This window comes from Pseudomonas sp. A-RE-19 (genome assembly GCF_019956555.1).
Taxonomy (GTDB): domain Bacteria; phylum Pseudomonadota; class Gammaproteobacteria; order Pseudomonadales; family Pseudomonadaceae; genus Aquipseudomonas.
Map to the genome: position 1 here is coordinate 57,672 of NZ_JAHBDQ010000013.1, position 56,178 is coordinate 113,849.

The window sequence follows — 56,178 nt, forward strand, 5'->3', positions numbered from 1 at the left end:
ATCCACGTTCCCGGCAATTGCGCCAGGAGCTGGAACAACTGGCGCCACGTTCGATCTCGGTGTTGATCCGCGGCGAAACCGGCAGCGGTAAAGAATTGCTGGCGCGACATATCCATCGCGCCAGTGATCGTGGTGGATTGTTCGTGTCAGTCAATTGCGGGGCGATCAGCCCGACCTACGCCGACGCTGAATTGTTCGGCTATGCCGCCGGCAGTTACAGCGGGTCGGCCAGCAGTCGCGCTGGCTGGTTTGGTTCGGCCAACGGCGGCACCTTGTATCTGGATGAGATCGGCGACCTGCCGCTGCCGATCCAGATCAAATTGCTCGCCGCCCTGGAGAACCACGAAGTCACCCGCGTAGGCGCTCATCAGCCGAGCCCGGTGGATGTACGTCTGGTGGCGGCCACCAGCATCGATCTGGCTCAGGCGGTGGCGGCCGGGAAATTCCATGAGCGGCTTTATCACTATCTCAGCGAAGGCCAGCTCGAACTGCCGGCATTGCGTGAGCGGGTGGGCGATATTTTGTCGCTGGCCGAATACTTTCTCGGCATCTACAGCCAGCGGCTCGACTTACCGGTGCCGCTGATCAGCGAAGCCGCGCAGCAATTGCTGGAGCAGCACAGTTGGCCGGGCAACACCCGAGAGCTGGAGAACGTTATTCACTTTGCGTTATTGGTGAGCACCGGCGACGAGATTTTGCCGGAGCATTTGAATCTGCCTGAGGCGCAGGTGTCGCTGCTACAGATCGAGCGGCAACTCAAACAAATTCTCGGCAACGGTTCTACCACCGAAAAAGAGGCCTTGAAAAAACTGCTTAAAGCCACCGGCCTTCTGTAGGCGCTGGCGCAGCCTGCGATCTTTTGATCTTGATCTTTGGTGGCGTTGAAATCGCCAAAATCAAAAGATCGCAGCCTTCGGCAGCTCCTACATCGGGCGTGGCGGTTGTATGAACAAAATGGAATATGAAAGTGAATAAAAGATATTGTTCGGGAATAAAAAATCCCGGTATTGTCCGCGTCACGCCAGCAGTAGCACTTCGCTTGCACTCATATTAAACAAGCCGTCGTCGATGACGACCGTGATTTTTCGATAAGGACACTGCATGAAAAAGGTTCTGTTGTTCACCGCATTGGCGGCTGCCCTGACTGCGGGCCTGGCCCAGGCCGGCGAAAAACTGGTGGTTGCGGCGACGCCGGTTCCACATGCCGAGATTCTTGAGCTGATCAAGCCAACCCTCGCCAAAGAAGGCGTGGACCTGGAGATCAAAGTCTTCACCGACTACGTTCAGCCGAACGTGCAGGTCGACCAGAAGCGTCTGGACGCCAACTACTTCCAGACCCTGCCGTACCTGAAAAGCTTCAATGAAGGTAAAGGCACCAACCTGGTGACCGTGATCGGTGTACACGTCGAACCATTCGGCGGCTACTCGAAGAAAGTCAAAAGCCTGGCTGAGCTGAAAGACGGTGCAACCATCGCCATCCCGAACGAAGGCAGCAACAGTGGCCGTGCCCTGATCCTGCTGCAGAAGGCTGGTCTGATCGAGTTGAAAGACTCGAAAAACGCTTTGGCCACGCCGAAAGACATCGCCAAGAACCCGCACAACTTCAAGTTCAAGGAACTGGAATCGGCCATGCTGCCGCGTGTTCTGGACCAGGTCGATCTGGACATGATCAACACCAACTACGCGCTGGATGCAGGTTTGAACCCGGCTAAAGACGCGTTGGTGATCGAAGGTGCCGATTCGCCTTACGTGAACTTCCTGGTGGCTCGTCCAGACAACAAGGACAGCGTTGCCATCCAGAAACTGGCCAAGGCGTTGACCAGTCCTGAAGTGAAAGCATTCATCGCCAAGAAGTACAGCGGCGCGGTACTGCCGGCGTTCTGATTTACCGCAGTCTCGAACCACTTCAAGGTTTCAAACGCCGGCGGCTAATACAGCGTCGGCGTTTTTATTGGGGTGAGCCTCTGAGCCATGCGGTGACTTTCTGATCGCCATCGCGAGCAGGCTCGCTCCCACACTGGATCGGCGACTGACTCAGATGTTGTGTTCAATGAAGATACTTTGTGGGAGCGAGCCTGCTCGCGATAGCGCCTGACCGGCTACACCGGCTTACGCCAAACACTCGCCAACCAAGGCTGCTGCTCGCGCGGCAGCCCCGCCGGCCGGTAGTAATGCTCCAACTCCACAAACCCCGCCTCGGTCAGCAGTTCCTGCCACGCGTGAAGATCGTAATAAGCCCCATAACGCGGCCCGTTCCAGCCTTCCTGATTCTCCCCGCGCGGGTTGGAGCTGAACAACACCCCACCCGGTTTCAACGCCCCGCGCAGCTGCTTCAACACCCGAGGCAATTCCTGACTCGGGATGTGGAACAGCACCGCATTGGCAAAAATCCCGTCAAACCGCTCGGCCGGCAGGTCGAGTTTCAGAAAGTCCTGCTGCCAGACTTCGCAACTACTGTCCTCCCGCGCCATCTGCGCAAACTTTTCCGAACCGTCGAGGCCGACGGCGGTGTGGCCCAGGCGCGTGAAGGTTTTCAGATCGCGGCCAGGGCCGCAGCCGAAGTCGAGTAGGGTGAACGGCGCCTCACCCTGAATATGCCGCAGCAGGGCATCGATGTTCTGGCTGACATCGTGATCGCGAGTGCCTTCACGGAAGTCTTCGGCCACCGCGTTGTAATGGCTCAGCGTGGTGGAGGTGATCTGCTCCAGGTCGTCGGGAGTCTGTTTCATGGTTGGCTGCGCAGGCAATTGGGGTTCGCCGAATATACGCCATGACGCCGGGGGCTGCTGCGCAGCCATTCGCGGGCAAGCCTCGCTCCTACAGGGGGAGCGACATAAATCCTGTAGGAGCGAGGCTTGCCCGCGAAGGCGATATCACTGCCAACCAATGATTACGGCCTGACTCAGCTTTGTTTCATCCCCAGACATTCAATGGACCGATCAACCATCGCCTTGGCAATCTCCAGCAAATGCCAGACGGAGAACACCAACGCCCGATCGGCCCCCTTGAGTTGATCGCCACACTGATACGCCGTGACCGAGGCGCAGCGCAGTAGATCAGCCACATAGAGCTGAGCGTCTTCGAAGCTCACGTCTTCGCTGACGTTGTAGAAGCGCAATTCATCGGGTGCTGTGGGCTGCTTGCCAGTCAGATGGAAATCGATCGCACGGTAGAGCGCGGAACGGTCCTTGAGCAGGTCGTCAGCTTTGTTTGAGGATGTTTCGAGGGGCGGGTCGGGAACGGATTTTTCCATGGTATTGCTCCTATTGCTGCATGGGAGCCATCACTTATCGCCTACTAAACGATTGGGTGGTGGCTGTACGCAGGTTAGTAGGCCGGTCAATAGGAAAACCGGTGCACCCGAAGATGCCCCACGCACAGCCACCATATTCTGCAATGCGGCAAAAATTGCCGGACATGAGCATGGGATTGCTATGCGCCTATTGATCCGGGCTACTAAACCCGATCACTGATGAGCAGTGACGGACCGAGACTAGCCACGGAATTTGGCAGGCGCAAGCGAGCGGAATGATCTAGGAAATGTCCTGCAAATGAAAGGGATCGGGCCTGCTGGCACTCTGATTTTCTTGTGCGAAAACTTCCCTTTGATCGGTGAATTTGATGGCGCCAAGATCGCTCAACGCTTGTTCAACCCCCGCGCCAACCGATCCCCTCCAAGCTGAATCACCGCCACCAACACCACCAGCAACACAATCACTGTCAACATGATCTGGCTATCAAAGCGCTGATACCCATACCGATAAGCGATGTCCCCCAACCCACCGGCCCCAATCGCCCCGGCCATGGCTGACGAGTTGATCATCGTCACCAACGTAATCGTGAAACCACCGACAATTCCCGGCAACGCCTCAGGCAAAAGCACATGCCAGACGATATGCCAGCGCCGGCAGCCCATCGCCTGCGCCGCTTCAATCAACCCATGATCGACTTCCCGCAAACTGACCTCGGCAATGCGCGCGAAGAACGGTGTGGCGGCGATGGTCAGCGGCACCACCGCGGCCCACACGCCATACGTGGTGCCGATGATCAGCCGGGTAAATGGAATCAACGCCACCATCAAAATCAAAAACGGAATCGAGCGAAACAGATTCACAAACGCGCCCAGCGCGCGATTCAGCGCCGGTGCTTCGTAGATCCCGCCCTTGGAGCTGGTGACCAAAATCACCGCCAATGGAATGCCCGCCAACAACGCGATCAGTGACGACACACCCACCATCAAAAACGTGTCGATAAAACCCTGAAGCAACCGATCAAACCACATAACCCAGCACCTCCGCCTGTTGCGCCCAGTGGCCGGCGCGCTGACGCAATGCCTCGGCGCCAAGGGACGAACCGGTCACCGCCAGCAGCAATTGCCCGAGGGCATGCCCCTGAATCCGTTCCACGCCGCCTTGCAGCAAGCGCACGCGGCCACCGAGGGCGCTGAACAGCGCCGCCAGGTCTGGCTCGTCGCTGGCGCTGCCGGTGAATTGCAAGCGCAGCACCACAGCGGCGTCCGAAGACTGCGGTTGTGGACGCAAGCGGTTTTGCAGTTCTTCCGGCAGGCCGTGCTGCAGCGGCGCGAGCAAGGTCTGGCTGACCTCATGTTGCGGGTTGCCGAATACTTCCCAGACCGGCCCTTGCTCGACGATTCGCCCGTGTTCCAGTACCACGACCCGATCACAGATATCGCGGATCACCGCCATCTCGTGGGTGATCAATACGATGGTCAGGCCCAGCCGCTGATTGATCTCGCGCAACAGGCCGAGGATCGATTGCGTGGTCTCCGGATCGAGGGCCGAAGTCGCCTCATCGCACAATAGAATCTCCGGGTCATGCACCAGCGCGCGGGCGATGCCGACGCGTTGTTTCTGCCCGCCGGAAAGCTGCGCCGGGTAGGCCTTGTGTTTCTCTTGCAGGCCGACCAGTTCCAGCAGTTCGCGAACTTTGCGCTCACGTTGCTCCTTGGGCACACCGGCAACTTTCAGCGGCAATTCGACGTTCTGCCAAACCGTTTTGGCCGACATCAGGTTGAAGTGCTGGAAGATCATGCCGATCCGCCGCCGCAGCGCCACCAGGCGGTCTTCATCGAACTCGCCGATGTCCACCTGATCGATCAGCACCCGCCCGCTGCTTGGTTGTTCGAGGCGGTTGATGGTGCGGATCAGCGACGACTTGCCGGCGCCGCTACGGCCGATGATGCCGAACACTTCGCCGCGCTGGATCGCCAGGTCGATGCCGTGCAGGGCCGCCACCGGACCTTGCTGGCCGTTGTAGGTTTTGCCCAGGTCGATGAAGCGCACATGGGCGCGATTCAGGTCTGGGTGCAGTTCGGTTTGTGTGGCGTTATGTGGCTCCGGAAGTTCCAGTCGCCGTTGGATTGCGGCCGTCATGCTCAGCTTTCCCAGCCGGCTTGATAGAGCTTGCCGTGAGCTTTATCCAGTGCCGCGCGAACGGCTGGCGAATGCTGGTAGATGTCGACGAATTTGATCAGGCGTGGGTCGGTTTTGCTTTTCGGCTGGATCACAAACTGGATCACGTATTCCTTGTGATCGAGGCCATCGAACAGCAGGGCGGAACTGGCATCGAAGGTCTTCGACAGACGGATGTAGGCCGGGTAGCCCTGGACCAGATCGGCGTCGTCATAGGCGCGCACCAATTGCACGGCTTCGACCTGAAGGATTTTGATTTTCTTCGGGTTGGCGATGATGTCTTCTTCGGTGGCCTTGTAGCCGACGCCCGGTTTGAGGGTGATCAGCCCGGCCTTGGCCAGCAGTTGCAGGCCGCGACCGCTGTTGATCGGGTCGTTGGCGATGGCCACGCTGGCACCGATGGGCAGCGCGTCGAAGCTTTTGTACTTTTTCGAGTAGAGGCCGACGTTGTTGATGATCCCCGGGGCGAACGGCACCAGGTCAAAACCGGCAGCGGCCTTGGCGTTTTCCAGGAACGGGATGTGCTGGAAATAGTTCACGTCAATGTCGCCCGAGGCGAGGCTGACGTTGGGGGCGATCCAGTCGCTGAACTCCACCAGTTCGACTTTCAGGCCTTGTTTGTTGGCTTCTTCTACTGCCGCTTCCAGGGGAATGGCGAAGGCGGCGGTGGTGCCGACTTTCAGCGGTGCGTCGGCGGCGAAGGTGATGGAGCTGAAGAGGCCGAGGGCCAGGGCCAGTGCTTTGACTGGGTGAGAGAGGTAGGTCTTTTTCATGATGGGGTTTCCAGTCAGTGCATTATATTTTTGGTGTCTGTTCGGGCCTCATCGCGGGCAAGCCTCGCTCCTACAGGTTCAGCGCCGTACCGGACATTTGTGAACGACCAATACCTGTAGGAGCGAGGCTTGCCCGCGAAGCTTTTTAGCGGCGGAACGCCGACCCCGTATGTCGCCCAGGCAAATGCGCCCCTTCGTGAAACAGCTTTTCCCGCAGACTGCCGTCGTCGTAAGCAGTCTTGTACGACCCTCTGCGCTGCAACTCCGGAATTACCAGCTCAATGAAATCCACATAGCTTTCCGGGGTGACGATCCGTGTCAGGTTGAAGCCGTCCAGGCCGGTTTCCGCGATCCAGGATTCGAGTTCGTCGGCCACCTGCTGCGGCGAGCCGACCACCGTGATGTAGCGGCCACCAAGGGCGTGTTGTTCCAGCAGTTTGCGGCGGGTCCAGTCGTTGTTTTGCAGGTTCTTGGTGGCGGACTGGATGGCGTTGCTCTTCACGTACTGGATCGGTTCGTCGAGCTCGTACTCGGAAAAATCGATCCCGGTGGACGCCGAGAAATGCGCCACGCCGGCCTCGGCGCTGGCGTAGCTCAGGTACTCGGCGTGCTTCTTCCAGGCAAGCTCTTCTGTCTCACCGACGATCACGTTCAAGCCCATGAACACCTTGATGTCCCAGGGATTGCGCCCGGCTTCGACGGCGCTGGCGCGAACCTTGTCCACCTGAACCCGGGTCGCCGGTTTGTTCTGACCGCTGATGAACACGCACTCGGCATGCCGACCGGCGAACAGCAGACCGCGATCGGAACTGCCGGCCTGGAACAGCACCGGCGTGCGTTGCGGCGACGGCTCGCAAAGGTGATAGCCCTCGACCTGATAGAACTCGCCCTTGTGCTCGACCTTGTGCACTTTTGCAGGTAAGGCGTAGATCCGTTGCTCGCGATCGTTGAGCACCGCGCCGTTTTCCCAACTGCCTTCCCAGAGTTTGTAGAGCACTTGCAGGTATTCGTCGGCCTGGTCGTAACGGCGGTCGTGCTCGACCTGTTCGCTCAGGCCCATGGCCTTGGCGGCGCTGTCGAGGTAGCCGGTGACGATGTTCCAGCCGACCCGCCCACGGCTCAAATGATCAAGCGTCGACAGGCGTCGGGCGAACAGATACGGCGGTTCGTAGGTCAGGTTGGCGGTCAGGCCGAAGCCGAGGTTTTTGGTGACGGCGGCCATGGCCGAAACCAGCAGCAACGGGTCGTTGACCGGCAACTGGATCGACTCTTTGAGCGGCACGTCCACCGAGTTTTGATAGACGTCGTACACGCCGACGATGTCGGCGATGAACAGACCGTCGAACAGTCCGCGTTCCAGCAACTGAGCCAGTTCGGTCCAGTATTCGATGGTTTTGTACTGGGTGGAATTGTCCCGTGGATGCGTCCATAGACCATGGTTGATGTGCCCGATGCAGTTCATGTTGAACGCGTTGAGCAGGATTTTCTTTTTGGCATCGGCCATCAGATGGTCCCTCGCAATGGAGGGTTTTCATCGTTGAGGTAGTAGTTGCCCACCGCGTGATACTTCCAGCGCACCGGGTCGTGCAGGGTGTGTACCCGTGCGTTGCGCCAGTGGCGATCCAGACCATGTTCGATCAAGGTCGCCTGGCTGCCGGCCAGTTCGAACAGCGTGCTGCCGGCGGCGAGGGAAATTTCGGTGCTGATGGCCCGGGCTTCGGCGACGGCAATCGACGCGGCGGCGACGGTCTGGGCAGTGGTGTCGGCCTGGGCCTGGTCGAGGAATTCGCCGGAGCGTTCCAGCAGGGCTTCGGTGGCGTGCAGGCGAATAGCCAAGTGGCCGAAACTCTTGATCGTCAGCGGGTCTTCGATGGCTTTGTCGTTGCCGGAATCAATCCATGGCCGGGTCTTGGTGCGCACAAAATGCAGGGCATCTTCGTAAGCGGCGCGAGCGATGCCGGTGTCGATCGCGGCGTGGAGAATCTGCGCCAACGGGCCGACGGTGGTCGGGCGTTCGAAAGCGCTTTGAAACGGGATTACGTCCTCGGCGCCGACGTAGACATCCTCAAACACCACCGAACCGCTACCGGTGGTGCGCTGGCCGAAGCCGCTCCAGTCGTCTATCACGGTCAGGCCTTTGCTGTTGCGCGGGACGAACGCCAGTTGCTGCACGCCGTTTTCGTCCACCACCGACGTCGGGATGCGCTGGGCGTAAATCGCGCCGGTGGCGTAGAACTTGCGACCGTTGATGCGGTAACCATTGCCATCGCGAGTCAGGCTGGTGACGCGATCATGGGCGGTTTTTGTGCCCAGTTCCGCGAGTGCATTGCCGAAGCGCTGGCCGGCCAACACTTCGGCGTAGAGGCGTTTTTTCTGCTCGTCAGTGCCGTTCACGCGCAGCACTTCGAGGGCGTAGAAATGGTTTTGTGGAATCTGTCCGAGGGAGCCGTCGGCCTGGGCGATCAGCGCGATGACCTTGGCCAGGGTGACGTTGGAAACCCCCGCGCCGCCGTATTCTTTTGGCACGCTGATGCCCCAAAGACCCGAACGGGAAAACACTTCCAGTTCCGGGTGCGGCAAACGACGCTCGCGGTCGCGCAGGGCGCTGTCGCGTTTGAAATCGTCGGCCAGGTCACTGGCGACGATCAAGGCTTGCTCATCGCTGGTGATGACCGCGACGTGGTGAGAAAGAGTCATGTGTTTCTCCAGAGATCTGGTCAAAAAGGTTCTGGTCGTCAGATCCAGGAATGCCGCGCAGGCAAGGTTCCATTGAGGTGGTAAGCGCCGACCGCGTGATATTTCCAGCGCACCGGGTCGTGCAGCGTGTGCACCCGGGCGTTGCGCCAGTGGCGGTCAAGATTGAATTCGGCGAGGGTCGCGCGGCTGCCGGCCAGTTCGAAGAGTTTTTCGCTGGCCAGCAGCGAGATCTCGGTGGTCAGCACTTTGGCTTGCGCCACGGCAATCGAGGCGCGTGCCGCGGACTCGGCGGTGAGCGGCGCGGCGTTGACCTGATCGAGCACTTGCCCGGCCTTGCGCAGCAGCGCTTCGGCGGCGTGCAGTTCGATTTTCAGCCTGCCGATGTCGGCGATCACGTAGAGGTCATCGCTGGCCCGTTCGACCTTGGCGTCGATCCAGGGCCGTGCGCGTTTTTGCACGAACTCGATGGCGTCATCGATGGCGCCCCGGGCGATGCCGGCGTCGATGGCCGCTTGAATCAATTGCGACACGGCACCCTGGGTATTCGGGCTGTCGTTGATCTTCCAGTTATCCACTACCAGCTCGGCATCGACCCGCACGTTGTTGAGCAAAATGGTGCCGCTGGCGGTGGTGCGTTGGCCGAAGCCCGACCAGTCATCAACGATGCGCAAGCCCGGGGTACCACGACGGACGAAGGCCAGCACTTGCTTGCCCTCGTCGTTCAGCGCCTTGACCGCTACCCAATGGGCGAACAGGGCGCCGGTGGAATAGAACTTCTGCCCGTTGATGACGAAGCCATCGCCGTCGGCGGTGATCCGCGCCTTGAGCTCCAGGGTATTTTTGGTCCCGCGCTCCGGCCCCGCGTTACCGATTCGCCAGCCTTCGAGCACACTTTTGAACAGCTGTTTTTTTTGCGACTCGGTGGCGCAGCCAAGTAGCAGGTTGAGAATCCCGAACTGGTTCTGCGGGATCTGCCCCAAGGCCGGGTCGGCCGCGGAAATGATCGCGAACACGGAAGCTACGGTGACGAATGAAACCTGCGGGCCACCGTACTCACGCGGGATGGCAATGCTGCCCAGGCCGCTGCGGGTGAACTGTTCGATTTCCGACCACGGCAGCTTGCGCTGCTGGTCACGTTTGGCGGCTTGCAGGCGGGCGACGTGCGCCAGCTCATGGGCTGCCTTGATGGCTTGTGCGTCGTTGCGCAAAACCTGCGCGGGCAACAACAAGGGGGCGATGTCCAGATCACTCTGGACGATTGCATCTGCCAGACTGGACATCAGTGCCGCTCCTTGGCTGCACGCAATGCCCTGGCGATTTGCACTGGGGTGATTGTGTTCCGGACCATACCTACCTCACATCTCATGGAAACGCCGCGATCGTTGCGGCGAACGAAAACAAGAATGTCCGGTGGTCCGGTGTATATACCCTAAACGTGTATAAAAATTTAATGAACTAACTTATAGGAATATGCATAGAAGGTCGTTACCTTTTAAACCGCCAAGATCGCAGCCTTCGGCAGCTCCTACAGGGGAATGCGTTTGGCGTAGGAGCTGCCGAAGGCTGCGATCTTTTCGGGATCAATCGAAAATTCGGCGGGGTACTCCTGCTTCAGCTGCTCTCAGAGTTTCTCTGGGCGGCACTTTCAGGTAGGGATTGGCACAGCCGATCCTCAGGGTGCGTGCCGGTGCCCAGCGCGAGTTGTTTCCCACCCGATCGAGAATGCAGTAGGTCACTTCCAGTCGAAGGTCTTCGCCGGCTTCGAGAATGACCGCTGGCGGTACCCAGACCTGAATCGGTTGACCCACATCGCCGGCCTTGAGCTTGGGCAGGTCCATGCGCACATCGCCCCAGCGCAGGGTGATTTCGTCGTCGGTAGCCATGTTCAGGTACGGTTCGATGGTCAACGGCACACCGCGTTTGACCTGGTTTGGATTGAGGCCCTGACGGCGAATGGTTTCCGGGATGAACACCGGTGCCAGGCTCTGGTTTTCCTCATCGCAAAGAAGCAGGCCGCCCGGGCAATCGAGTTTGATCTGAACCCGCGCCGCCGGTGATACCGCCGGCCCTTGACCGACCTGCATGACCTTGTAATGGACGCGGGCAGAACCATTGGCGATGAAGCTTTCCGGCACCCGCAAGCTCACCGCTTTGCCGTCATGGTCGGCTCCCAGCACGCTGGAGGCCACGTAGCAGTTGTTCCAGAACAGCTCGATCAGGTCGCCTTCATCCATGCCGGGGTAGGACGGCACGTCGATCATAAGATGAGCGGCCGAGGTCATGTTGATGCCGGCCTTGTGGCTTTGCGCCAGGGTCGGGGCCGCAAGTTCGGGTTTGTTCGAAGTGCTTGTCATGGGCTATCTCTCCTTGAAGCCTTGCCGCGAAGTCCGTTTCTGAAAGTTCGAAAGGTATGAATTACCGAGCAACAAAACGATTAACTATTTGTGCGCTTAAACAATGATTGAGTGTGAGGGTTGTTGCCTGTTAGAGACTAGATAAGAGTGCGTTTGAATAGGTGTCAATAGCGTGGGTTGGTTAAAGGTTAGTTCTTGCGTGATTCAGAAAGCTCCTACGCGATGTGGTTAATAAACCGCATCGTCCTGTCGAATTTAGCCCGGAATTTTGTGGGTTTTATGCCTAAGAGGCAGCAACCCTTTGTGCATGGACAGCGAGCTGTTTTATAGATTTCAGGCGATATGAATCTGTTGCAGGACATATATATGTACCGCATGGGGTGGTGGGAAGTTATTTAGGATGAGGGAGAATCAAGTAGGTTTTTGAAAGCTACAAAAAACTTTTATAGGGCGGGGTTGATGTCACTTCCATCCGTGGAAGTTGACAGTTTTCGAGTAGGTCTGCACTAAGCGTTATTAAGAAACTTGCTGAGAAATTGCTGGGTCCGTTCCTCTTTCGGATTGGCAAACAACGCCTTGGCTTCGCCTTGTTCGACGATCACACCCTTGTCGAAAAACACCACGCGGTTGGCCACGTCCCGGGCAAAGCCCATTTCGTGGGTGACGATCACCATGGTGCGTTTCTCCTCGGCCAGGCCGCGGATGGTCGCCAACACTTCGCCTACCAGTTCCGGGTCCAGCGCTGAGGTCGGCTCATCGAACAGGATCACTTCCGGTTCCATCGCCAGCGCCCGGGCAATCGCCACACGCTGTTGCTGACCGCCGGAGAGGCGTCGCGGGTAAGCGTCTTCCTTGCCCGCCAGGCCGACCTTGGCCAACAGCTTTTTACCCAGGGCAACGGCTTCGGCACGGGGGATTTTTTTCACCACCAGCGGGCCTTCGATGACGTTTTCCAGGGCGGTGCGATGGGGGAACAGGTTGAAGTTCTGGAACACAAAACCCACGTGCTGGCGCAAGCGTCGTACCAGGCTCTGCTGCTGGTTCAAGGGGCGGCTGCCATCGATCTCGATGTCACCGACCTTGATCCGGCCGCTGGTGGGTTCTTCCAGAAAATTCAGGCAACGCAGGAAGGTGGTCTTGCCCGAGCCGCTGGGGCCGATGATCGCCACCACCTCGCCTTCCTTCACCTGCAGATCGATGCCGTTGAGCACCACCTGACCCTTGAACTGCTTTGTCAGTTTTTCCACGACAATCATTGGGTCAGGACTCCTGGTCGTGCCGATTGACCCGCGCTTCCAACTGGTTCTGCAGGTGCGACAGTACAGTCGCCAGAACCCAATAGATCAGCGCAGCGGCAAGATACATGGTGAAAATTTCGAAGGTACGGGCGGTGATCAGCTGCGCCTGACGGAACAGTTCCGGCACCTGAATGGTGGCTGCCAGAGCCGTGTCCTTGACCAGCGAGATGAAGCTGTTGCCCAACGGTGGCAGGGCCGTGCGCATCGCTTGCGGCAGGATGGCCCGACGCAGGGTCTGCGCGCGGGTCATGCCAATACTCGCAGCAGCTTCCCACTGCCCGCGCTCGATGGAGCTGATCGCGGCACGCAGGATTTCGCAGGCATAGGCAGCCATGTTCAGCGAGAAGCCGATCAGGGCCGCCGGCAGCGGATCAAGTTCGACGCCCAGTTGCGGCAAGCCGTAATAGATCACGAACAGTTGCACCAGCAACGGCGTGCCGCGAAAGAACGACACGTAGATGCGGGCGATCCAGCTCACCAGTTTGAAGCGCGACAGCCGCATCAATGCCAGGCCGAAGCCCATCAGCAGGCCGAAGAACATTCCGCCCAGGCTCAAGATGACCGTGTAGTACGCGCCCTTGAGCAGGAAGGGCGCGGAGTCCAGTGCAAGTTGGAAAGCTTCTTCCATTATTGAGTGACGTCAGCGCTGAAGTATTTTTCCGAAAGCTTTTTCAGCGTACCGTCGGCACGCAGCTTGTCGATGGCCTTGTTCACCGCGGCTAGCAGCTCAGGCTCGCCTTTGCGCAGGGCAATACCGGCTTCCTGGCGGGAGAACGCTTCGCCGGCGGCGGCAGTGTCCTTGGCCTTCCGGGCGTATTCCAGCGCGGCCAGGCGGTCGATCAGAATGGCGTCGATGCGGCCGACGCGCAGATCCTGGAACTTGGTCGGATCATCGTCATAGGTCTTGATGATGGCTTTTGGAACGTTTTCCTTGACCCATTGCTCGTAGTTGGTACCCAGGCCTACACCTACTTTCTTGCCAGCCAAATCGGCGGCGGTCTTGATGGTGTCTTTGTTCTTGGTCAGGGTCAGCGCCTGAATCCCGGAAACGGTGTACGGCTCGGAGAAGTCGTACTTCTTCTTGCGCTCTTCGGAGATGGTCACCTGGTTGATCACCGCGTCCAGACGCTTGGATTCCAGAGCGGCGAGGATGCCGTCCCATTTGGTCGGCTGCAGTTTGACCTTCACGCCCAGCTCTTTGGCCAAGGCTTCGGAGAACTCGACTTCGAAGCCGGTCAGTTTGCCGTCGGCATCGACGAAGCTGAACGGTGGATAAGTGCCTTCCAGACCGACGTTGATCACGCCCGCGTCCTTGATTTTTTGCAGCTGCTCACCGGCAACCGCTTGCCCGAGCAGGCCGGCGCTCAGCGCCAGGCCCAGCGAGCCCACCAGCAGATTTCGACGTAATGCGGAAAAATTCATGACAAGCCCCTGTGTTTTCTTATGGAAGACGCTTAAGGAAAGTTGGCAAATTCGGGATTTGAACGACTGCGATATCCTGCCCTAAAGCAGCTTATGCGTCTTGCTGCAAATTCGCCTGCGGCGTGACTATATGATGTTGCCATTAGATATAAAAATACTAAATATCAAGCTTATTATTCTTTATTGGCATAGGAATTTGAGATCGGCTTTCGCGGGCAAGCCTCGCTCCTACAGGAGAACGCGGTTAAACCGTAGGAGCGAGGCTTGCCCGCGAAGAGCGCGATGCGCTCTCAGAGCACCGAGGTATAGGCAAACAACGCCGGCGCCCCGCCGGTGTGCAGGAAGATGATCGGGCCGTCATTGAAGCGCTGACGCCCGATGCCGTCGAGCAAACCGGCCATGGCCTTGCCGGTATACACCGGATCCAGCAACAACCCTTCCTGACTCGCCAGCAGCTTCACCGCGGCCAGGGTCCCGGCATTCGGCTCGCCATAACGCGGGCCGAAATATTCGTCCCACAGTTCGATTTTGAAACTCGCTGGCAGGCTCACACCCAACAGCTCGGCCGTGCGCTCGGCGAGGCCCTGGACTTTCGGTCGTTGCGCTTCATCGCTACGGGAAACGGTCACGCCGATCACTGGCAAATCCGGCAGTGCTTCGTTCAATGCCAGCGCCAGGCCACTGTGGGTGCCGGCACTGCCGGACGCGAGGACCACGGCGGCGAATTTGAGCCCGGTGTCCTTGATCTGTTCGGCCAGTTCCAGGCCCGCACGGACATAACCCAACGCACCCAATGCATTCGAGCCACCAATCGGCACCAGATACGGCTTCTTGCCGTTGCTGCGCAGACGCCCGGCCAGCGCTTCCAATTGCTCGTCGGCGTTGTCGAGGTTTTCCACCAGCTCGACCTTGGCGTCGAACAGGTCCAGCAATAGCCGATTGCCGTTGCCGACATAGTTGCTGTCGTCGGTACCCAGCGGATTTTCCAGCAGGGCCACGCAGCCCAGGCCCAGCTTGGCGGCAATCGCGGCGGTCTGGCGCACGTGGTTGGACTGGATTGCGCCAGCAGTGATCAACGTATCAGCACCCTGGGCCAGGGCATCGGCAGCCAGGTATTCGAGTTTGCGCAGCTTGTTGCCGCCCAGTGCCAATGGCGTCAGGTCATCGCGTTTGACGTACACATCGCGGCCCAGCCAGGTCGACAGGCGTTCGAGTTTTTCCAGGGGAGTAGGATGACCGAGCAGGTCGAGGCGGTTAAAACGGGCAAGCTGTTGTTTGATCATGGGTCCGTACTGGCGGAGGAAGATGTCAGGACTATAGGCACGGGTATTTAGTGGGGCAACTGCCAATCGCTTATAGCTAAAAGTATTGAGCACAGCACTATTGGTTCTTAATTCGGCTGCAAGCCGTTGCCGTAAAGTAATCGCCGTTAACGTGGCCAGACCGTCCGGCCGCCCATGAGGAGTTTTTACCGTGAGTGAGCGTTCCAGCCATTGGCAATTGCAGACCATCGTCAGCCAACTGCGTACGGCGCGCGACCAGTGGCGCGCACAAAACGGCCGCGCCAGCGGCGAGCAGGGCGGTCGCGAGTTGCCATCCCGAGCGGCGATGGCGGACATTCTCGAGGCCTTGTGCGGTGCGCTGTTCCCGATGCGCCTGGGCCCGGTGGATTTGCGCGAGGAGAGTGAAGACTTCTACGTTGGCCACACGCTCGACGTGGCACTGAACGCGTTGCTCGCTCAGGCGCGGCTCGAACTGCGTTATGCCGCGCGCCACAGTGCCCAGGCCGACACTGAAGTCGAGGCCAAAACCATTCAGATCATTCAGGACTTCGCCCTCGCTTTGCCGGGGCTGCGCAGCCTGCTGGACACCGACGTGCTGGCGGCCTATCACGGCGATCCGGCGGCCCGCAGTGTCGATGAAGTGTTGCTCTGCTACCCGGGGATTCTGGCGGTGATTCACCATCGCCTGGCCCATCATTTGTATCGCGCCGGGCTGCCGATGCTGGCGCGGATCAGCGCAGAAATCGCCCACTCGGCCACCGGTATCGACATCCATCCGGGGGCGCAGATCGGTCGCAGTTTCTTCATCGATCACGGGACCGGCGTGGTGATCGGCGAGACCGCGATCATTGGCGAGCGCGTGCGGATTTATCAGGCAGTGACCCTGGGCGCCAAGCGCTTCCCGTCGGACGAAGACGGCCAGTTGCAGAAGGGCCATCCGCGGCATCCGATCGTCGAGGACGATGTGGTGATCTATGCCGGCGCGACGATTCTGGGGCGGATCACCATCGGCAAGGGCTCGACCATCGGCGGCAACGTCTGGCTGACCCGCAGCGTGCCGGCGGGGTGCAACCTGACCCAGGCGAATCTGCAGCATGATGACGGGACGCAGAAGTAGGGTCCAACATTTCTAGTGGTCTTTCTGACGCCATCGCGGGCAAGCCACGCTCCCACAGGTTTTGTGTCGAACGGTAATTCCGTGAACGACCCAAAACCTGTAGGAGCGAGGCTTGCCCGCGAATGGTTTCAAGCCAAACCGAGCGAATGGCCTTTTAGCTAATTTCCCGCCGAACGAATCCCGTAAACCCCGCGTCATACCCTCCCTTGAGCTAGCGTACAAAACGCACCGCCGAGCCCTGCGATTAGTCCTTAGCCCCCTATCCATGTTTAACTTGAACGCTCATTCAAGTTAAACCACCGGTTTGCTGCCCGCTCACAACAGGAGGCTTGCCTTTGCCGAGTCCGTTATTGATTGCCCTGTTTCACCCCCTTGAGGTGCACCTTTCATGAGTGCATCGTCCACCCCCGCAAGCGGCCAGGTCCGCATGAATCCGCCGGTTTTTTATTTCGCGGCGACCTTCATTTTGTTGTTCGCCGTTGTCGTCATGGCGATGCCCGAGCAGGCCGGTGCCTGGCTGTTGCAAGCGCAAAACTGGGCGGCCAATACGGTCGGCTGGTACTACATGCTCGCGATGACGCTGTATCTGGTCTTCGTGGTGGTCACCGCCTTGTCCGGCTACGGCAAGATCAAGCTCGGTGCCGACCACGACGAACCCGAATTCAGTTACCTGTCCTGGGCCGGCATGCTGTTCGCCGCCGGGATCAGCATCACGCTGTTTTTCTTTTGCGTGTCCGAACCGCTGACGCACCTGGCGCAACCGCCGCAAGGCGAGGCGGGTACGGCGGACGCGGCGCGTCAGGCGATGCAGATTCTGTTTCTGCACTGGGGCTTGCACGGCTGGGGCGTGTTCGCGTTCGTCGGCATGGCGCTGGCCTATTTCGCCTATCGACATAACCTGCCGCTGGCCCTGCGTTCAGCGCTGTACCCGCTGATCGGCAAGCGCATCAATGGCCCCATCGGTTATGCCGTGGATGGCTTCGGCATCATCGCCACAGTGTTCGGCCTTGGTGCCGATATGGGCTTTGGCGTATTGCACCTCAACTCGGGCCTGGACTACCTGTTCGGCATCGCTCACACCCAGTGGATTCAGGTCGGTCTGATCACGCTGATGATGGGCGCGGCGATCATCGTTGCGGTGTCCGGCGTCGATAAAGGCGTGCGGGTGATGTCCGACATCAACATGCTGCTGGCCTGTGCGCTGCTGCTGTTCGTGTTGTTCGCCGGCCCTACCCAGCACTTGCTCAATACGCTGATCCAGAACATTGGCGATTACCTCGGCGCCTTGCCGATGAAGAGTTTCGACCTCTACGCCTACGATAAACCGAGCGACTGGCTGGGCGGCTGGACGGTGTTCTACTGGGCCTGGTGGATTGCATGGTCGCCGTTCGTGGGCCTGTTCATCGCGCGGATTTCCCGTGGCCGGACCATCCGCGAATTCGTCTTCGGCGTGCTGCTGATTCCGCTCGGTTTCACCCTGGCGTGGATGTCGATCTTCGGCAACAGCGCCATCGATCAAGTGCTCAATCACGGCATGAGCGCGCTCGGTATGTCGGCCATCGACAACCCATCGATGACCTTGTACCTGCTGCTGGAAACCTATCCGTGGAGCAAAACCGTGATCGCGGTCACGGTGTTCATCAGCTTCGTGTTCTTCGTGACCTCCGCCGACTCCGGCACTGTGGTGTTGTCGACGTTATCCGCCAAGGGCGGTAACCCGGATGAAGACGGGCCGAAATGGCTGCGGGTGTTCTGGGGCGCGATGACCGCGCTGGTGACCAGCGCGCTGCTGTTCTCCGGCAGCATCGATGCACTGAAGTCAGCGGTGGTGCTGACCTCGTTACCGTTCTCGATGATTTTGCTGCTGATGATGTGGGGGCTGCACAAGGCGTTTTATCTGGAATCGCAGAAGCAGATCGCGCAACTGCATTCCCTCGCGCCGGTGTCCGGAGCACGGCGCGGTGGATGGCGTCAGCGTTTGAGTCAGGCGGTGCATTTCCCGTCTCGGGATGAGGTTTATCGCTTCCTCGATACCACGGTGCGCCCGGCCATTGAGGAAGTGACCGATGTGTTCGTCGAGAAGGGTTTACACGTGGTCGCCAAGCCTGATCCGGCCAACGACAACGTCAGCCTGGAGATCGGTCACGGCGAACTGCATCCATTCATCTATCAGGTGCAGATGCGCGGTTACTTCACGCCGTCCTTCGCCCGTGGCGGCATGGGTTCCAAGCAACTCAACAACCGCCGTTACCACCGGGCTGAAGTGCATTTGAGCGAGGGCAGTCAGGATTACGATCTGGTGGGCTACACCAAGGAGCAGGTCATCAACGACATCCTTGACCAGTACGAACGGCACATGCAGTTCCTGCACCTGGTGCGTTGATCGAGCGCTGGCGCTTACGTCTTGTCAGGCGTCAGGGCTCAACACCATGAACAACACCAGCGCCGCCACCGGGACGCCGAACACCGCGCTACCCACCACCAGTTCCGTGCTCAACGGCTGGCCGGCGTTGACCATGCCGACCGCGCCGTTGATCAGGGTCAACGCCAGCCACAGCACGACAAAGCTGAAGGCCAGGGTCTGGCGGGGGAAACCGAGTTTCTCGCCGATGAACAGCATCAGGGCCAGCAGGACCAGGCCGAAGAAGATGATGATGGTGGTGTGCATGATGCGTTCCTCCCTTCAGGTGTGTATTGCCCTTGAGGCCGCCTTCGCGGGCAAGCCTCGCTCCTACAGGGTCAGTGTCGGTCAAGAGATTGTGTTCGACACAAGACCTGTAGGAGCGAGGCTTGCCCGCGAAGGCGTCCTTAAAGCTCACCCCAATACATCGAGCATAGTTAAACCAACCCACCATTGACCCGCAGGATTTGCCCGTTGACCCACGCTGAATCCGGGCCGACCAGGAAGGACACGACTCGGGAAATGTCCTCCGGCTGACCCAAACGTTCCAGTGGAGGCATTTTGGCGAAGGTCTGGATTTGCTCTTCACTCTTGCCGTGCAAAAACAGCTCTGTCGCCACCGGGCCAGGCGCCACGGCATTGACGGTGATGTTGCGCCCGCGCATTTCCTTGGCAAACACCTGGGTCAGGGATTCCACTGCTGCTTTGCTGGCGATGTACACCGCGTAGCCCGGCAGGTTCAAGCCGACGGTACTGCTGGAGAAATTGACGATCCGGCCACCGCTGTTCAGACGCGTCGCCGCTTCACGCAAGGTGTTGAACGTGCCACGCGCGTGAATGTTGAACGTCTGGTCGAACAGTTCGTCCGTGTGCTGCGCCAGCGGCATCACTTTGAGGATGCCGGCGTTGTTGATCAGCACATCGACCTTGCCCAGTTGCGCTTCGGTCTCGTCGAACAGCCGGCGCACGTCGTCGGCATTGGCCACGTCTGCCTTGACCGCTATGGCCTGATGCCCGGCCTGACGCAATTCCACCACCCGTTTTGACGCGTCAGTGGCGCTGCTGGCGTAATTGATGGCGACGGCGAAACCTTCGCTGGCGAGTTGTCTGGCGATCATGGCACCGATGCCGCGAGAGGCGCCGGTCACGATGGCAACTTTCGAGGTTTGAGTAGTCATGGCGTTGATTCCTTGGAGTGGTTTGAAGTGAAGCCAGACTCACATGTTTACTCAGGGCGTTAAATGCATGAGAGTTGCCTTGACTGTTCAATAATCGCCAACAATCGACCGTCAGGAGTCCCGTGTGGATCAAGTCAAAGCGATGAAGGTTTTCGTGCGGATTTACGAGCGCAGCAGCTTCACGCTGGCGGCCGACGACTTGAACCTGCCGCGTGCGACCCTGACTCACACGCTGAATCAGTTCGAAGCCTGGCTCGGCACCCGTTTGCTGGAGCGCAGTACGCGCAAGGTCCGTCCTACGCTGGATGGCGAGGCGTACTACCTGCGTTGCGTGCAGTTGCTGGCGGAACTGGAAGAAGCCGAACTGGCCTTCCGCGGCGTGGCGCCGAAAGGGCGGTTGCGAGTGGATCTGCACGGCACCTTGGCCAAGCACTTCGTGATCCCGGCGTTGCCGCAATTCATGGCGCGCTACCCGGACATCGAACTGTCCATCAGCGAAGCCGACCGCTTCGTTGACCTGATCGCCGAAGGTGTTGATTGCGTGCTGCGAGCCGGCACCTTGGGCGACTCGGCACTGATCGGTAAACGTGTCGCCAACCTGCGACAGATCACCTGTGCCAGCCCGGCTTACCTGCGTAAATACGGCGAACCTCGAACCCTCGAAGACCTGAAAAGCCACCGCGCGGTGAACTATGTTTCGCGTACCACCGCCAAGTTGTTTCCATTTGAATTCATGGTCGATGGCGAGCTGAAAGAGGTGGCTATCGGCGGTGCGCTTTCAGTGTTTGGCGCGGAGATTTATGCGGCCTCGGCGATTGCCGGGCTGGGGTTGATTCAGTGTCCGCATTACCGAATGGAAACGCTGATTTCCCAAGGGCTGGTGCAGGAAGTGCTCAGCGATATGCCTCCACCACCGATGCCGGTTTCAGTGCTGTATCCCCACAATCGACTCATGTCGCCACGGGTTCGGGTGTTTGTGGATTGGTTGGGGGAGGTGTTTGCGGGGGCCGTTTGAAGGTGATCTTGGCGGTACGCCTGACACTGAAGATGAAAACTGTGAAACGTTTCAGCATTTTCTCGGGGCTGAGGCTTATCGGCGTTTGTCCGGCGTATGCTGGGCAACTTGCAAAGCAGTCGATACCACATTCAAGACAGACAAGAGAGGATTCGATGACCTATACCGCTGCCGAAAACCGCTACGATTCCATCCCTTACCGCCGTGTAGGCCGCAGCGGGTTGGTGCTGCCGGCACTGTCCCTGGGCTTGTGGCACAACTTCGGCGACAGCACCCCGATCGACACCCAGCGCTCGTTATTGCGCACGGCGTTCGACCTGGGCATCAACCACTTCGACCTGGCCAACAACTACGGCCCGCCGTACGGCAGCGCCGAGATCAACTTCGGTCGTTTGCTGCGTGAAGACTTCAAGCAGTACCGCGACGAGTTGATCATCTCCAGCAAGGCCGGTTGGGACATGTGGGCCGGTCCCTACGGTCAGGGCGGTGGTTCGCGCAAATACGTGCTGGCCAGCCTCGACCAGAGCCTGCAACGCCTGGGCCTCGACTACGTAGACATTTTCTATTCCCATCGCTTCGACCCGGACACGCCGCTGGAAGAAACCGCCAGCGCACTGGCCGCCGCCGTGCAGCAGGGCAAGGCGCTGTACATCGGCATCTCGTCCTATTCCGGGGTGAAAACCCGTGAAATCGCCGCGTTGCTGAAGGAATGGAAAGTGCCATTGCTGATCCACCAGCCGGCCTACAACCTGCTCAATCGCTGGGTGGAAAAAGACCTGTTGGATACCACCGATGAACTCGGCACCGGCGTGATCGCCTTCACGCCCTTGGCTCAGGGGCTGTTGACCGACAAGTACCTCAATGGCGTGCCAGCGGATGCGCGGGTCAACCGTCCGGGTGGTGACTCGTTGCAGGCGTCTCACCTGTCTGAAGCCAACATCGCCCATGTGCGGGCGCTCAATGAAATCGCCAAGCGCCGCGGTCAGAGCCTGGCGCAACTGGCGCTGGCCTGGACCCTGCGCGATCCGCGAGTGACCTCGGCGCTGATCGGCGCGAGCCGGCCGGAGCAGATTATCGAAAACGTCGGGGCGTTGAAGAACCTGAGTTTTAGCGTGGAAGAGTTGGCGGAGATTGATCGGTTTGCCCAAGAGGGCGGGATCAATCTTTGGGAGAAGCCTTCGACGGCTGAGTAAGTGTTCGGCGCCGGATTTTCTGGCACCTGTTCTGGCCGCATCGCGAGCAGGCTCGCTCCCACAGTGGATCTGCGTTGACCACAACTTCTGTGGTCAACCGATAACCCTGTGGGAGCGAGCCTGCTCGCGATGAGGCCATCAAAATCAATCAAAAAACCCGAGACTCACCGGAAGAACGGCACATCCCCCAACACCGTCGCCCGCTGCATCACCCGCCGTGCCGGGCGGTAATCATCCACCGCGTAATGCTGGGTCACGCGGTTGTCCCAAAACGCGATGTCGTCTTTCTGCCAGCGCCAGCGAATGGTGAATTCCGGCCGGGTGGTGTGGGCGAACAAAAATTTCAGAATCACCTCGCTTTCCGTCTCCGACAGCTCATTGATCTTCGACGTGAAGCCTTCATTGACGAACAACGACCGGCGCCCGCTTACCGGGTGCGTGCGAATCACCGGGTGCGATAACGGCGGGTTCTTGCGTCGGGCTTCTTCCCACTGGGCCAAGGCTTCTGGTGTATTGCCATAGCGCTCCAGCGGGAACGAACGAGTGAAATCGTGAGTAGCCGTCAGCCCTTCGAGCAAGGTTTTCATGGGTGCCGATAACGCTTCATACGCTGCAATACCACTGGCCCACAGCGTGTCGCCGCCAAATGCCGGCAGCAACTTGGCACTGAGCACCGCGCCCATCGCCGGGGTCGGCAGGAAGGTCACGTCGGTGTGCCAGATCGCGTTGTCCCGCACGTCGGTGACGGCAGTGTCGAGGATCAGCACTTCGGGCTGTTCCGGCACGTTCGGGTAAATCGGGTGAATGTGCAGGTCACCGAAATAGGCGGCGAATCGCGCTTGCTGTTGCGGCTCGATCGGCTGGTCGCGGAAGAACAGCACTTGATGCTTGAGCAGCGCCTGTTCGATGGCGTCGCGCTGTTCCAGGTTCAGCGGCTGGCTGATGTCGACGCCGCTGATGTGCGCGCCGAGGGCACAGCTTAAAGGGACGATTTTCAGGCTGCTCATGGTATTTCTCTTCGAATTCGGGGTGTCGAGCTTTTTTGTGGGAGCGAGCCTGCTCGCGATAGCGGAGTGTCAGGCGACATGGCTGTGGCGGATACACCGCCATCGCGAGCAGGCTCGCTCCCACAGGGTTTTTCACATGATGTTTTTTCAGTGAGCCTGGCCGTGCCATGGCACCAGTTTGCGTTGCAGCGCACGCAAGCCCATTTCCATGGCGAAGGCGATCAGCGCGATCACCAGAATCCCCAGCACCACCACATCGGTGACCAGGAACTGTGCGGCCGACTGCACCATGAAGCCCAAACCGCTGGTGGCGGCGATCAGTTCGGCGGCCACCAGCGTCGACCAACCCACACCCAGACCAATCCGCACACCGGTCAAAATGTCCGGCAAGGCACTGGGCAGAATCACATGCCGGATCAACTGCGCCCGAGTCGCGCCCAGCGACTGCGCGGCGCGCAATTTGGCCGGGTCGACGGTGCGCACGCCAGTGGCGGTGGCAATCGCGATCGGGGCGAAGATCGCCAGGTAGATCAGCAAGACTTTCGACAATTCACCGATGCCGCACCAGATCACGATCAGCGGCAGATAAGCCAAGGGCGGGATCGGGCGATAGAACTCGATCAGCGGATCGAGAATGCCCCGAGCGATGCGGTTGTGGCCGATGGCAATGCCGACCGGCACGGCGGTCAGCACGGCAAAACCCAGGCCCAGGCCGATACGGCTGAGGCTCGCGCCCAAGTGCTGCCACAAGGTCGAATCCATATAGCCGGTGGTCACCAGCAGCCAGCCTTTTTGCAACACGGCGGAAGGTGGCGGCAAGAACAGCGGTTCAATCAAACCAGTGGCCGTGACGGCCCACCAGATCGCCAACAACGCGATCAGGGTCAGCACGCTGATCCAGCGCGTGTTCAAACTGCGATGCAGCGGGATTGCCGTCGAGCCCGGTTTCACCGTGGTAGCGGGAATTTCATAAGTGCTCATGCGCGCTCCTGCCGCTGGACGGCACTGCGTTGGGAGAACACTTTGACGAGCACGTGTTCGCGGGTTTCGATAAAACGCGGGTCGGACTTGATCGAGCGTGCCGACTCACCGGCGGCGTAACGCTGACCGAAATCCAGGCTCAGACGCTCGACGATTTGCCCGGGGTTGGGCGTCAACAGAATCAGATCCGTGGCGAGGAACACCGCTTCTTCTATGTCGTGGGTAATCAGGAACACCGGTTTGGCGGTGCGCTGCCAGACTTGCAGCAACAGCTCCTGCATCTGTTCACGGGTGAAGGCGTCGAGGGCACCGAAGGGTTCGTCCATCAGCAGAACGCGCGGGTTGGCGGCGAGGGCGCGAGCAAGGCCGACGCGTTGCTTCTGCCCGCCCGAGAGCTGCCAGATTCGGCGATTCTCGAAACCGGAAAGGTCCACCAGCGCGAGCATTTCCCGGGCGCGGATTTCGCGTTTGTCCCGGGACACGCCAGCCAGTTCCAAGCCGAAACCGACATTGGCCAGCACGTCCTGCCAAGGCAACAGGGCGTCGTCCTGGAACACCACGCCGCGCTCGGCGCTCGGGCCTTTGACCGGCACGCCGTCAAGGGTGATGCGCCCGGCGCTGGGCTCGACGAAACCGGCAATCAGGTTCAACAGCGAGGTCTTGCCACTGCCGGACGGGCCGAGGGCGACCAGCAACTGCCGGGGCCCCAGGCTCAGGGAAATATCCGCCAGCACAGGCTCCGCTGCGCCTGGGTACTGTGCGCTGATGCGCTCCAGCTGTAGCAAAGCCATCGCGGTTAACTCCCGATCAATTGGTGATGTATTTGGCGCTGACGTACGGCGCGTAGTCCGGCAGCACGGCCTCGACCTTGCCCTGTTCCTTGAGGAACACCGCGGTGTCGGTGATGGCCTTGGTGGTCGGCGCGCCGAGGGTGATCACCTGATCAGCCGCAAGCGGGTACACGTTGCCTTGCAACAGCAATGGAATGTCGCTGGCCTTGGCACCGGAGAGTTTCACCAGTTTGTCTACGTTGCTTTGATTGGCCAGCCAGGCTTGCGGGTCCTTGCGGTAGTCGGCGTAGGCATCAAGGGTCACTTTGGCGAACGCGGTGACGATTTCCGGGTGCTTCTCGGCGAAATCCTTACGCACGATCCAGGCATCGAAAGTCGGTGCGCCGAACTTGGCCAACTCGCCCGAGGTGATCAGCACTTTGCCGTTTTCCTTGGCCACGCCGAGGGCCGGGTCCCACACGTAGGTGGCGTCGATATCACCACGTTTCCATGCAGCGATGATCGCGGGTGGCGCGAGGTTGAGGACGGTGACTTTCGAGGGATCAATGTTCCAGTGTTTCAGCGCGGCCAGCAGGCTGTAGTGGCCGGTGGATACAAACGGTACGGCGACTTTTTTACCGATCAGGTCTTGCGGGGTCTTGATCCCGGAACCGTCGCGGGCGACCAGTGCTTCGGCGGCGCCAATCTGGGTGGCGATGAGGAAAGTTTCCACCGGGACTTTGCGGGTGATTGCAGCCGTCAGGGGGCTGGAACCGAGGTAGCCGATCTGCACGTCGCCGGAAGCGATGGCGGCGATGATGTCGGCGCCGCTGTCGAATTTGCGCCAGTCGATCTTGGCGTGGGTGGCTTTTTCGTAGGCGCCGTCGGCCTGGGCGACTTTGGCCGGATCAACGGTGGTCTGGTAGGCGACGGTCACATCTGCCGCCTGAGCCAGGAGACTCGCTGAAGCCAGAAACGCGGCGGCCAGAAGGCGAAGAGAGGAAGTCAGTTTCATCGGAAAGCTCCTTGTCAGGCGACCGAGGGTCGGCGTGAAAAGGAGACTAAATGATATAAGAATCCGAAAATAAATAACTTTTTCGAATTACCTTATGAGCGGAAAATTCTAAAGGATCAAAAGATCGCAGCCGGCGGCAGCTCCTACAAAGGTAGCGTGCGAATCCGAAATTGCGTGATGCGGGCAAAAAAAATCGCAGCCTCGACACCGTCCCGTAGGAGCTGCCGAAGGCTGCGATCTTTTCACAGACGCCGCTTAATTACTGATCGCCAGAATGCTCGCCTGATACGACCCGACAAACACATCGAAATCGCCGACTTCGTTCTGTTCCAGCTCCACTTGTTGAGCCAGCGACGAGCGCGCCAGTTCTTCAAATTTTGCCTGGTCTTCGCTTGAAAGCGGTTCGCTGCGGAAGAACTCCGCATGCGCTTGGCTCTGACGCAGGGAGAATTGGGCGAAGCTTTCCTTGTGCTCGGCCATCGCCGCCAGCACCTGAGCCGAAGGCGTCAGAGACGAGTCCTTGACCTTGGCCAGTTGTGCGTCCAGTGCCTTGCTGTGGGCATCGCCGCCATGGCTCTGATCCAGCAACGCCGCCAATGGCGCAATCTTTTCCAGCAATTCGCCGGCCCATTCCTTCAGGTCTACCGGGTGCCCGTCGCGTTGCAATTGCAGGCCTGGACGACGACCTTCCTTGACCACGCTGAGGAAGTTCGACGTCGCGTTGCCGCAGCTGGTACTGGTCAACAGCGGGCTGTCGTTCAGCGCGCAGTACAGCAGGAACGCGTCGAGGAACCGCGATTCGGTGAGGTCGATGCCCATCGGCAGGAACGGGTTGATGTCCAGGCAACGTACTTCGACGTACTGAATGCCACGGGCCACCAGCGCCTGAATCGGCCGTTCGCCGGTGTAGGTCACGCGTTTCGGGCGGATGTTGGAGTAGTACTCGTTTTCGATCTGCAGGATGTTGGTGTTGAGCTGAACCCACTCGCCGTCCTGGTGCGTGCCGATCTCGACGTACGGCGCATACGGCGTGGCCACCGCTTTGCGCAGGCTGTCGGTGTAGCTCGACAGGTCGTTGTAGCACGGCGTCAAACCGGCCTGGGCGTTGCTCTGGTAACCCAGATCGCTCATGCGCAGGCTGGTGGCGTACGGCAGGTACAAGGTGTCCGGGTCCAGTTGTTCCAACTGGTGCGAACGACCGCGCAGGAAACCGGCGTCCAGCGCAGGGGAGGCGCCGAACAGGTACATCAGCAGCCAGCTGTAGCGGCGGAAGTTGCGGATCAGCGCGATGTAGGCCGACGACTGATAGTCGCGGTCGGTGCCGACAAAACCTTCGGCCTCTTTGAGCAGCGGCCAGAGCTTTTCCGGCAGGGAAAAGTTGTAGTGAATCCCGGCGATGCACTGCATGGTCTTGCCGTAACGCAGGGCCAGGCCCTTGCGATAGACGTACTTGAGCTGACCGATGTTGGAGGTGCCGTAATAAGCGATCGGGATGTCTTCTTCGGCCGGCAACGGGCACGGCATCGAGGGGCTCCACAGGTACTCGTTGCCGAGCTTGCTGTAGGCAAAACGATGGATCTTATCGAGGCTCGCCAGGGTATCCGCCGGGTCTGGCAGGGCTGGCGTGATGAATTCCAGCAGCGACTCGGAATAGTCGGTGGTGATTTGTTCATTGGTCAGCGCGGAACCCAATGCTTCGGGGTGCGGCGTTTGCGCCAGGCGCCCTTCGCCTGTCACGCGCAGGCATTCACGTTCGATGCCGTGAAGGCACTGTTCGAGCAGAGAGAGGTTAGCGCGCTCGCCGAGCAGAGCCAGGCGGCGGTTGAGAAGTTCGCTCAAGTTGGATTCCTTCACGCGTCAGTCGCCCCAATATGGGGGTGGGCAAGACGGTCTACAAGGGTGAAGTTAAAACTGGCGTTTTCGCCTGGTTTTGGATCGCCACAATCCCTGTGGGAGCGAGCCTGCTCGCGAAGAGGGAGTGTCGGTCAACATTAAAGTCGCCTGGCACACCGCCTTCGCGAGCAAGCCCGCTCCCACAGAAAACTCCAGCGCTGCAATCACAGCGCCGAAATTAACCTAAATCGATGACAGGGAGCTACAGGACAGCGAACGTGCCTTGTGCTTTTGCGACCAGTTTGTCGTCTTGCATCACGTCGGCTTCGACCACCAGCGTGCGACGGCCCGGATGGATCACCCGCGCCGTGCACATCACCTCACCGTCGGCGACGGCGCGGATGTAGTTGATCTTGCACTCGATGGTCGCGCTCTGCTGGTCAAAGCCGTGGGTGCTGGAACAGGCCAGCCCCATGGCAATATCGACCAGACTGAACAAAGCCCCGCCGTGCAGCTTGCCACCGCGATTGCGCAGCTCTGGCTCAAGCGCCAGGGCGACTTGCGCCACCCCGGTTTCCAGGCTGTGCAAGCGACACCCCAGCAGCTTGAAAAACGCGCTTTCAGTTAGCCCGGACGGGATCTCCATCAGCGTTTTTTCAACTGCTTGGCGTTGGCGAACAGCGAGGCCATGGCGTTATTGGCCGGGGCCGCTGCCGTGGTTTCCTTGCGCGGTGCGGTGTTCTGGGATTGGCGTGGTGCCGAACCCGGACGCGCGCCGCGAGCACCGTCGATCTTCTCGCCCGGCGTGTCGCTCATGCGCATCGACAGGCCTACGCGTTTGCGCGGGATGTCGACTTCCATGACCTTCACCTTGACCACATCACCGGCCTTCACCGCTTCGCGCGGATCCTTGATGAATTTCTCCGACAGCGCGGAGATGTGCACCAGACCGTCCTGATGCACGCCGATGTCGACGAAAGCGCCGAAGTTGGTCACGTTGGTCACCACGCCTTCGAGGATCATCCCCAATTGCAGGTCCTTGAGGTCTTCGACGCCTTCCTGGAACTCGGCGGTCTTGAACTCGGGACGCGGGTCGCGACCGGGTTTTTCCAGCTCTTGCAGGATGTCGGTGACCGTCGGCAGACCGAAGGTTTCGTCGGTGTACTTCTTCGGGTCGAGACGCTTGAGGAAGCTTGCGTCGCCGATCAGCGAGCGAATGTCGCGGTCGGTTTCAGCGGCAATACGCTGCACCAGCGGATAGGCTTCCGGGTGAACCGCGGACGAATCCAGCGGGTTGTCGCCGTTCATCACGCGCAGGAAACCGGCGGCCTGTTCGAAGGTTTTTTCACCCAGACGCGCGACTTTTTTCAACGCGGCGCGGGTTTTGAAGGCGCCATGCTCGTCGCGGTGGCTGACGATGTTTTGCGCCAGGGTCGCGTTGAGGCCGGAAATACGCGCCAGCAGTGCCACGGAGGCGGTATTGACGTCCACGCCGACGGCGTTCACGCAGTCTTCGACTACGGCATCCAGACCCCGCGCCAGTTTCAGCTGCGAGACGTCGTGCTGGTATTGGCCGACGCCGATGGATTTCGGATCGATCTTCACCAGTTCAGCCAGCGGATCCTGCAAGCGACGGGCAATCGACACCGCGCCACGGATCGACACGTCCAGATCCGGGAATTCCTTGGAGGCCAGTTCCGACGCCGAGTACACCGATGCACCGGCTTCGGAGACCATGACTTTGGTCATCTTCATGGCTGGGTATTTTTTGATCAGCTCAGCAGCGAGCTTGTCGGTTTCGCGGCTGGCGGTGCCGTTGCCGATGGCGATCAGGTCGACCGAATGCTTGGCGCACAGGGCGGCGAGCACGGCGAGGGTCTGGTCCCACTTGTTGTGCGGCACGTGCGGGTAAACCGTGGCGTGATCCAGCAGCTTGCCGGTGGCATCAACCACGGCGACCTTGCAGCCGGTGCGCAGGCCCGGGTCGAGGCCCAGGGTGGCGCGCGGGCCGGCCGGGGCCGACAGCAGCAAGTCGTGCAGGTTGTGCGCGAACACGTTGATCGCTTCGGTTTCCGCGCCGTCGCGCAACTCGCCCAGCAGGTCGGTTTCCAGGTGGGTGTAGAGCTTGACCTTCCAGGTCCAGCGCACCACCTCGCCCAACCATTTGTCGGCGGCGCGGTTCTGGTTCTGGATGCCGAATTGCTGGCCGATCATGCCTTCGCACGGGTGCATGGTGCCCGGCAGTTCATCGCCGACTTTCAGCGCGGAACTGAGGATGCCTTCGTTGCGGCCACGGAAAATTGCCAGTGCGCGGTGCGATGGCATGCTTTTCAGCGGTTCGTCGTGTTCGAAATAATCGCGGAACTTGGCGCCTTCCTCTTCTTTGCCGGCGATCACGCGGGCACTGAGGGTGGCTTCCTGCTTGAGGTAGTTGCGCAGCTTGTCCAGCAGGCCGGCGTCCTCGGCGAAGCGCTCCATGAGGATGTACTTGGCGCCCTCAAGGGCAGCTTTTACATCGGCCACGCCTTTTTCGGCGTCGATGAAGCGCGCGGCTTCGGTTTCCGGGCTCAGGGTCGGGTCGTTGAACAGGCCGTCGGCCAGCTCGCCGAGGCCGGCTTCCAGGGCGATCTGGCCCTTGGTGCGGCGCTTCTGCTTGTACGGCAGGTACAAGTCTTCGAGGCGGGTCTTGGTGTCGGCGAGTTTGATGTCGCGCTCAAGTGCAGGGGTCAGCTTGCCTTGCTCTTCGATGCTGGCGAGGATGCTGATGCGCCGTTCGTCGAGTTCTCGCAGGTAGCGCAGACGCTCTTCCAGATGACGTAACTGGATGTCATCGAGGCTGCCGGTCACTTCTTTCCGGTAGCGGGCGATGAAGGGAACGGTAGAGCCTTCATCGAGTAGCGCGACGGCCGCTTCGACCTGTTGTGGGCGTACACCGAGTTCCTCGGCGATGCGGCTGTTGATGCTGTCCATAAAACCACCTGACAAATTGTGAAAGCAGGCTCGCAGGCGCAGAGATAAAGGGCTCGGCGAGTCTGGTTGAGCGGCCTGGCGTGCGCCGCTACCTGGATCAACAGGCTTCCCGTTGACCCGTGAAATCGAACAATTACTGCCAGCGCCATGAAAAAAAAGCGGCTACCGGCAATAACGATCAGACGTTGCCTGACACAAAAGGCGGGGCATTATAACCAGCGTTCTGTCCCTTCGGGGGCATCGGTGGCTGTAGGCACAATGCCCGGTTTTCTGGCGGTGAAGGAAAAATCTGCTAACAATGCACACGGTGCGTATAACGGCAGCTACGCCATAATGCGCGCCGAGATCAAAGGAGCATCCAATGAGCAGCACTGCAAACATTGCTGAAGGCGAAAAAATTCTTATTGTTGACGACGATCCAGGGCTGAGCAGCCTGCTGGAGCGTTTTTTCGTCAGCAAGGGCTACCGTGCCCGCGCTGTCCCGAACACCGAACAAATGGACCGCCTGCTGGCGCGTGAAGTGTTCAACCTGGTCGTTCTCGACCTGATGCTGCCCGGCGAAGACGGCCTGACTGCCTGCCGCCGCCTGCGCAGCGCGAACAATCAGATTCCGATCATCATGCTCACCGCCAAGGGCGACGAGCTGAGCCGCATCAAGGGCCTGGAACTGGGCGCCGACGATTACCTCGCCAAGCCGTTCAACCCGGACGAGCTGATGGCCCGGGTCAAAGCGGTCCTGCGTCGTCAGGCGGCCCCGGTGCCGGGCGCCCCGGGCAGCGAAGACGAAAGCGTGACCTTCGGTGACTACGAGCTGTCCCTGGCCACCCGCGAACTCAAGCGCGGCGACGAAGTGCACATGCTCACCACCGGTGAGTTCGCGGTGCTCAAGGCGTTGGTCATGAACGCGCGTCAGCCACTGACCCGCGACAAACTGATGAACCTGGCCCGTGGTCGTGAGTGGGATGCCCTGGAGCGTTCCATCGACGTACAGATCTCCCGCCTGCGCCGGATGATCGAGCCCGATCCGTCCAAACCGCGCTACATCCAGACTGTCTGGGGCGTGGGTTACGTGTTTGTTCCGGATGGCACCGCGACAAAGTGATCGGTGATTTGTAGGAGCGGGTCTTGCGGGCAACGGGTCGGATGACCTTTCCCGCAGACTCGCGATCCGCAATATGCGAGCATCGCTCGCTCCTGCAAGTGTGTAGCGGTTACCCATGAAAACCCCTGTTTGGTTCCCCCAGAGCTTCTTCTCCCGCACCCTGTGGCTGGTGCTGATCGTCGTCCTGTTTTCCAAGGCGCTGACCCTGGTTTATCTGTTGATGAACGAAGACGTGCTGGTGGATCGCCAATACAGTCACGGCGTCGCTTTGACGCTGCGTGCCTATTGGGCCGCTGACGAAGAAAACCGCGCGAAGATCGCCGATGCCGCGACCCTGATCCGGGTGGTGGGCGCCGGTGTGCCGGAAGGCGAACACCATTGGCCTTACAGCGAGATCTACCAGCGACAGATGCAGGCCGAGCTGGGGGGCGACACCGAAGTCCGATTACGCATGCATTCACCGCCGGCGCTGTGGGTCCGGGCGCCTAGCCTGGGCGATGGCTGGCTGAAAGTGCCGCTGTACCCGCATCCGTTGCGCGGCCAGAAAATCTGGAACGTGCTGGGCTGGTTCCTCGCCATCGGCTTGCTGTCCACCGCCTCGGCGTGGATCTTCGTCAGCCAGCTCAATCAACCCTTGAAGCGTCTGGTCTATGCCGCACGGCAACTCGGTCAGGGCCGCAGTGTGCGCCTGCCGATCAGCGACACACCGAGCGAAATGACCGAGGTTTACCGCGCGTTCAACCAGATGGCCGAGGATGTCGAACAGGCCGGGCGCGAACGCGAATTGATGCTGGCCGGGGTGTCCCACGACCTGCGCACGCCGTTGACCCGTTTGCGGCTGTCCCTGGAGCTGATGGGCGATCACAGTGACCTGACCGACGATATGGTGCGCGACATCGAGGACATGGATGCGATTCTCGACCAGTTCCTGGCGTTCATTCGTGACGGACGTGACGAGTCGGTGGAAGAAGTGGACCTCAGCGAGCTGGTTCGCGAAGTCGCTGCGCCGTACAACCAGAACGAAGAGAAAGTGCACTTGCGCCTGGAACCGATTCAGCCGTTCCCGTTGCGTCGGGTGTCGATGAAGCGGTTGCTGAACAACCTGATCGGCAATGCTCTGCATCACGCCGGCAGCGGCGTCGAAGTGGCGGCCTATGTGTCCGGGGACACCAGTGCGCCGTATGTGGTGCTGAGCGTCATGGACCGTGGCGCGGGGATCGATCCGTCGGAGCTGGAGGCAATCTTCAACCCGTTCACCCGTGGTGACCGGGCTCGGGGCGGGAAGGGGACCGGGTTGGGGTTGGCGATCGTGAAGCGGATCGCTTCGATGCACGGCGGGAATGTGGAGCTGCGCAACCGCTCCGGCGGTGGGTTGGAAGCGCGGGTGCGGTTGCCGCTTGGGTTGATGTTGCCGCGGGATGCGGTTTAACGGCTGAAAAAATCGCAGCCTCGCTTCGCTCGACAGCTCCTACAGGAAAATGCGATCCCCCGTAGGAGCTGTCGAGCGAAGCGAGGCTGCGATCTTTTCAGGCTCAACCCTTACCTTTGGTCCGCGTCATATTCGGCCCGCCATTCTTCTCCAGATGCTCGATGATGATTCCCGCCACGTTTTTCCCGGTGGTGATTTCAATCCCTTCCAGCCCTGGCGACGAGTTCACTTCCATCACCAGCGGGCCATGATTGGAACGCAGGATATCCACACCCGCCACCGCCAGGCCCATGACCTTCGCCGCACGCAATGCAGTCATGCGTTCTTCCGGCGTGATCTTGATCAGGCTCGCACTGCCACCGCGATGCAGGTTGGAGCGAAACTCCCCCGGCTTGGCCTGGCGCTTCATCGCCGCGATCACCTTGTCGCCAACCACAAAGCAGCGAATATCCGCGCCGCCGGCTTCCTTGATGTATTCCTGAACCATGATGTTCTGCTTGAGGCCCATGAACGCCTCGATCACCGACTCTGCCGCCGTCGCTGTTTCACACAGCACCACGCCGATGCCCTGGGTGCCTTCCAGCACCTTGATCACCAGCGGCGCGCCGTTGACCATCTCGATCAAGTCGGGAATGTCATCCGGGGAATGCGCAAAACCGGTGACCGGCAAACCGATCCCCCGGCGTGACAGCAATTGCAGTGACCGCAGTTTGTCTCGCGAACGGGCGATGGCCACCGATTCGTTGAGCGGAAACACCCCCATCATTTCGAACTGGCGCAGCACCGCGCAGCCATAAAACGTCACCGACGCGCCGATCCGGGGGATCACCGCATCGAAACCCTCCAGCGGTTTGCCGCGGTAGTGGATTTGCGGCTTGTGGCTGGCAATGTTCATGTAGGCGCGCAAGGTGTCGATCACCACCATTTCATGGCCACGCTCTATACCGGCTTCGACCAGACGACGGGTGGAATACAGACGCGGGTTCCGCGACAGCACAGCGATCTTCATGCAACACCTGTGGAGGAGGTAGATACCGGGAACACCGGCTTGTCTTGTACGTATTTAATGCCCGGATTAACCACCAACTGGCCGTCGATCAGGGCTTTGGAACCGAGTAACAGGCGATAACGCATGGACTTGCGGCAGGCAAGGGTGAACTCGACCCGCCAGACCCGATCACCGAGGGCCAGGGTAGTGCTGACCACGTAACGCATCTGCGCGTGGCCGTTGGAGCTTTTAATGGTTTTCATCGTTACCAGGGGTGCTTCGCAGCGCCGATGCCGCAATTGCACCACCGTGCCCAGGTGCGCGGTGAAGCGCACCCATTGTTCGCCGTCGCGCTCGAACGGCTCGATGTCAGTGGCATGCAGGCTGGAGGTGCTGGCGCCGGTGTCGATTTTTGCCCGAAGGCCCGCGACTCCCAAATCCGGGAGCGCCACCCACTCGCGCAGACCGATAACGGTCAAATGGTCAAATGTCTTCAAAAGTGCTCAACCGGAAAAAACCGCTCAGACCGCGTGCGGCCGAATTCGCGGTATTCACGCAGAATAATGGGTAAAAGGCGACAGATATCTACTGCCCGGATTTCCATCCCTCAATTGCGGGAATGCCTGCATTCTAATCCACAGCGTGATGATTCATGGCACGACAGAAACGGTAGTACAGTTCATCGATATTTCAGAATGAGGTCATCCGATGGCACAAAAAAGCGAAGAGGACGACAAGGTCCGTCTCGATAAATGGTTGTGGGCCGCGCGTTTTTATAAAACACGTGCCTTGGCCAAGGCAGCGATCGAGAGTGGCAAGGTGCATTGGCGGGGCGAGCGCTGCAAGCCGGGCAAGGAGCCGAGGGTCGGCGACGAGTTTCAGATTCGCACCGGCTTCGAGGAACGCACGGTGGTGGTCCAGGCATTATCAATCGTGCGCCGTGGCGCGCCGGAGGCCCAGGCGCTGTATGCCGAGACCGAAGCCAGCATTGCCAAGCGCGAAGCGGCGGCGGCCATGCGCAAGGCCGGGGCATTGGGCGTGAGCACCGATGGCAAGCCGAGCAAGAAGCAGCGCCGGGATCTGTTCAAGTTTCGCGGCTCCAGCAACGACGAGTCGTGACCGTCGTCGGGCGCAGGCTTGCAATTGCCCACCCGTGCAGCCATATGGAGGTATTCGCCAGCGGCGCGTTGAGCGGTGAAAACGCCGCTCGTCGAAAACCGAGGGTCGACCTTGCTTGGAACAACCCCCGGATTGTTCATAAAATGCCGCCATGGCTGAACTTTGCATACCCATGGTGCTGCAAAGGCGCAACTTTCATTTTTTGTAACCATTTCAGATACCCAGACCTATGACCGATCTAGCGGATACCGACTACACCCAACGCTTCATCTTCGATGACAGCGACACTCGCGGCGAGCTGGTGGGGTTGGAGCGTAGCTATGCCGAAGTCCTCGCCAAACACGCCTATCCGGAGCCGGTCGCGCAATTGCTGGGCGAACTGATGGCGGCGGCAGCGTTGCTGGTGGGCACCTTGAAGTTCGATGGCTTGCTGATTCTTCAGGCCCGTTCCGAAGGCCCGGTGCCATTGCTTATGATCGAGTGCTCCAGCGAGCGCGAAATTCGTGGCCTGGCTCGTTACGAAGCCGACCAGATTGCCCCCGACGCGACCCTCGCCGACCTGATGCCCAATGGTGTGCTGGCGCTGACCGTCGACCCGACTCAGGGCCAACGCTACCAGGGCATCGTCGACCTCGACGGCGAAACCCTGTCCGAATGCTTCACCAACTACTTCGTTATGTCTCAGCAGGTCGGCACCCGCTTCTGGCTCTACGCCGATGGCCGTCGTGCCCGTGGTCTGTTGCTGCAGCAATTGCCTGCCGACCGTCTGAAAGACGAAGAAGAACGCGCCGCGAGCTGGCAGCACATCACCGCCCTGGCCAGCACCCTGACCGCCGACGAATTGCTGAGCCTGGACAACGAAACCGTGCTCCATCGCCTGTACCACGAAGAACAAGTGCGTCTGTTCGATGTGCAGAAACTGCGCTTTCATTGCAGTTGCTCCCGGGAACGCTCAGGCAATGCGCTGGTCAGTCTGGGTCTGGAAGATGCGCAGAAGCTGGTCGTCGAACACGGCGGCAGCATCGAGGTCGATTGTCAGTTTTGCAACGAGCGCTACCTGTTTGATGCGGCCGATGTCACCCAATTGTTCGCTGGTGCAGGGGTCGATACGCCGTCAGATACCCGTCACTAAAACGTTTCAGTGCAGGTAAATTCACTGCTTAACGCCGGAATAACGCCGTTCTGACGGGAGGGCCCTACACTTTTTGGGCTTTTCTGGCATAATCCGGCCCACTTTTTTCGCGGTAGTAGTGCACGACTTTCTACTACAAAACGTTTGGAGCACTCGGCCACTGGCCGACGGGGAACCTCATGACGCAAGCCAATAACGCCGTGTACACCGATCTGAGTGTTGATGATCTGGTTAAAGAAGCCCTGAATCGCGGTGAAGGCGAGCTTGCCGATACCGGCGCGCTGGTTGTTCGCACCGGTCACCGTACCGGCCGTTCGCCAGTCGATCGTTTCATCGTTGAAGAGCCGACCACCCAGGACGCCATTGCTTGGGGGCCGATCAACCGCAAGTTCCCGGCCGACAAGTTCGATGCCCTGTGGGCTCGCGTCGAGGCGTTCAACAACGCGCAAGAACATTTCGTTTCCCACGTGCACGTAGGTTCGGCTGAAGAGCATTACCTGGCCGTGAAAATGACCACCCAGACTGCCTGGCAGAACCTGTTCGGTCGTTGCCTGTTCATCAACCCGGCCCAGTACAACCCGGCCGGTCGTGAAGAGTGGCAAGTTCTGAACGTCGCCAACTTCGAATGCGTGCCAGAGCGTGACGGCACCAACTCCGACGGCTGCGTGATCATCAACTTCGCCCAGAAGAAAGTGCTGCTGGCGGGCATGCGTTACGCCGGCGAAATGAAGAAAGCCATGTTCTCGGTGCAGAACTTCCTGCTGCCGGCCGCCGACGTGTTGCCAATGCACTGCGCCGCCAACATCGGCGAAGAGGGCGACGTGACCCTGTTCTTCGGTCTGTCCGGCACCGGCAAGACCACCCTGTCCGCCGACGAAAGCCGTTACCTGATCGGTGACGACGAACACGGCTGGGGCGAGGGCGTGGTGTTCAACATCGAAGGCGGTTGCTATGCCAAGTGCATCGACCTGTCCGAGAAGAACGAGCCAGTCATCTGGAAAGCCATCAAGCACGGCGCAGTCTTGGAAAACGTCGTTATCGACGACGCCAAGCACGCCGACTACACCGATGTCAGCCTGACCCAGAACAGCCGCGCCGCCTACCCGCTTGAGCACGTTGCCAAGCGTTCCGAGAAGAACCTCGGTGGCGAGCCGAACGCAGTGATCTTCCTGACCTGCGACCTGACCGGCGTGCTGCCGCCAGTGTCGATCCTCAATGAAGAACAAGCCGCTTACCACTTCCTGTCCGGCTACACCGCACTGGTGGGCTCGACCGAAATGGGTTCCGGCAGCGGCATCAAGTCGACCTTCTCCACCTGCTTCGGCGCACCGTTCTTCCCGCGTCCGGCTGGCGAATACGCCGAACTGCTGATCAAACGCATCCGCGGCTTCGGCTCCAAGGTCTACCTGGTCAACACCGGCTGGACCGGTGGCGGCTACGGCGTCGGCAAACGCTTCAACATCCCGACCACTCGCGGCGTAATCGCAGCGATCCAGAGCGGCGCGTTGATCGGTGCTGAGACTGAGCACCTGGACACCATCAACCTGGACGTGCCGTTGGCTGTGCCGGGCGTTGAGACTGGCTTGTTGAACCCACGTAACACCTGGGCTGACAAGGCTGCTTATGATGAAGCCGCGAAAGCACTGGCTGGGTTGTTTGTTGAGAACTTCAAGAAGTTTGAAGTGAGCGACGCGATCAAGGCTGCTGGGCCGAAGTTGTAAGATTTGGTTTGATGTAATGAAAAAGCCGCCCTTTGGGGCGGCTTTTTTGTGGGCGTCGATTTTATCTAACCCTCTGCCCCTGCCAAAAAACACTAAGGTTCTACGAAAATCTACCAGGGGCGGGGAAGTTGGGGGCGGGCGAGGTTCATTGCGGGTGCATCCAATTTCCGTGTAGACGACTTTTGAGGTTAGAACTCTCAGTTCTGTGATAGCGACGTGTCCAGCGGATCACCAATACAACGCTCGAAAATAGCTTCCAGGCCACGGTAGTCGCACGTTACTGCGTCGATATTTGCAGGGATCCAAGCCTCATCTTTGACTAGCCACCAATCGACGGCAAAACCTGCATTGATGATGATCTGTTCAAACAAAATACGTTGAGTTCGACCATTCCCTTCGCGGAAAGGATGGATAACGTTTAGATCGCCGTACGCCTCAGCTATGTTAATGACTAGCTCGGCTTTGCTGGTGCCTATGAACCAAGCAGCGTTTTTCATGGTACGGAAGATTTTTTCGGCTTCTGGGATGATTCGTTCTGCGGTACAAAAAAGCGTATCGCCTTTTTGGATATTCACAGTTCTCGGCAGTCCAGCCCATTCGTAGATGTCGCAGAACAAGGACTTATGGATATGCTGCAACAGGCTGAGGTCGTACGGGGGAGGGAGGAGGCGAAATTTGTCGGCAGCGATTTCTGATAGCTCTCGCTCTGCTTTCTGTAGCTGCTCTTCATCATGGATGTTGAGCAGATTACGTAGAACGTCGCTATCAGGGTAGCAATAGGGGTCTTGGCCGACCCCGTATTTATCCACCATTAACGTGGATTCTGACGATATTTTTTGAGTACCGATTCCCGCGTTGGGAGCGGTTTTTCAGCATCGGCACGTGTGGTGTCGAAGCCTTCAAGACGTAAGCTCGCCAAATAATTCGACCGACGGACCTTGTCGTAATAATCCTGCTTTTGCTGAAACGTCAGTTCGCTCATGACATCTGCCTCTCGGTGCAATGTTCAAGTGTAGCTCAAACGACCTGGCAAATAGGTCGGTATTTTTGATGCTTTTGGAGCTTCCAGACTGCTGGTTTCTCCAGCCTTTGAACCATGCACGTCAGAATATTCCTCACTCGCAGTCGCGCAATACGCGGGAGAAGTGCCGCAGTTTTTTTCTAGCCATACAGCTAATATTCCTTCACTTCTGAGGTGATAACGCCAGAATAATTGCAGTTATATAGACCGTTTCAGCCACGTAACCTGCTCTACTGGCTCTCCAGTTCCTGCGTATCCCACCGTTGCACCTTGATCGCTTGGTAGAGCATGCCGACGGTCAGCGGGACTTTGTCGCCACGACCCTTCGCCCTGCGCTTGAGAAACACATCAAACCCTTCCGGCTGAAAGTAGCGATAGGCGTCGTAGTCCACGAAGTCGATCCCAAACTGTTCTTCCAACGCTTCCATCAAATGCCGCGCATCAGCGCCATCACAGCCCAGGTCAAAATTGATCGAGGTGGTGAGGCTGATGGTTTTGCGTTCCGGCAGGCCGAGTTCTTCGTGCAACAGCTGCATGAGCAGGCGCATGGTGTGGTCGTCGGTCTTAGGAATTTCTTTGACTTGCAACGCATCAACATGGAATTCACGGGAAGGCCGACGCTCTCCCCGTAAGATCTCGTCCATCTGCTGCACGCTTTCCATCAGCTCATCAAAAAACTTGCCCATGGTTATCTCCAGTGTTCGATGAGGGCTTTCATTCATCTGTTCAGTTGATCGTTCTCACGCAGAGCGTGGGAACGATCCGTTCACTCGGCGTCAGGCAGGCGCTTTCCAATTCATCATGCGTTGCTGGGCGACTTTCAGTAGGTCGCAGCCATCCTGGGTCAGGAGGAAGAGCGCGTGGGTGATGTGGGGAATGTCTTCGACGTCGCCGTGTTTGAAGCAAACGCAGTGCAGGGTTTTGAGGAGATCACTGGAGGCTCGGATGCGCTGGAGGGCGGCTTCTAGGATGTCTTGCGGGTTGGCCTCTGTGTCGATGATCAGGGGCGGGGTGTCGGTGAGGTTGGTTTGGAGTGGGTGGTAGCGATCGGTGAACGGATTCCATTTATTCATGATGTGTAATCTCGAATGCATCAGGAGGACCGCTGCCATCGTGACCAAGCGATGGGAGGCGGGCTGTGTTCGGGTTGGTCAACCGGTGAGATCACACGCTTACCCGGCACGTCCGAAGACGTCCCAAACACAGCCGCCATAAAGCGTACTGACACAAAAGCGTCAGCAGCATACAACGGGTGCGTGCGTAGATCTAAATCGAGTGACCAAACCCGAGCCGCTGATTTGGCAGCGGCAGTCGCGACTATAGGTGTGAGCCGCCGGGCAGCGATAGGCGACAAGGTGTCTTCGGTTGTAGGAACGGGATGAAGCTTTGATAGGTCGTTGCCTACAGATTTGTTTCCCTCTTTTGATTGTATTCAGACACACCGCGTTTTCGTTTTTCGCGGGCAAGCCTGGCTCCTACAGAGGGTCGTGGTCTGGGTCTCAATCCGCTGTGGTTTTCGGCAGGCGTTGCCGGGCGATTTCGAGCAGTTCGTTGCCGTCCTGGGTCAGCAGGTATAGCGCGTTGACGATGTTTGGAATGTCTTTCACATCGGCCTGTTTGAAGCACAGGCAATAAAGCGTTTCGAGCAGGTCGCTGGCGGCGCGGATGCGTTGCAGGGAGGCGTCGAGAATTTCGTGGGGATTGGCTTCGGTGTCGACGACCAACACGGGGGTATCGCTGTAGCTGGTTTTGAGCGGGCGATAGCGGTCTGTTAACGATTGGAACGTGGTCATCGAGGTCAGTCCTGTAGGAAGTCGTGCAGTCTCGCTGGCAGGCTGGCACAGTGTTTTCAGCCGCGTCGGAAACTATAGAGGGCTGTGGCGAGACACCGCAAGGTGACGCAAATGGACAGGTTTTGTAGGGGGTTTATTGGCGTTGTCGCCCTTTGCCTACACGCGCCTTGAATATTTTTTAAGCTTTTCCCCGAGAGGTCGATATTCCTACGGGATTGTCAGGCCCGACGCACTAAACCGCTGTAGGGTGCGCGCCAGAATTTGTAGGACGTTTCGAAGCGTCTGAGTCGACTCTTAAAGGGAATTAGGTATGCAATGGCTACGTATGGCCTCGATTTTATTGTTGTGGGCCGGTGTTTGTCGGGTAGTGGGCGCTGCTGACGTCGGTCATTCGCTGGTCCTCGCGAACATGGAGCGAACCGGTTGGCCGGATGCGCTGATCACCCAAGCGGACATCGACACCGCCTCTCGCGCCGAGGTGTTGATGGTGGGCAAGGCGCTGCTGGCCAGCGAAGCGCTGGATGAACAGGGGCTGAAACAGCGACTGGGTGTGCAGGCTGTGAAGCTCAAGTCGGTCAGGCAGGTGCGTGACGGGTTGTGGGATCGGTTGTTGGTCACCTACCGTGGCGCCAGTCAGGACTGCGACGACGAACCCTTCTGCCCCCGTGCGCGCAGTGTCGCCGATTTGCGTCAGCTGGCGGCGGCGTTTACTGGCGAAATCAGCCCGGCCTTTGCGGTTTGGGTGAGCAAGAGTCAGGTGTTTCACGAGCGGGCGCTGGATGAGCAGTTGCGGGTGGCGGTGTTGAGACCGTAGCCACCCGACGTCAGTCAATCGATGACTAAGTCTGTGAGGCGCCGACCAGCGTTGTGGACGCAGCGAGGAGCGGGTTGTCGTCAGGGAGCTTCATGCATCCGCTCAGTAGCAGGGATGCTAAGACAAGGGCGATTGGAAAAAGCAGAGTGTTGGGCATGGTTGTTCCTTCATAAGGATCCGCGTGCAGGCGTCTTGCCTTGATGAAAACTTTGCGGATGATGGTTTTCTCGGGGTGAACCTTACCGGCTGCCAGGGGACTGATGTGAGAGGGCAAAGTGCCTCGTTTGTTTCAATCTGTGGCGAAGGAATCGATGGGGTGAAGCTGTATCATCCCGTATCGTTTTTGCCCCCGACCTTTTCTCGACTCGCTGCGTTTGCCGGCTAGGCTTTGGGCTTCGCAGCGGTCAACGGAGTGACAGCCTATGCACAACACCCTGGAACAGGTTTTCGGTTATCCACAGTTTCGGCCCGGCCAGGAGGCGGCGGTCAGTGCTGTGTTGGCCGGGCGCTCGGCAGCGGCGATTTTCCCGACCGGTTCGGGCAAGTCTCTTTGTTATCAACTGCCGGCCTTGTTGCTGCCGCACCTGACATTGGTTGTGTCGCCCCTGTTGGCGCTGATGCAGGATCAGTTAGCGTTCTTGCAGCGCCATGGCATTGCGGCGGGCAGTATCGATTCGGCTCAGAGCCGTGATGACGCCAGTGACGTGATGGCCCGGGCCAAGTCTGGCGAGTTGAAGATTCTGATGATTTCCGTGGAGCGCCTGAAGAACGAGCGCTTCCGTAATTTCTTGCAGCAAGTGCCCATCTCGCTGCTGGTAGTGGACGAGGCGCACTGCATCTCGGAGTGGGGCCACAACTTCCGCCCCGATTACCTCAAGCTGCCGGACTACCAGCGCCAGTTCAACATCCCTCAGGCCCTGCTGCTGACCGCCACCGCGACACCCAAGGTGATCGCCGACATGGAGGCCAAATTCGCCATCGCCCCCGAGGATGTAGTGACCACCGGTTTCTACCGACCCAACCTCAATCTGCTAGTGGAACCGGTACGCGGCCAGGACAAGCGCCGCCGCCTTGTCGAGTGGATGAGCCAGCGTCCCGGCCAGCCGAGCATCGTCTACGTGACCCTGCAGAAAACCGCTGAGCACATCGCCGAACACCTTGGGCGAAACGGCATACAGGCCGAGGCCTATCACGCCGGTTTGCCCCATGAGCAACGGGAAGGGATACAGAAGCGATTCATGGGCGGGCAGTCCAATTGCATCGTCGCCACCATCGCGTTCGGCATGGGCATCGACAAAAGCGATATTCGCAATGTGGTGCATTTCGACCTGCCCAAATCCATCGAAAACTACAGCCAGGAAATCGGTCGCGCCGGGCGTGACGGGCAGCCGTCCGATTGCCTGGTATTGGCCAACCGCGACAGCCTCAACGTGCTGGAAAACTTCGTCTACGGCGACACGCCGGAACGGGACGGCATTCGCCACGTACTCGACGAGCTGCAAGCCGCCGCGCCAGACGGGCAGTGGGAGTTTCTGCTGGGGCCGCTGGCCGATCAAAGCAACATTCGCCAGTTACCGCTCAAGACCTTGCTGGTGCAGCTGGAGCTTCGCGGAATAATCGCACCGCGTTATGCCTATTACGCGGAGTACCGTTTCAAGTATTTGCAGGAGCCCGAGGCTTTGCTGGCCCGTTTCGAGGGTGAGCGCAGGGACTTCGTCTCGGCGATCATTCAGACCTCCAGTCGCGCACGAACCTGGGCCACAGTGAATTTCGATGCGCTGTATGAGCAGCATTCCGCTGAGCGTAGCCGAGTGGTCAAGGCGCTGGATTACTTCCAGGAAAAGGGTTGGGTCGAGCTTGAGAGCAAGCAGATGACCGAGGTTTACAGCCTGCAGCAAGCGGACTTCGATTCCCAAACCCTGAGCGCTGAATTGCACGCCTACTTCACCCGGCACGAGCGCACCGAGGTCGCGCGGATTCACGCCATGCTGGATCTCTTTGCCACCGACCACTGCCTGGGTTACCGCCTGGCCGAATACTTTGGCGATGAAAACGCACCGAAGCAGTGCGGGCATTGTTCGGTGTGTCACGGCCACGTGGCACGGCTGCCAGCACCACCGGAATTGCCAGCGCTTGTGGATAAAAACTTCGCGGCGTTGTGTGGTGATTTTATCCACAGGCACGAGCAGCACACAGGCCACGTCCCTTCGGCTGAACGCGTAACAAGATTTCTATGCGGGATTAGCGTGCCGTTGTTTACCAAGCTCAAGGCGCGGGCGATTCCGGGGTTTGCGGCGTTGGAGGATTATCCGTATGCCGAAGTCCGAAAATGGGCGGAGGCAAACCTCTAACCTGTAGGAGCTGCCGAAGGCTGCGATCTTTTGATCTTTGGCGATGCTGAAATGGCCGAAGATCAAGATCAAAAGATCGCAGCCTTCGGCAGCTCCTACGGGGGAGTCGGTGTTTTTGAAAGCACATCCATCCGCTGAATGTCGCTCATCACAGGAATACATTTCAAAAAAGCCCGGCGCCTGACTATGGTGAGGACTGTCTTTGGATCGCCAACAAGAGAACAACCATGAGCCAGACACCGTTCGATATTCAGCGCGCCGCCGTGATTGGCGCGGGCACCATGGGCCGTGGCATTGTCATGTGCCTGGCCAACGCCGGGGTGCCGGTGCAGTGGGTCGATAACAATCCGCAGATGCTTGAGCAAGCGCTGACCAGCGTGGCGGAGACTTACGCCCACAACGTGCGCCAGGGGCGGATCGATCAGGCTGAAGCGGATGCGCGTATTGCACGGGTCACGGCGGCTGCCGATTACGCAGCGATCCGCGATGTCGATCTGGTCATCGAAGCGGTTTACGAAAACCTCGAACTGAAGCAAAAAATCTTCCGCGAACTCGACGGCTTGCTCAAACCTGAAGCGATTCTGGCCAGCAATACCTCGGCGCTGGACATCGACGCGATTGCTGCTGCCACTCGCCGTCCGCAGCAAGTCCTGGGCCTGCACTTTTTCAGCCCGGCGCACATCATGAAATTGCTGGAGATCGTGCGTGGCTCCCAGACGGCGCCGGCGGTGCTTGATTCTGCCCTGGCGCTGGGCAAACGCATGGACAAGGTCAGCGTGGTCTCGGGCAACTGCCACGGCTTCATCGGCAACCGCATGTTGCATCCCTATGTGCTCGAAGCGCGCAAGATGCTGCTGGAGGGCGCTTTGCCTTATCAGGTGGATGCGGCGCTGCAAGGTTTTGGTTTCGCCATGGGGCCGTTCCGCATGTACGACGTGGTTGGCATCGACCTCGAATGGCGCGCTCGGGAACTGGCTGGCAAGGGGCAGGATGCGCCGGAGGTTCAAGTGGACAACCGTTTGTGCGAGCTGGGGCGTTTCGGTCAGAAGAGTGGTGACGGGTATTACCACTACGAACCGGGCAGTCGTCAGGCCGAGCACGATGTGAAAGTCGATGCGCTGGTGCTGGAAGTCAGCAAAAGGTTGGGGTTCCAGCGTCGCGAAATTGGCCCTGAAGAGGTTCTGGAGCGCTGTTTGCTGGCGCTGGTCAACGAAGGGGCGAAGATTCTTCAGGGAGGCATTGCGGCGTCGGCGCACGACATCGATCTGGTGTACCTCAATGGCTATGGCTTCCCGGCGGACAAGGGCGGGCCGATGGCCTGGGCGGATCAGCAAGGGTTGAAAGATATTCATCTGCGGTTGTTGCAGCTTGAGACCAAGCAGGGCGATCACTGGGCGCCGGCGCGGTTGATTGGTGATCTGGCGGCAGAGGGTAGAGGCTTTGCTGACATGTGATCTTATGTGGTGTCTGTGACGGCCTAATCGCGAGCAAGCTCGCTCCCACAGTTGATCTTCATTGATCACGGAATTTGTGTACGACCGAAATCCAGTGTGGGAGCGAGCCTGCTCGCGAAGGGGGACGACGCGGTTTCACCTTAAACTAGCCATTCAACTCCAGGAACCGACACTGATGTCCAACCCGATGCCCCAACGCACCGACTACCCCCACTTCCAGCCCATCACCACCCGCTGGCACGACAATGACACCTATGGTCACGTCAACAACGTCACCTACTACAGTTTTTTCGACACAGCGGTGAACACCTACCTGATCGAAGTCGGCGGCCTGGATATTCATGACGGCGAGGTGGTGGGTTTTGTGGTGAGCTCGGCTTGTGATTATTTTGCCTCCATCGCTTTCCCGGACCGGATCGAGATCGGCCTGCGGGTGGGCAAGTTGGGCAACAGTTCGGTGCAGTATGAGCTGGCGGTATTCAAGGCCTTCGATGATGAGGCCTGCGCAGCGGGGCGCTTCGTGCATGTATTCGTGGATCGAGCGTCGAATCAACCGGTGGCGATTCCTGCCGGGTTGCGCGGGGCATTGGAGCGACTGGCGGTTTGAGGCGCAAAAAAAATCGCAGCCCTTGGGCTGCGATTTTTGATCTACCGGTCAACGAGGCGATTCAAGCCTCAGTCGCGATAGCGATGGTGATGCTTGCGATGGCCGTAGGCATGGCCGCGACCTGGATGGCCGTCACGGTAGTAGCGACGATCATCATCGTCATAACCACGACGATAGGAACGACGATCATCGTCGTCATTGCTACTGTTGCCCATGTGGTTACCCAGTGCGCCACCGACGCCGCCGCCTGCTGCGGAGCCGATCAGGCTACCGGTGGTGCCACCCATGCTGCGGCCGACCACGTTACCGCCTGCTGCGCCCAACGCACCGCCAATGGCGGCTTCGCCACGGCTGTGTCTGTCTGCGCCGACTGCGCTACCACCCGCGCCGCCCAGGGCCGCGCCAATGGTTGAACCTGTACTGCCGCCTAACGACTGACCGACGACCGAGCCAAGAACCCCGCCCAATGCGCCGCCCACACCTGCTTCGGTGGTGCCGCCAGCAGAAGCGAAGCCACTAGCCAGGCTAAGGGACAACAAGAGAATCGAGGAGAACTTCATAGAGGAACCTCAAGGGGATGACGGCGCGATCCTGAGGCTGTGTCACGGTTGTGACAATAGAAATCCGACGAGTAACACGACTTGAGCACAATTCTATAAGTTACTGTTTTTTGGGCGGAACTTAAGTGTTTTTCACCGGTCTTTAACTACTTCGCAAAGGCCGTTTTTATACAAAAACGGCCTTTTTTGTGGGCGATTGAAAAATGGGGGGGCAGCGACATCGCCAAAAGATCGCAGCCTTCGGCAGCTCCTACAGAGGCTGCGTTCACCCGCAATGTCGGGTTGGAACACGGACTGTGGGAGCGAGCCTGCTCGCGATGGCGTCTGCTCAGACGCTGCGTTACGCCGACTTCGCCATAATCAACCCAGTCTCACTCGCCGCCTCCAACCGAATCGCCACAAACTTCGACGTCGGCGTATGGCTGCCATCCCCGGTGCTTTCCAGCGGCACCAGCGGGTTCACTTCCGGGTAATACGCCGCCGCTTGCCCGGCGGGAATATCAAACGCCAACAGCGTAAAGCCCTTCACCCGCCGCTCGCGGCCATCATCCCAGATCGACACGATGTCAGCCTTCTGCCCGGGCTTGAACCCCAGGCGAATGATGTCGGCTTCATTGACGAACAACACATCCCGCTGACCTTTCACCCCGCGATAACGGTCATCAAGACCATAAATCGTGGTGTTGTACTGATCATGCGAGCGCATCGACTGCATGATCAGGTCCGGCAATATGCCGGTGGCGCGGGTGCGTTCGTGCACCAGGTGTTTGGGCAGCATGTTCGCGCGGAAATTGGCCCGACCCGATGGCGTATGCCAGCGACGTGCGCCGGCGCTGTTACCCAGGTGGAAACCGCCCGGGTTCTGAATCCTCTCGTTGAAGTCCCGGAAGCCCGGGATGGTGTCGGCGATCAGGTCGCGGATGCGGCGGTAATCGGCCACCAGCCAGTTCCAGTCCACCGGTTTGCTGCCCAGGGTCGCGGCGGCAATACCGGCAATGATTGCTGGCTCCGAGCGCATCTGGTTCGACAGCGGCTGCAACTGACCGTTGGAGGCGTGGACCATGCTGAACGAGTCTTCCACGGTCACCGCTTGGGCGCCTTCGGTCTGGATATCGATGTCGGTACGGCCCAGGCACGGCAGGATCAGCGCCTCTTTACCGTGGGCCAAATGGCTGCGGTTGAGCTTGGTGCTGATCTGCACGGTCAGGTCGCAGTTGGCCAGGGCCTGGAAGGTGCGGGTGCTGTCTGGCGTGGCTTGGGCGAAGTTACCGCCCAGACCGATGAAGACTTTTGCGCGGCCGTCGGCCATGGCGTGAATCGCCTCGACCACGTTGTGGCCGTTTTCACGCGGCACCTTGAACTGGAAGCGGCGCTCCAGGGCGTCGAGGAACGCCACGGGTGGACGCTCGTTGATACCCATCGTCCGGTCGCCCTGCACGTTACTGTGGCCACGCACCGGGCACAGACCGGCACCCGGCCGGCCGATGTTGCCGCGCAACAGCATGAGGTTGGCGATTTCCTGGATGGTCGCCACCGAATGGCGATGTTGGGTGATGCCCATGGCCCAGCACATGATCACGTTCTTGCCTTTGGCATACATGCGCGCCGCTTGCTCGATCTCCACCTGGGTCAGGCCGGACTGCTCGACGATCTGCTCCCATGGGGTGTCGTCGATGACGCCCATGTATTCCAGCACGTTGACGGCATGTTCATTGAGGAAGTCGTGATCGAACACCGCCGGGGCGCCAGCCTTCTGCGCGTCGCGTTCCCATTGCAGCAGGAATTTCGCCATGCCGCGCAGCACCGCCATGTCACCGCCCAATGCCGGTCGGAAGTACGCGGTGTTGGTCGGCTTGTCGCCGTTGGTGAGCATTTCCAGCGGGTGCTGCGGATGCTGGAAGCGCTCCAGACCGCGTTCTTTCAGCGGGTTGACGCACACCACTTGCGCGCCGCGTTTCACCGCTTCTCGCAGGGGTTCGAGCATCCGTGGGTGGTTGGTGCCGGGGTTCTGGCCCCAGACGAAAATCGCATCGGCGTGTTCGAAATCATCGAAGGTCACCGTGCCTTTGCCAACGCCGACACTTTGCGCCAAGGCCACACCGCTGGCCTCGTGGCACATGTTCGAACAATCGGGAAAATTGTTGGTGCCATAGGCGCGCACGAACAGCTGATAGAGGTACGCCGCTTCGTTGCTGGCGCGACCCGAGGTGTAGAACTCGGCCTGATCCGGGCTCGACAGGCCGCGCAGATGCTTGGCGATCAGGGTGAAGGCTTCATCCCAGCTGATGGGTTGGTAGCGATCGGTTTCGGCGTTGTAGCTCATCGGCTCGGTAAGGCGGCCCTGATATTCAAGCCAGTAGTCGCTCTGCTCCAGCAGGGAGCTGACGCTGTGTTTGGCGAAGAACGCGCCGTCGACACGCCGTTTGGTCGCTTCCCAGTTCACCGCTTTGGCGCCGTTCTCGCAGAACATCACCATGCCCTTTTCCGGAGAATCGCCCCAAGCACAACCGGGGCAGTCGAAGCCGCCGTTCTGGTTGGTCTTGAGCATTATGCGGATGTTCTTCAGCGCGTTGTCGCTGGTCAACCAGGCTTGGGCGACGCTGATCAGTGCGCCCCAGCCACCGGCTGGGCCTTTGTAGGGCTTGTAGCGGGGGACGGGTTTCTGGTCGGCTTGACGATGTTGGCTCACGCTTGATTCTCAATTGCAGGGCTGTAGACCCGTGGCGCACTTTTCTGCGGCAGGTGGATGAGGTTGAGGTTGTGTCGACGGGCCCATTGCACGGCAAGGCCCGTGGGTGACGACAGGCTGACCAGGGTCTGGATGCCTGCGCGTAAAACTTTCTGGATCAATTCGAGGCTGCAACGGCTGGTGACAATCGCCAGACCGCCAGTGGTGGGGATTTTCTGGCGGACCAACCCGCCAATCAGCTTGTCGAGGGCGTTGTGCCGGCCGATGTCTTCGCGGCCCAACAGCAATTCGCCTTTAGCGTTCATGAACACTGCCGCATGCACCGCGCCGCAATACTGGCCCAGCGGCTGGAATTCGCTGATGCGCTGGCGCAGGCCGTCCAGCCATTCGGCCGGGGGTAGCGGGGCGCCGGGCAACACTTTGAGGTCGGGCAGCGCTTGCTCCACCGCTTCCACGCCACAGAGCCCGCAACCGCTGGTGCCGGCCAGTTGCCGACGCTGCTGCTTGAGGTTCCAGAAGGCGCGATTGGCGATGGTCACTTGCGCGTATTGCGCCGAACCCGAGCCGCTGAGTTGCAGGTCGTAGATGTCTGAAGCGTCTTCGATGATGCCGCTGCCGAGGCTGAAGCCGACGATGAAGTCTTCAAGGTCCGTTGGCGTCACCAACATGACCGCCTGGCTGATGCCGTTATAGGCGATCGCCAACGCGACTTCCTCGGCCAACGCGGTGCTGGCCGATTCGGTGTACTCAAGGTTGCTGTAACTGTATGTCTGGCTTGCGGCGGTCGCGGGTGTTTCAACAGCGGGCGCCGCGCGGGTAGGGCGCTTGGCGTTCATTAGGCATCACCGACGGTTTGGTCAGCTTTAAGCCTAGGCGCGTCAACGGGTCGCGTCTAATTGCTATTACTGATCTGATGATAGATGACGTCGATCAAGAGTCTGTCGGTGATTTCTGATAGATCGCGAAACAGGCTTCTGCGAGCGCCGAACGGGGAGCGCTGCGACGCATGATCAGCCCCAGCCGGGCGAGGGTCCGGGCGCTTTCGATGGGTTGGAGGCGCAAGTGATCGGTGAGGTTTTCCAGGCCACCGTCCAATGGCATCACGGCGCAGCACAGGCCTCCATGCACGGCTTGTAACAATTGGTGGACCGAATCGGTTTGCAGCAACGGCTGTGGGGTCAGGTTACGGCTGTGGAAGTTATGGTCGATGGACTGGCGAAAATGCATGCCGCTGGTGAGCATGCCCAAGGGCAGTTCGATCAGCGACTCCCAGCTCAGTGGCGCCTCGCCAAAATTGAAGAAGCGCTGATCGTAGAGCAAGCCGATGCGGGTTTCGCTGAAAGCCAGGGAATCGAAACGTTCGCCGTCCAGGCGTTCCAGATAGGAAACGCCGAGGTCGAGGCGATTGTTTGCCAGTTGTTCAAGGATCTGTTCGGAACTCAGGGCCGAGAGTTCGAAGCGCAGATTCGGATGTTCGGCGTGCAGGCGTTGCATCAGCGGTATCGGGTCGAAACTCGACAGCGGCACCACCCCCAGACGCAACGTCCCCACGAGGTTACCGCGACAGGCTGCCGCTTCGGCCTGCAAACCGTCGTAGGCCGCCAGCACCGTACGCGCCCACGCCAGCACACGCTCACCCGGCGCGGTAAAACCTTCGAAGCGTTGGCCACGGTTGACCAGCGGCAGTTCAAGCTCTTCTTCGAGGCTGCGCAGGCGCATGGACAGGGTCGGCTGGGTGATGTGACAGCGTGCGGCGGCCTGGCCGAAGTGCCGGGTTTCGTCGAGAGCGATGAGGAATTTGAGCTGCTTGATGTCCATCTTCGCTCCAGGGCGTGGGCAGGGTTTGCGATTCTACCGCCTGCGCGGGGTTGGGTCATTGGTGGCCGGGAACCGGGTTTTGGAAGGCTGGTCTAGTCTTTGGCGTCTGGAACCTGAACCCCAAGGAGATGAAACATAAGTATTTTTAGCTTTGTAAAAGAAGCAGGTGAAAAACTTATCGATCTGCTGACCGCCGGCAATGCCAATGTCAGCGAGCAGTTGAAGGAACGGACACGATCTATTCGGGGCAGGTGTAGCGGATTCCTGAATAAGGTTTAAGACCGTGTGATGGCCTTCGCGGGCAAGCCACGCTCCCACAGGTTTTGTTTTGTTCGCGTAGTGTGCATACGACGCAAAACCTGTGGGAGCGTGGCTTGCCCGCGAAGCTGGCGACTCGGTCTAAAGCCCGGCAATCAACTCCCGATAATCCCCCACCGCCGCAAACTCCGCCGTGTCCTTCGGCCCTTTGCGGCTGTCCGGCTCGCTCACGGCCAGCAGATGCGCCACGCCAAAACTGCGGGCACTGCGCAGAATCGGCAACGTATCGTCGATAAACAGACTGCGCGCCGGGTCGAAGCCGATGTCGGCCTGCAAGGCATCCCAGAACTGCGGGTCTTCCTTGGCGAAACCGTAATCATGAGAGCTGATCAAACGCTCGAAATAGGGCGCCAGTTCAATTCTTTCCAGCTTCAATGACAGCGAATCGCGGTGAGCATTGGTGATCAGCACCACGCGCTTGCCGGCCTGTTTGATCGCCGCCAGAAAAGTGTCCGCATCCGGCCGCAGCGCGATCAAGTGCGCGGTTTCCAGTTTCAGCTCGCGCACCGACAGTTTCAGCTCGGCGCTCCAGAAATCCAGGCAGTACCACTGCAACTGACCGGCATGGCGTTCGAACAGCGGCTGCAACTCCAGCTCCGCCATGGCCCGGCTCACCCCGTGCAGCTCGGCATAACGCTGGGGCAGATGTTCCATCCAGAAATGGTTGTCGTAGTGCAGGTCCAGCAGCGTGCCGTCCATATCCAGCAAAACGGTATCGATGTCGCGCCAGGGCAGCAGGGACATAAAAAACTTCTCCAGCGGTAAAAAAGATATCCGAGGTAAACAATCAGGATAGGCCGGGTATAGTAACGCGTTCACGCCAAGGAGCTTTCTATGCGCCAGAAACCCACCGTACTCGCCCGCGAGATCGTCGCCACCAGCCGTTTGTTTTGTGTCGAAGAGCTGAAGCTGCGTTTTTCCAATGGCGTGGAGCGCACTTACGAGCGCTTGGTCGGCAAGGGCGCCGGTTATGGCGCGGTGATGATCGTGGCGATGCTCGACGCGGACCACGCGGTGCTGGTGGAGGAATACTGCGGCGGCACCGATGCCTATGAACTGTCCCTGCCCAAAGGCTTGATCGAGCCGGGCGAAGACGTACTGGCGGCGGCTGAACGGGAGCTCAAGGAAGAGGCCGGGTATGGCGCGCGGCAGCTGGAACATCTGACCGAGTTATCGTTGTCACCCGGCTACATGAGTCAGAAGATCCAGGTGGTGCTGGCCACCGATCTGTACGAAGAACGCCTGGAGGGCGATGAGCCCGAGCCGATGGGCGTGGACAAGATCAACTTGCGGGAGTTGTCGGCCCTGGCGCAGAACCCGCGATTCACCGAGGGCCGTGCCTTGGCGGCGCTGTATCTGGCCCGTGACTTACTGACTCAACGTGGGGTGTTTTTGCCGTGAATTCGAATTTCCCCCATCCGTTGATGGCGCCAGTCGTTGAACTGGCTTTAAAGGCGGGCGAAGCGATCCTGCCGTTCTGGCGCGTCAATGTCGCCGTGACTGCAAAGTCCGATGATTCCCCGGTCACGGCGGCCGACATGGCCGCTCATCATGTGATTCTGGCCGGGCTGACGGCGCTGGATCCGAGCATCCCGGTGCTGTCCGAAGAGGACGCCAATATCCCCCAGAGCGTGCGTGCCGGCTGGCAGCGCTGGTGGCTGGTCGATCCGTTGGACGGGACCAAGGAGTTCATCTCCGGCAGCGAAGAGTTCACCGTCAACATTGCGCTGATCGAGCAGGGCCGCGTGGTGTTCGGTGTGGTGTCGATGCCGACCAACGGGCGCTTTTATGTAGGGGGCGCGGGGTTGGGGGCCTGGCGTGGCGATAAAGGCGCCGAGCCGTTGCCGATTCAGGTTCGCGACGTTCCGGCGGCGGGCGAAGCTTTTACGGTGGTCGCCAGTCGTCGGCATTCCAGCCCTGAGCAGGAGCGCTTGCTGGCGGGGTTGAGCGACAGCCTGGGTGAGTTGCAACTGGCCAATATCGGCAGTTCGCTGAAGTTTTGCCTGCTGGCGGAAGGGGCGGCGGATTGTTATCCGCGGTTGGCGCCGACTTCGCAGTGGGATACCGCAGCGGCACAAGGTGTGCTGGAAGGCGCGGGCGGTGAGGTACTGGGTTTGAATGGTGAGCCGTTCTGTTATCCGGCGCGAGAGTCGTTGTTGAATGAGTTCTTTTTGGCGCTGCCGGCTAAGGCGGCGTGGCGGGAGAAGTTGTTGGCTTTGGCTCGGGGTTGAAGATCAAAAAAGATCAAAAGATCGCAGCCTCGTTTCACTCGACAGCTCCTACAGAGAAACGCGTCCTCTGCAGGAGCTGTGTAGGAGCTGTCGAGTGAAACGAGGCTGCGATCTTTTGCTTTACCGGTGAAGGACGTACTGCCCGGTAAACCTCACCGCATCCTCTTCGCTCCCGGTATTCACGATCCGCGAATGCAGCGTCAACCGGGCCCGCCCGTAGCGTCGATACATCGCCAGAAACTTCCTCCACACGGCCGCGCTCGGTGCCAGGCAAATCGCCGTCGCGTCAGAGGTGACCGGCAGCGGATAGTGGATCTGCCCTTCCTGAATCACGATATGCCCGTCATCGATGCCTTCTTCGCGCAAACGCAAATGCAACCAGCCCCAGCCGGCCAGCACCGCGCCGCAATACAGGCTGCCACCGAACATGGTGCTCTTGTGATTGACGTTGGCCTCCAGCGGTAGATGCAGGCGCAGTTGTTGATCGTGCCAGTCGAGCACTTTGAGGCCCATGTCCCGCGTGAGGGGGATGTCGTGGTGGAGGATCGATTCCAGGTGACGACAGTCGCGGTTCATTCAAAGGCCTCTTGTTTGAAGATGATGAGTTGACGGTAGCTCAATCGATATCGTCGGTGGGGTGGCCGGCACCGCCGTCGGCGAAGTTCAGGCCATGCTTGCGCAGTTTGTCATGCAAGGTTTTGCGCGGAATGCCAAGCGCTTCGGCGAGGCTGCGCACGGAGCTGTGGGAGCGCGCCAGTTCGGCGGCAATCAGGCTCTTCTCGAAGTTTTCCACTTGCTCGCTCAAACCACCGCTGACCACTTCAATCGTGCTGCCGACACCAGCCTCCGGCGCGCTGTTGTCCAGGGCCAGTTCCAGGCCCAGGGCAAAACGTTCGGCGGCGTTCTGCAGTTCGCGCACATTACCTGGCCAGGTATGGCGCAACAGCAGCGCCCGGTGCCCCGGTTGCAATTCGTGGGGCGGCAAGCCGTGGCGCGCGCTGGCTTCATCGGCGAAATGCTGGAACAGCATCAGCGCATCTTCGCCCCGTTCGCGCAGCGGCGGAATGCGCAGTGGCGCGACGTTCAGGCGGTAATACAAGTCGGCACGGAAGCGCCCCTGATCGGCGGATTGACGCAGGTCTTCCTTGGTCGCGGCGATGATGCGGATGTCCAGCGGGATCAGTTGATTGCCGCCCAGTCGCTCGACAACCCGCTCTTGCAGCAAGCGCAGCAATTTCACCTGCACGTCCAGGCTCATGCTTTCGATTTCATCGAGGAACAACGTGCCGCCATTGGCGAATTCGAACTTGCCGATGCGGCGCTTCTGCGCGCCGGTAAATGCACCGGGCTCGTGACCGAACAGCTCGCTTTCCACCACCGATTCGGCCAGGGCCCCGGCGTTGATCGCCACGAACGGGCCGTTACGCCGACTCGACAGGTCGTGCAGCGCCCGAGCCACGACTTCTTTACCCGCACCGGTTTCACCGAGGATCAGCACATCGGCTTTGGTCGCCGCCAGGGCACCGATCTGTTCGCGCAGACGCAGCATCGGCGCCGACTGCCCGACCAGTCGAGCACTCAGTTCGTTGCGATCGCTCAGGGCCAGACGCAGGCTGCGGTTGTCCAGCACCAGCCGGCGCAAGGCCAGGGCACGACGCACACTGTCGAGCAGAGCATCGCTGGCGAAAGGCTTTTCCAGAAAATCATAGGCCCCGGCGCGCATGGCCTGTACCGCTAGCGGCACATCGCCGTGGCCGGTGATCAGCAGCACCGGCAGCTCCGGGTCCTGGGCGTGGAGTTCGGTCAGCAGTTCGATACCGTCCATGCCTGGCATGCGGATGTCGCTGACCACCACGCCCGGCCAATCGCGTTCCAGTTGCCCGGCCAGGCCATTGGCTTCAGCGAGCGGCAGGACCTTCAGGCCGGCCAGGTCCAGGGTCTGGCTCAGGGCCTGGCGCAGGTGGGGATCGTCGTCGATCAACACGACCTGGATGCGGTTGTCGATGGTCATGCACTTCGGTCCTCGGACGGTTGCAGGCTCACGCCCGGTGCGCCTGCGCGCAATTTCAGGGTAATCAGGGCGCCACCTTCCTTGTGGTTGGAGAACGACAGTTCACCTCCGAAGGCGCGCATCAGGGTGTCGCAGATCGCCAGCCCCAGCCCAAGCCCCTGAGTGCGGGTCTTGGTGGTGTAGAAGGGCTCACCGGCACGACCCAGCGCTTCCAGGCAGAACCCGGGGCCGTTGTCGCGAATGTACAGGTTGACGCCTTCGGCGGTGGATTCGCCACTCAA

At 59.6% G+C, this 56,178-nt stretch carries 54 protein-coding genes and 1 pseudogene (2 of these 55 running past the window's edge); 18 read left to right on the plus strand and 37 right to left on the minus strand.

Annotation, left to right across the window (positions count from 1 at the left end; genetic code table 11):
* Together KGB14_RS10760 and KGB14_RS10765 are read left to right on the plus strand one after the other, a co-directional pair.
* A protein-coding gene (locus KGB14_RS10760; RefSeq protein ID WP_223486380.1) for a sigma 54-interacting transcriptional regulator crosses the window boundary here: on the plus strand, nt 1-836 show its 3' portion. 97 nt of this gene lie to the left of the window's left edge; the window shows 836 of its 933 coding nt (coding positions 98-933); its start codon lies off the left edge, out of view; it ends in the stop codon at nt 834-836.
* Between the two features lie 265 nt (nt 837-1,101).
* Nucleotides 1,102-1,884 carry a MetQ/NlpA family ABC transporter substrate-binding protein gene (locus KGB14_RS10765; protein WP_223486381.1) on the plus strand — a complete coding sequence of 261 codons (783 nt, stop codon included), beginning with the start codon at nt 1,102-1,104 and terminating at the stop codon, nt 1,882-1,884.
* A 215-nt stretch (nt 1,885-2,099) separates the two neighbouring features.
* Here KGB14_RS10765 and KGB14_RS10770 read toward each other — a convergent pair whose 3' ends face one another.
* The 13 genes from KGB14_RS10770 to KGB14_RS10830 form a co-directional block, all read right to left on the minus strand.
* Complete coding sequence (locus KGB14_RS10770; protein ID WP_223486382.1) at nt 2,100-2,729, minus strand: class I SAM-dependent methyltransferase; 630 nt, start codon at nt 2,727-2,729, stop codon at nt 2,100-2,102.
* Between the two features lie 173 nt (nt 2,730-2,902).
* The gene (locus KGB14_RS10775; RefSeq protein WP_223486383.1) at nt 2,903-3,253 is read right to left on the minus strand and encodes a DUF6124 family protein; all 351 of its coding nucleotides are present in this window, start codon (nt 3,251-3,253) and stop codon (nt 2,903-2,905) included.
* A gap of 384 nt (nt 3,254-3,637) precedes the next feature.
* The gene (locus KGB14_RS10780; RefSeq protein WP_223486384.1) at nt 3,638-4,282 is read right to left on the minus strand and encodes a methionine ABC transporter permease; all 645 of its coding nucleotides are present in this window, start codon (nt 4,280-4,282) and stop codon (nt 3,638-3,640) included.
* Nucleotides 4,272-5,393 (minus strand): methionine ABC transporter ATP-binding protein, encoded by a 1,122-nt coding sequence (locus KGB14_RS10785; RefSeq protein ID WP_223486385.1) that lies wholly within the window; start codon nt 5,391-5,393, stop codon nt 4,272-4,274. The genes KGB14_RS10780 and KGB14_RS10785 overlap by 11 nt, the downstream gene beginning before the upstream one ends.
* A gap of 2 nt (nt 5,394-5,395) precedes the next feature.
* The gene (locus KGB14_RS10790) at nt 5,396-6,205 is read right to left on the minus strand and encodes a MetQ/NlpA family ABC transporter substrate-binding protein (protein ID WP_223486386.1); all 810 of its coding nucleotides are present in this window, start codon (nt 6,203-6,205) and stop codon (nt 5,396-5,398) included.
* Between the two features lie 145 nt (nt 6,206-6,350).
* Entirely contained in the window at nt 6,351-7,709 is a 1,359-nt protein-coding gene (locus KGB14_RS10795; protein WP_223486387.1) for an LLM class flavin-dependent oxidoreductase, read from the minus strand.
* Nucleotides 7,709-8,902, minus strand: coding sequence for an SfnB family sulfur acquisition oxidoreductase (locus KGB14_RS10800; RefSeq protein WP_223486388.1), 1,194 nt, complete (start codon nt 8,900-8,902; stop codon nt 7,709-7,711). The genes KGB14_RS10795 and KGB14_RS10800 overlap by 1 nt, the downstream gene beginning before the upstream one ends.
* Nucleotides 8,903-8,940: 38 nt before the next feature.
* Nucleotides 8,941-10,182, minus strand: a complete 1,242-nt coding sequence (locus KGB14_RS10805) for an SfnB family sulfur acquisition oxidoreductase (RefSeq protein WP_223486389.1) — start codon at nt 10,180-10,182, stop codon at nt 8,941-8,943.
* A gap of 300 nt (nt 10,183-10,482) precedes the next feature.
* Entirely contained in the window at nt 10,483-11,256 is a 774-nt protein-coding gene (locus KGB14_RS10810) for a hypothetical protein (RefSeq protein ID WP_223486390.1), read from the minus strand.
* A 506-nt stretch (nt 11,257-11,762) separates the two neighbouring features.
* Nucleotides 11,763-12,512, minus strand: a complete 750-nt coding sequence (gene tcyN, locus KGB14_RS10815; RefSeq protein ID WP_223486391.1) for an L-cystine ABC transporter ATP-binding protein TcyN — start codon at nt 12,510-12,512, stop codon at nt 11,763-11,765.
* A gap of 4 nt (nt 12,513-12,516) precedes the next feature.
* Entirely contained in the window at nt 12,517-13,182 is a 666-nt protein-coding gene (gene tcyL / locus KGB14_RS10820; RefSeq protein WP_192307450.1) for a cystine ABC transporter permease, read from the minus strand.
* Nucleotides 13,182-13,976 (minus strand): cystine ABC transporter substrate-binding protein, encoded by a 795-nt coding sequence (gene tcyJ, locus KGB14_RS10825; RefSeq protein ID WP_223486392.1) that lies wholly within the window; start codon nt 13,974-13,976, stop codon nt 13,182-13,184. The genes tcyL and tcyJ overlap by 1 nt, the downstream gene beginning before the upstream one ends.
* 290 nt (nt 13,977-14,266) lie before the next feature.
* The gene (locus KGB14_RS10830) at nt 14,267-15,259 is read right to left on the minus strand and encodes a D-cysteine desulfhydrase (RefSeq protein WP_223486393.1); all 993 of its coding nucleotides are present in this window, start codon (nt 15,257-15,259) and stop codon (nt 14,267-14,269) included.
* A 190-nt stretch (nt 15,260-15,449) separates the two neighbouring features.
* On the opposite strand from KGB14_RS10830, the gene epsC reads away from it, so the two are divergent.
* Nucleotides 15,450-16,376, plus strand: a complete 927-nt coding sequence (gene epsC, locus KGB14_RS10835) for a serine O-acetyltransferase EpsC (protein WP_223486394.1) — start codon at nt 15,450-15,452, stop codon at nt 16,374-16,376.
* 427 nt (nt 16,377-16,803) lie between these two features.
* Entirely contained in the window at nt 16,804-18,759 is a 1,956-nt protein-coding gene (gene betT / locus KGB14_RS10840; protein ID WP_223486484.1) for a choline transporter BetT, read from the plus strand.
* Nucleotides 18,760-18,783: 24 nt separating this feature from the next.
* Here betT and KGB14_RS10845 read toward each other — a convergent pair whose 3' ends face one another.
* Together KGB14_RS10845 and KGB14_RS10850 are read right to left on the minus strand one after the other, a co-directional pair.
* Nucleotides 18,784-19,044, minus strand: a complete 261-nt coding sequence (locus KGB14_RS10845) for a hypothetical protein (protein WP_223486395.1) — start codon at nt 19,042-19,044, stop codon at nt 18,784-18,786.
* A gap of 170 nt (nt 19,045-19,214) precedes the next feature.
* Complete coding sequence (locus KGB14_RS10850) at nt 19,215-19,955, minus strand: SDR family oxidoreductase (RefSeq protein WP_223486396.1); 741 nt, start codon at nt 19,953-19,955, stop codon at nt 19,215-19,217.
* A 124-nt stretch (nt 19,956-20,079) separates the two neighbouring features.
* On the opposite strand from KGB14_RS10850, the gene KGB14_RS10855 reads away from it, so the two are divergent.
* Together KGB14_RS10855 and mgrA are read left to right on the plus strand one after the other, a co-directional pair.
* A complete protein-coding gene (locus tag KGB14_RS10855; protein ID WP_223486397.1) occupies nt 20,080-20,970 on the plus strand; it encodes a LysR family transcriptional regulator in 891 nt (296 codons plus the stop codon).
* A 155-nt stretch (nt 20,971-21,125) separates the two neighbouring features.
* On the plus strand, nt 21,126-22,163 hold the full coding sequence (gene mgrA, locus KGB14_RS10860; RefSeq protein WP_223486398.1) for an L-glyceraldehyde 3-phosphate reductase: 1,038 nt from the start codon (nt 21,126-21,128) through the stop codon (nt 22,161-22,163).
* 164 nt (nt 22,164-22,327) lie between these two features.
* Here mgrA and tauD read toward each other — a convergent pair whose 3' ends face one another.
* From tauD to KGB14_RS10895, 7 genes are all read right to left on the minus strand, one after another.
* On the minus strand, nt 22,328-23,170 hold the full coding sequence (tauD, locus tag KGB14_RS10865; RefSeq protein WP_223486399.1) for a taurine dioxygenase: 843 nt from the start codon (nt 23,168-23,170) through the stop codon (nt 22,328-22,330).
* Between the two features lie 147 nt (nt 23,171-23,317).
* Nucleotides 23,318-24,151, minus strand: coding sequence for a taurine ABC transporter permease TauC (gene tauC / locus KGB14_RS10870; RefSeq protein ID WP_223486400.1), 834 nt, complete (start codon nt 24,149-24,151; stop codon nt 23,318-23,320).
* On the minus strand, nt 24,148-24,942 hold the full coding sequence (gene tauB, locus KGB14_RS10875) for a taurine ABC transporter ATP-binding subunit (protein ID WP_223486401.1): 795 nt from the start codon (nt 24,940-24,942) through the stop codon (nt 24,148-24,150). The genes tauC and tauB overlap by 4 nt, the downstream gene beginning before the upstream one ends.
* A gap of 16 nt (nt 24,943-24,958) precedes the next feature.
* Nucleotides 24,959-25,936 carry a taurine ABC transporter substrate-binding protein gene (gene tauA / locus KGB14_RS10880; protein WP_223486402.1) on the minus strand — a complete coding sequence of 326 codons (978 nt, stop codon included), beginning with the start codon at nt 25,934-25,936 and terminating at the stop codon, nt 24,959-24,961.
* 255 nt (nt 25,937-26,191) lie between these two features.
* A complete protein-coding gene (gene gshA / locus KGB14_RS10885) occupies nt 26,192-27,775 on the minus strand; it encodes a glutamate--cysteine ligase (protein ID WP_223486403.1) in 1,584 nt (527 codons plus the stop codon).
* A 256-nt stretch (nt 27,776-28,031) separates the two neighbouring features.
* On the minus strand, nt 28,032-28,415 hold the full coding sequence (locus KGB14_RS10890; RefSeq protein ID WP_223486404.1) for a PaaI family thioesterase: 384 nt from the start codon (nt 28,413-28,415) through the stop codon (nt 28,032-28,034).
* A complete protein-coding gene (locus KGB14_RS10895; protein WP_223486406.1) occupies nt 28,415-30,739 on the minus strand; it encodes a Tex family protein in 2,325 nt (774 codons plus the stop codon). The genes KGB14_RS10890 and KGB14_RS10895 overlap by 1 nt, the downstream gene beginning before the upstream one ends.
* A 361-nt stretch (nt 30,740-31,100) precedes the next feature.
* Between KGB14_RS10895 and ompR the strand changes: the two genes are divergently transcribed.
* Together ompR and KGB14_RS10905 are read left to right on the plus strand one after the other, a co-directional pair.
* Nucleotides 31,101-31,841 carry a two-component system response regulator OmpR gene (ompR, locus tag KGB14_RS10900; RefSeq protein WP_223486408.1) on the plus strand — a complete coding sequence of 247 codons (741 nt, stop codon included), beginning with the start codon at nt 31,101-31,103 and terminating at the stop codon, nt 31,839-31,841.
* A gap of 115 nt (nt 31,842-31,956) precedes the next feature.
* A complete protein-coding gene (locus tag KGB14_RS10905) occupies nt 31,957-33,270 on the plus strand; it encodes an ATP-binding protein (protein ID WP_223486410.1) in 1,314 nt (437 codons plus the stop codon).
* A 103-nt stretch (nt 33,271-33,373) separates the two neighbouring features.
* On the opposite strand, the gene rimK is transcribed toward KGB14_RS10905, so the two are convergent.
* Entirely contained in the window at nt 33,374-34,279 is a 906-nt protein-coding gene (rimK, locus tag KGB14_RS10910) for a 30S ribosomal protein S6--L-glutamate ligase (protein ID WP_223486412.1), read from the minus strand.
* Nucleotides 34,276-34,737, minus strand: a complete 462-nt coding sequence (locus KGB14_RS10915) for an ATP-dependent zinc protease (protein ID WP_223486486.1) — start codon at nt 34,735-34,737, stop codon at nt 34,276-34,278. Before KGB14_RS10915 ends, rimK begins: the two co-directional genes overlap by 4 nt.
* 229 nt (nt 34,738-34,966) lie before the next feature.
* Between KGB14_RS10915 and KGB14_RS10920 the strand changes: the two genes are divergently transcribed.
* From KGB14_RS10920 to KGB14_RS10930, 3 genes are all read left to right on the plus strand, one after another.
* Complete coding sequence (locus KGB14_RS10920; RefSeq protein ID WP_223486414.1) at nt 34,967-35,377, plus strand: RNA-binding S4 domain-containing protein; 411 nt, start codon at nt 34,967-34,969, stop codon at nt 35,375-35,377.
* Nucleotides 35,378-35,606: 229 nt separating this feature from the next.
* The gene (gene hslO, locus KGB14_RS10925) at nt 35,607-36,509 is read left to right on the plus strand and encodes an Hsp33 family molecular chaperone HslO (protein WP_223486416.1); all 903 of its coding nucleotides are present in this window, start codon (nt 35,607-35,609) and stop codon (nt 36,507-36,509) included.
* Between the two features lie 179 nt (nt 36,510-36,688).
* Complete coding sequence (locus tag KGB14_RS10930) at nt 36,689-38,230, plus strand: phosphoenolpyruvate carboxykinase (RefSeq protein ID WP_223486418.1); 1,542 nt, start codon at nt 36,689-36,691, stop codon at nt 38,228-38,230.
* Between the two features lie 197 nt (nt 38,231-38,427).
* On the opposite strand, the gene KGB14_RS10935 is transcribed toward KGB14_RS10930, so the two are convergent.
* The 5 genes from KGB14_RS10935 to KGB14_RS10955 form a co-directional block, all read right to left on the minus strand.
* Complete coding sequence (locus KGB14_RS10935) at nt 38,428-39,042, minus strand: Fic/DOC family protein (RefSeq protein ID WP_223486420.1); 615 nt, start codon at nt 39,040-39,042, stop codon at nt 38,428-38,430.
* The gene (locus KGB14_RS10940) at nt 39,042-39,212 is read right to left on the minus strand and encodes a YhfG family protein (RefSeq protein WP_080370370.1); all 171 of its coding nucleotides are present in this window, start codon (nt 39,210-39,212) and stop codon (nt 39,042-39,044) included. Before KGB14_RS10940 ends, KGB14_RS10935 begins: the two co-directional genes overlap by 1 nt.
* A 269-nt stretch (nt 39,213-39,481) precedes the next feature.
* Nucleotides 39,482-39,799: a DUF1493 family protein gene (locus KGB14_RS10945; RefSeq protein ID WP_223486487.1), complete on the minus strand. Its 318-nt coding sequence runs from the start codon at nt 39,797-39,799 to the stop codon at nt 39,482-39,484.
* Nucleotides 39,800-40,027: 228 nt separating this feature from the next.
* A complete protein-coding gene (locus tag KGB14_RS10950; protein WP_223486422.1) occupies nt 40,028-40,324 on the minus strand; it encodes a hypothetical protein in 297 nt (98 codons plus the stop codon).
* Nucleotides 40,325-40,750: 426 nt separating this feature from the next.
* Nucleotides 40,751-41,044 (minus strand): hypothetical protein, encoded by a 294-nt coding sequence (locus tag KGB14_RS10955; protein ID WP_223486424.1) that lies wholly within the window; start codon nt 41,042-41,044, stop codon nt 40,751-40,753.
* 310 nt (nt 41,045-41,354) lie between these two features.
* Between KGB14_RS10955 and KGB14_RS10960 the strand changes: the two genes are divergently transcribed.
* The 4 genes from KGB14_RS10960 (at nt 41,355) to KGB14_RS10975 (ending at nt 46,270) form a co-directional block, all read left to right on the plus strand.
* Nucleotides 41,355-41,858, plus strand: a complete 504-nt coding sequence (locus KGB14_RS10960; RefSeq protein WP_223486426.1) for a polysaccharide deacetylase — start codon at nt 41,355-41,357, stop codon at nt 41,856-41,858.
* A gap of 422 nt (nt 41,859-42,280) precedes the next feature.
* Nucleotides 42,281-44,209 carry an ATP-dependent DNA helicase RecQ gene (locus KGB14_RS10965; protein ID WP_223486428.1) on the plus strand — a complete coding sequence of 643 codons (1,929 nt, stop codon included), beginning with the start codon at nt 42,281-42,283 and terminating at the stop codon, nt 44,207-44,209.
* 227 nt (nt 44,210-44,436) lie between these two features.
* A complete protein-coding gene (locus KGB14_RS10970; RefSeq protein ID WP_223486430.1) occupies nt 44,437-45,663 on the plus strand; it encodes a 3-hydroxyacyl-CoA dehydrogenase in 1,227 nt (408 codons plus the stop codon).
* Nucleotides 45,664-45,838: 175 nt separating this feature from the next.
* Nucleotides 45,839-46,270: an acyl-CoA thioesterase gene (locus KGB14_RS10975; RefSeq protein ID WP_223486432.1), complete on the plus strand. Its 432-nt coding sequence runs from the start codon at nt 45,839-45,841 to the stop codon at nt 46,268-46,270.
* A 68-nt stretch (nt 46,271-46,338) separates the two neighbouring features.
* Here the strand turns inward: KGB14_RS10975 and KGB14_RS10980 are convergent, their stop codons facing one another.
* From KGB14_RS10980 to KGB14_RS10995, 4 genes are all read right to left on the minus strand, one after another.
* Complete coding sequence (locus KGB14_RS10980; protein WP_223486434.1) at nt 46,339-46,830, minus strand: glycine zipper domain-containing protein; 492 nt, start codon at nt 46,828-46,830, stop codon at nt 46,339-46,341.
* Between the two features lie 340 nt (nt 46,831-47,170).
* A complete protein-coding gene (locus KGB14_RS10985; RefSeq protein ID WP_223486436.1) occupies nt 47,171-49,519 on the minus strand; it encodes an FdhF/YdeP family oxidoreductase in 2,349 nt (782 codons plus the stop codon).
* Nucleotides 49,516-50,355 carry a formate dehydrogenase accessory sulfurtransferase FdhD gene (gene fdhD / locus KGB14_RS10990; protein ID WP_223486438.1) on the minus strand — a complete coding sequence of 280 codons (840 nt, stop codon included), beginning with the start codon at nt 50,353-50,355 and terminating at the stop codon, nt 49,516-49,518. The genes KGB14_RS10985 and fdhD overlap by 4 nt, the downstream gene beginning before the upstream one ends.
* A 94-nt stretch (nt 50,356-50,449) precedes the next feature.
* The gene (locus KGB14_RS10995) at nt 50,450-51,337 is read right to left on the minus strand and encodes a LysR family transcriptional regulator (RefSeq protein WP_223486440.1); all 888 of its coding nucleotides are present in this window, start codon (nt 51,335-51,337) and stop codon (nt 50,450-50,452) included.
* A gap of 135 nt (nt 51,338-51,472) precedes the next feature.
* Here KGB14_RS10995 and KGB14_RS11000 point away from each other — a divergent pair.
* Nucleotides 51,473-51,580, plus strand: a pseudogene (locus KGB14_RS11000) (peptidoglycan-binding protein LysM); the annotation flags it as partial.
* A gap of 156 nt (nt 51,581-51,736) precedes the next feature.
* Here KGB14_RS11000 and yrfG read toward each other — a convergent pair.
* Nucleotides 51,737-52,399 carry a GMP/IMP nucleotidase gene (gene yrfG / locus KGB14_RS11005; RefSeq protein WP_223486442.1) on the minus strand — a complete coding sequence of 221 codons (663 nt, stop codon included), beginning with the start codon at nt 52,397-52,399 and terminating at the stop codon, nt 51,737-51,739.
* Between the two features lie 90 nt (nt 52,400-52,489).
* On the opposite strand from yrfG, the gene nudE reads away from it, so the two are divergent.
* On the plus strand, nt 52,490-53,056 hold the full coding sequence (gene nudE / locus KGB14_RS11010) for an ADP compounds hydrolase NudE (protein WP_223486444.1): 567 nt from the start codon (nt 52,490-52,492) through the stop codon (nt 53,054-53,056).
* A complete protein-coding gene (gene cysQ / locus KGB14_RS11015) occupies nt 53,053-53,886 on the plus strand; it encodes a 3'(2'),5'-bisphosphate nucleotidase CysQ (RefSeq protein ID WP_223486446.1) in 834 nt (277 codons plus the stop codon). Before nudE ends, cysQ begins: the two co-directional genes overlap by 4 nt.
* A gap of 120 nt (nt 53,887-54,006) precedes the next feature.
* Here cysQ and KGB14_RS11020 read toward each other — a convergent pair whose 3' ends face one another.
* The 3 genes in view from KGB14_RS11020 to KGB14_RS11030 are tightly spaced (at most 40 nt apart) and all read right to left on the minus strand, a layout consistent with a single transcriptional unit that may run on beyond the window.
* The gene (locus KGB14_RS11020) at nt 54,007-54,462 is read right to left on the minus strand and encodes a thioesterase domain-containing protein (RefSeq protein WP_223486448.1); all 456 of its coding nucleotides are present in this window, start codon (nt 54,460-54,462) and stop codon (nt 54,007-54,009) included.
* A 40-nt stretch (nt 54,463-54,502) separates the two neighbouring features.
* A complete protein-coding gene (locus tag KGB14_RS11025; protein WP_223486450.1) occupies nt 54,503-55,897 on the minus strand; it encodes a sigma-54-dependent transcriptional regulator in 1,395 nt (464 codons plus the stop codon).
* Nucleotides 55,894-56,178, minus strand: partial view of an ATP-binding protein gene (locus KGB14_RS11030; protein ID WP_223486452.1) — the 3' portion only. 1,524 nt of this gene lie beyond the right edge of the window; the window shows 285 of its 1,809 coding nt (coding positions 1,525-1,809); its start codon lies off the right edge, out of view; the stop codon is at nt 55,894-55,896. The genes KGB14_RS11025 and KGB14_RS11030 overlap by 4 nt, the downstream gene beginning before the upstream one ends.

Excerpts from the sequence above, each read along its gene's own strand:
- mgrA (WP_223486398.1), top strand. The coding sequence starts at position 21,126 with ATGACCTATACCGCTGCCGAAAACCGCTACGATTCCATCCCTTACCGC.
- tauD (WP_223486399.1), bottom strand. The coding sequence starts at position 23,170 with ATGAGCAGCCTGAAAATCGTCCCTTTAAGCTGTGCCCTCGGCGCGCAC.
- KGB14_RS10970 (WP_223486430.1), top strand. The coding sequence starts at position 44,437 with ATGAGCCAGACACCGTTCGATATTCAGCGCGCCGCCGTGATTGGCGCG.
- KGB14_RS10950 (WP_223486422.1), bottom strand. The coding sequence starts at position 40,324 with ATGAATAAATGGAATCCGTTCACCGATCGCTACCACCCACTCCAAACC.
- KGB14_RS10895 (WP_223486406.1), bottom strand. The coding sequence starts at position 30,739 with ATGGACAGCATCAACAGCCGCATCGCCGAGGAACTCGGTGTACGCCCA.
- fdhD (WP_223486438.1), bottom strand. The coding sequence starts at position 50,355 with ATGAACGCCAAGCGCCCTACCCGCGCGGCGCCCGCTGTTGAAACACCC.
- KGB14_RS11025 (WP_223486450.1), bottom strand. The coding sequence starts at position 55,897 with ATGACCATCGACAACCGCATCCAGGTCGTGTTGATCGACGACGATCCC.
- KGB14_RS10965 (WP_223486428.1), top strand. The coding sequence starts at position 42,281 with ATGCACAACACCCTGGAACAGGTTTTCGGTTATCCACAGTTTCGGCCC.
- KGB14_RS10935 (WP_223486420.1), bottom strand. The coding sequence starts at position 39,042 with ATGGTGGATAAATACGGGGTCGGCCAAGACCCCTATTGCTACCCTGAT.
- tauA (WP_223486402.1), bottom strand. The coding sequence starts at position 25,936 with ATGAAACTGACTTCCTCTCTTCGCCTTCTGGCCGCCGCGTTTCTGGCT.
- KGB14_RS11020 (WP_223486448.1), bottom strand. The coding sequence starts at position 54,462 with ATGAACCGCGACTGTCGTCACCTGGAATCGATCCTCCACCACGACATC.
- KGB14_RS10775 (WP_223486383.1), bottom strand. The coding sequence starts at position 3,253 with ATGGAAAAATCCGTTCCCGACCCGCCCCTCGAAACATCCTCAAACAAA.
- KGB14_RS10810 (WP_223486390.1), bottom strand. The coding sequence starts at position 11,256 with ATGACAAGCACTTCGAACAAACCCGAACTTGCGGCCCCGACCCTGGCG.
- betT (WP_223486484.1), top strand. The coding sequence starts at position 16,804 with ATGAATCCGCCGGTTTTTTATTTCGCGGCGACCTTCATTTTGTTGTTC.
- KGB14_RS10980 (WP_223486434.1), bottom strand. The coding sequence starts at position 46,830 with ATGAAGTTCTCCTCGATTCTCTTGTTGTCCCTTAGCCTGGCTAGTGGC.
- KGB14_RS10780 (WP_223486384.1), bottom strand. The coding sequence starts at position 4,282 with ATGTGGTTTGATCGGTTGCTTCAGGGTTTTATCGACACGTTTTTGATG.
- KGB14_RS10955 (WP_223486424.1), bottom strand. The coding sequence starts at position 41,044 with ATGACCACGTTCCAATCGTTAACAGACCGCTATCGCCCGCTCAAAACC.
- KGB14_RS10790 (WP_223486386.1), bottom strand. The coding sequence starts at position 6,205 with ATGAAAAAGACCTACCTCTCTCACCCAGTCAAAGCACTGGCCCTGGCC.
- KGB14_RS10850 (WP_223486396.1), bottom strand. The coding sequence starts at position 19,955 with ATGACTACTCAAACCTCGAAAGTTGCCATCGTGACCGGCGCCTCTCGC.
- KGB14_RS10945 (WP_223486487.1), bottom strand. The coding sequence starts at position 39,799 with ATGCGCCTGCTCATGCAGCTGTTGCACGAAGAACTCGGCCTGCCGGAA.
- tauC (WP_223486400.1), bottom strand. The coding sequence starts at position 24,151 with ATGAGCACTTATGAAATTCCCGCTACCACGGTGAAACCGGGCTCGACG.
- KGB14_RS10975 (WP_223486432.1), top strand. The coding sequence starts at position 45,839 with ATGTCCAACCCGATGCCCCAACGCACCGACTACCCCCACTTCCAGCCC.
- KGB14_RS10940 (WP_080370370.1), bottom strand. The coding sequence starts at position 39,212 with ATGAGCGAACTGACGTTTCAGCAAAAGCAGGATTATTACGACAAGGTC.
- KGB14_RS10795 (WP_223486387.1), bottom strand. The coding sequence starts at position 7,709 with ATGGCCGATGCCAAAAAGAAAATCCTGCTCAACGCGTTCAACATGAAC.
- KGB14_RS10805 (WP_223486389.1), bottom strand. The coding sequence starts at position 10,182 with ATGTCCAGTCTGGCAGATGCAATCGTCCAGAGTGATCTGGACATCGCC.
- hslO (WP_223486416.1), top strand. The coding sequence starts at position 35,607 with ATGACCGATCTAGCGGATACCGACTACACCCAACGCTTCATCTTCGAT.
- tauB (WP_223486401.1), bottom strand. The coding sequence starts at position 24,942 with ATGGCTTTGCTACAGCTGGAGCGCATCAGCGCACAGTACCCAGGCGCA.
- KGB14_RS10785 (WP_223486385.1), bottom strand. The coding sequence starts at position 5,393 with ATGACGGCCGCAATCCAACGGCGACTGGAACTTCCGGAGCCACATAAC.
- tcyJ (WP_223486392.1), bottom strand. The coding sequence starts at position 13,976 with ATGAATTTTTCCGCATTACGTCGAAATCTGCTGGTGGGCTCGCTGGGC.
- KGB14_RS10845 (WP_223486395.1), bottom strand. The coding sequence starts at position 19,044 with ATGCACACCACCATCATCATCTTCTTCGGCCTGGTCCTGCTGGCCCTG.
- KGB14_RS10920 (WP_223486414.1), top strand. The coding sequence starts at position 34,967 with ATGGCACAAAAAAGCGAAGAGGACGACAAGGTCCGTCTCGATAAATGG.
- KGB14_RS10890 (WP_223486404.1), bottom strand. The coding sequence starts at position 28,415 with ATGGAGATCCCGTCCGGGCTAACTGAAAGCGCGTTTTTCAAGCTGCTG.
- KGB14_RS10995 (WP_223486440.1), bottom strand. The coding sequence starts at position 51,337 with ATGGACATCAAGCAGCTCAAATTCCTCATCGCTCTCGACGAAACCCGG.
- KGB14_RS10830 (WP_223486393.1), bottom strand. The coding sequence starts at position 15,259 with ATGATCAAACAACAGCTTGCCCGTTTTAACCGCCTCGACCTGCTCGGT.
- nudE (WP_223486444.1), top strand. The coding sequence starts at position 52,490 with ATGCGCCAGAAACCCACCGTACTCGCCCGCGAGATCGTCGCCACCAGC.
- KGB14_RS10905 (WP_223486410.1), top strand. The coding sequence starts at position 31,957 with ATGAAAACCCCTGTTTGGTTCCCCCAGAGCTTCTTCTCCCGCACCCTG.
- KGB14_RS10930 (WP_223486418.1), top strand. The coding sequence starts at position 36,689 with ATGACGCAAGCCAATAACGCCGTGTACACCGATCTGAGTGTTGATGAT.
- tcyN (WP_223486391.1), bottom strand. The coding sequence starts at position 12,512 with ATGATTGTCGTGGAAAAACTGACAAAGCAGTTCAAGGGTCAGGTGGTG.
- KGB14_RS10770 (WP_223486382.1), bottom strand. The coding sequence starts at position 2,729 with ATGAAACAGACTCCCGACGACCTGGAGCAGATCACCTCCACCACGCTG.
- KGB14_RS10800 (WP_223486388.1), bottom strand. The coding sequence starts at position 8,902 with ATGACTCTTTCTCACCACGTCGCGGTCATCACCAGCGATGAGCAAGCC.
- KGB14_RS10765 (WP_223486381.1), top strand. The coding sequence starts at position 1,102 with ATGAAAAAGGTTCTGTTGTTCACCGCATTGGCGGCTGCCCTGACTGCG.
- yrfG (WP_223486442.1), bottom strand. The coding sequence starts at position 52,399 with ATGTCCCTGCTGCCCTGGCGCGACATCGATACCGTTTTGCTGGATATG.
- tcyL (WP_192307450.1), bottom strand. The coding sequence starts at position 13,182 with ATGGAAGAAGCTTTCCAACTTGCACTGGACTCCGCGCCCTTCCTGCTC.
- KGB14_RS10960 (WP_223486426.1), top strand. The coding sequence starts at position 41,355 with ATGCAATGGCTACGTATGGCCTCGATTTTATTGTTGTGGGCCGGTGTT.
- ompR (WP_223486408.1), top strand. The coding sequence starts at position 31,101 with ATGAGCAGCACTGCAAACATTGCTGAAGGCGAAAAAATTCTTATTGTT.
- rimK (WP_223486412.1), bottom strand. The coding sequence starts at position 34,279 with ATGAAGATCGCTGTGCTGTCGCGGAACCCGCGTCTGTATTCCACCCGT.